The organism is Clostridium amazonense (genome assembly GCF_056431285.1).
This window is the reverse complement of the sequence record NZ_JBWKMH010000033.1, coordinates 518,540-576,210: the sequence shown is the minus strand read 5'-3', so window position 1 is coordinate 576,210 and position 57,671 is coordinate 518,540. Positions and strand designations below refer to the sequence as shown.

Below are 57,671 nucleotides of genomic sequence, written 5' to 3'. Positions count from 1 at the left end.
TATAAAAGATAAAGTAGAAAAGACTTTATTCAATATCTTGGATGTGTTTAAAGATATTGAATTTATATGGTATGTGGATATTAAAAATGCAAACATAGAAGAAGTATTAACTATGTATTGGGTAGATTTTGTGCATGATGTAACAATGAAGACTCCTACAGTGAAAACTGCACTTTTAAATTGTGGGAAATCAATTGTAAATGATGAAATTAAAATAGATGTAAACAATAAATTTATACTAGATGTTTTAAAAAATAAAAAAATGGATCAAGTTATGAAAAATACTTTAAAAAGAGTATATGGATTAACAGCAAATTTTAATATAGAATATGATGAAAATACTAAACAAGATTATTTTGAAGAAAAAGAAAAAGAAAATTTAAATATAATTCAAGAAGTTATGAAAAATAAGCCAGTGCAGACAACTCCAAAAGAGTCATCACCTAAGCCAAAATCAAATAATAATAACTATAATAGTGGAAATAATGGCGGATATAAGAAAACAAAATATGACAATACTAAAGATGCAAATGATGAAAATCTAATTATAGGTAGACATATAACAGGAGATATAACACCTATAATTGAATTAGATCAGACATCGGGATTTGTTTCTGTTATGGGGGATGTATTTAAAGTTGAAATAATAGAAACTAAAACAGGAAGAATAATACCAACTTTTTGCATAACAGACTATACAAGCTCTATAACAGTTAAGTGTTTCCTTAAAAATCAAGAAATTGAAAAAATGCAGGAAAACTTAAAGGTTGGTTTACATTGTAAAATAAGTGGTGAAGTTATATATGATACATATGCAAGGGAAATAGTAATAATGGGAAAACATATGTATAAAATCCCTAAAACTGAGAGAAATGATAGTAATGAAGAAAAAAGAGTAGAACTTCATGCTCATACTACTATGAGTTCTATGGACGGAATGTCATCAGCTACTAGTCTTATAAATATGGCTGCAAAATGGGGGCATAAAGCAATAGCTATAACTGATCATGGTGTTGCACAAGCATTTCCAGAAGCTATGAATGCATCAAAGGGAAAAGATATAAAAATTATATATGGAATGGAAGGCTACTTAGTTGATGATGGAGAACCTATTGTAATTGGTGGTAAAGATAGAAGGTTAAATGATGATATTGTCGTATTTGACTTAGAAACAACAGGTTTTTCTAGTGAAAATGATAGTATTATAGAAATTGGAGCAGTTAAAATTAGAAATGGCGAAGTGATTGAGAGTTTTAATGAATTTGTAAATCCTGAAAGGAATATACCATATAAAATAACAGAATTGACTAGTATAACAAATGAAATGGTAAGAAATGCAGAAACAATAAAGGAAATTTTACCAAAGTTTATGAATTTTATTGGAGATTCTATGGTAGCAGCTCATAATGCACCTTTTGATACTTCTTTTATAAAAGCAAATTGTAAAAGAATGGGGTTAAACTTTACAAGCGCTATAATGGATACTATACCATTATCTAAATTTTTATTTCCCGATTTAAAAAGGTATAAGTTAAATACAATTTGTAATCATATAGGTATATCATTAGAAAATCATCATAGAGCTGTAGATGATGCTAGAGCTACGGCGGAAATAGCATTACACTGTTTTGAAAAATTAAAAAAAGAATATAACATAGAAGATGTAAATACTTTGAATGCTGAGTATATAAGAAATTTTGATATAAAAAAAGCTATGACATACCATGTTATAGTGTTAGCAAAAAATCAAGCAGGAATAAAGAATCTATACAAAATTATATCCAAATCTAATCTTGAATACTTTCATAGACGACCAAGATTGCCTAAAAGTCTTATACAGGAATATAGAGAAGGATTAATAATAGGGTCTGCATGTGAAGCAGGTCAGGTATTTAAAGAAGTTTTACAAGGGAAAAGTTTTGAAGAACTTGAGAATTTGGTTAATTTTTATGATTATTTAGAAATACAACCTATAGGGAACAATAAATTTCTAATCGAAAAAGGTAATGTAAAGGATGAAGATGAATTAAGAGAGATAAATAAGAAAATATGTGATTTGGCTAATAAATATGGAAAACCTGTTGTTGCTACAGGTGATGTACATTTTTTGGATCCAAAAGATGAGGTTTTTAGAAGAATATTAATGGCTGGTCAAGGGTTTTCGGATGCGGATAATCAACCTCCATTATATTTTAAAACTACAACAGAAATGTTGAAGGAATTTTCTTATTTAGGAGAAGAAAAAGCTAGAGAAGTAGTGATTGTAAATCCAAACAAAATAGCAGATGAAGTGGAATTTGTAAAGCCTATACCCGATGAGACATTTCCACCTAAAATAGAGGGTGCGGATGATGATATAAGAAATATGACTATGGAAAAAGTTCATAGAATATATGGAGAAAAATTGCCAGAAGTTATACAACAGAGATTAGATAAAGAATTAAATTCTATAATAAATAATGGATATGCGGTTTTATATCTTATAGCACACAAACTTGTTGCAAAATCAATATCAGATGGTTATTTAGTTGGATCAAGGGGATCAGTTGGTTCTTCTTTTGTTGCAACAATGACTGATATTACAGAAGTTAATGGACTTCCACCTCATTATGTGTGTCCAAAATGCAAACATAGTGAATTTTTTATGGATGGTTCTGTTGCGTCTGGGGTAGATTTACCAGAAAAAAATTGTGAAAAATGTGGAACACCATATATAAGAGATGGTCATGATATACCATTTGAAACATTCTTAGGGTTTGAAGGTGATAAAGAACCAGATATTGACCTTAACTTCTCAGGAGATAACCAAGGTGATATACACAAATATACAGAAGTTTTATTTGGAGAGGGTCATACATTTAAAGCTGGAACTATAGGTACAATAGCAGAAAAAACAGCTTATGGATTTGTAAAGAAGTATTTAGATGAACGAGGAGTAAATGTTCCATCAGCAGAAATAGATAGACTTACAATAGGTTGTACAGGAGTAAAAAGAACAACAGGGCAACATCCAGGAGGAATAATGGTTGTACCAAATGATAATGAAATATACAATTTTTGTCCAATACAGCATCCTGCAGATGACCCTAATTCTGATATTATAACTACTCACTTTGATTATCACTCAATAAGTGGTAGACTTTTAAAACTAGATATATTAGGTCATGACGATCCCACTGTATTAAGAATGCTTCAAGATATAACGGGATTAGATCCTCATGATATTCCACTTTCAGATCCTAAAGTACTTAGCATATTTACATCACCAGAGGCATTAGGCGTTACAGTAGAAGAATTAGGGTGTGAAGTAGGAAGCTATGGTATACCAGAGTTTGGGACGAAATTTGTAAGACAAATGCTTTTAGATACTAAACCTAAAACTTTTTCAGATTTAGTTAGAATATCTGGATTATCTCATGGTACTGATGTTTGGCTTAATAATGCTCAGTATTATATAAAAGAAGGTTACACAACACTTAAAGATTGTATCGCCACAAGAGACGATATAATGGTTTATTTAATATATAAAGGGCTACCACCTAAAATTGCCTTCAATATAATGGAAAAAGTTAGAAAAGGAAAGGGATTATCAGAAGAGCATGAAAAGATAATGAGGGAAAATAATGTTCCGGATTGGTATATAGGATCTTGTAAAAAGATAAAATATATGTTCCCTAAAGGACACGCTGCAGCTTATGTAATGATGGCTGTAAGAATAGCATATTACAAAGTATATTATCCTAAAGCTTATTATGCAACGTATTTTACGGTAAGAGCAGATGACTTTGATGGAGATATTGTTATAAAAGGTGAAGATGCAATTAAGGTAAAAATGGATGAAATAAGTGAACTTGGTAATAAAGTTGGACCAAAAGAAAAAGGATTACTTACTATACTAGAACTTTCTTATGAGATGTACAAAAGGGGAATAAAATTTTTGCCAGTAGACTTATATAAGTCTCACGCAACTAAATTTTTAATAGAAGGAGAATCTATAAGGATTCCTTTAAGTGGATTGCAAGGTGTTGGAGTAAATGCTGCTAAAAGTATTATGGAAGCTAGAAAAAATGGAGAATTTATATCTAAGCAAGATATGAAAGATAGAAGTTCGGTTTCTAAAACCGTAATAGAAGCATTAAGTAATCATGGAGCATTAGGGGATTTACCAGAAACAAATCAATTAAGTTTATTTTAAGCTATAAAAAATAAAAGTATGTATAATTTTAAATGTAAATTTGGAAAACTATAAAGGGATAAATTTAAATGTTAAATATAACTTTAGTTCATTCATATATGTAAAGCAAATTCCCTTGAATAAATATTAGTTCTATGATATACTAAGTTATAGTTTAGTAAATTATGACGAATTAAGTTTTGGGAGAGTAGGTTATGCCTACTCTCTATTTGTTAAAGACGCAACGTTCACTAGTTGCGTTTTATTGTATACTTTACAATAAACTAAAAACTAAATAAGGAGGTTAGTAAATGGAGAATAAAGTTTTAATTGATAAACTTCAAACATTAACAGAACCAATTGTAACAAAAAACAATTGTGAATTATATCATTTAGAATATATTAAAGAATCTGGTGAATATATATTTAGAGTTTATATAGATAATGACAATGGAATAGCACTGTCAGACTGTGAAAAAGTTAGCAGAGAGTTAAGTGATTTATTGGATGTAGAAGACCCAATAAGTGAGGAATACATACTAGAGGTACAATCACCAGGTGTATTCAGAACATTATTTAACGATAAACATCTTAAGAAATATATAGGATATGATGTAAAAGTAAATTTAAAAAGCTTATTAAATGGAAAAAAGAAAATTGAGGGTGTTTTAAAAAGCTTTGATACTTTAAACATAACTATAGAAAGTGAAAATGTGGAAATCTCTATTCCTAGAGAAAAAGTATCAGAAGTTACTTTGAACCCTGCGTTGTAGGAGGATAATTAAAAATGAATGAAGAGTTTATAGATGCACTTAGAGAAATTGTGAAGGAAAAAGGAATAAGTGAAGATTTATTATTTACGACAATAGAAGACGCACTAGTAGCTGCATATAAAAAGAACTATGCAAATTCTTCAGTAAATAGCCAAAATGTAAAAGTTACTATGAACAGAGAAACAGGGGAAACTCATGTTTTTGCTCAAAAAGAAGTTGTTGATGAAGTTTATGATGAGGCTTGTGAAATATCTTTAGAAGAAGCAAAAGAAATAAACCCAAGATATGCTGTAGGAGATATGGCTGAAATTGAAGTAACACCAAGATCTTTTGGTAGAATAGCAGCACAATCAGCAAAGCAAGTAGTTATTCAAAGAATTAAAGAAGCTGAAAGAAGTATAATATATGATGAGTTCAAAGAAAAAGAATTCGACATAATTAATGCTACAGTTATAAGAAGAGATAGAAATAATATATTCATAAACTTAGGAAAAATAGAAACAGTACTTGGACCTAATGAACAAATGCCAGGTGAAATATATAAATTTAATGAAAAATTAAGCTTATATATAGTTGAAGTAAAAAATGGTACAAAAGGACCACAAATAATAGTTTCAAGAACTCATCCAGGTTTAGTAAAAAGATTATTTGAAAGAGAAGTTCCAGAGATATACAATGGTATAGTAGAAATAAAAAGTATAGCAAGAGAAGCCGGATCAAGAACAAAAATAGCTGTGTACTCAAATGATGAGAATGTAGAAGCTATGGGTGCTTGTGTTGGACCAAAAGGAACAAGAGTTCAAAATATAGTAAATGAGCTTAAAAATGAAAAAATTGATATAATAAAATATAGCAAAGAACCAGCTGAATATATAGCAAATGCATTAAGTCCAGCAAAAATACTAGATGTTAAAGTTGATGAAGAAAATAAGAGCGCAAAAGTTGTAGTAGATGATAATCAATTATCACTTGCAATTGGTAAAGAGGGACAAAATGTAAGATTAGCGGCAAGATTAACTGGATGGAAAATAGATATAAAAAGTAAATCACAAGCAGAACAAGCTAATGAATTAAATTTAGAAGATGTGAATTCTGGAAATTTAGATATTAATGAAGTTCAAGAGTAGGTGATATTTAATGAAGGCAAAAAAAATACCTCAAAGAATGTGCACTGGCTGTATGGAAATGAAAAATAAGAAAGATCTTATAAGAGTCGTAAGAAGTAAAGAAGGCGAAGTTTCTATAGACTTAACAGGTAAAAAAGCTGGTAGAGGTGCATATATTTGCAAGAGTATCGAATGCTTAGAAAAATCAATTAAAGCAAGAAGACTAGAGAGAAATCTTGAAGGGAAAATTGATGAAGAAATTATTGAGAAGTTAAAGGAAGAAATAAAGAATGCACAATAAATTTTATCAATTTTTAGGACTTGTAAAAAGATCAGGTAACCTTATTGAAGGATACAACAAATGTGAAGAAACAATAAAAAGACAAAATGTTTATCTGCTTTTATTATCTAAAGAATGTGCACATAATACTAAAAAGAAATTTATTAAATATTGCGATGATAAATCCATTAAAATAATAGATGATATTCCTAAGGAGGAATTAGGAAAAGCTTTAGGAAGAAATGAGATTAATGTACTATGTGTAAAAGATAGAAATATGAGTGATAGACTTTTGAATTTATGGAATGAATGTGAAGTTATATAAATTTGGAGGTGAATACTTTGGCAAAAGTAAGAATATATGAATTAGCTAAAGAATTAGAAGTTTCAAGTAAAGAACTAATAACAGTTCTTTTCGAAGAGTTTGGCGTAGATGCTAAAAATCACATGAGCGTTATAGATGAAGAGGATGCAGATTTAATTAAAGAACTTTTTGCAGATCAAAAATCTAATGGCTCAGAAATAGTAAAACACTATGAAGAAATAGAAAATGAAAATGCTAATAAGGTAGTTGTCAAGAAAAAAGCAAAAAATAGAAGAGATAGAACTGTAGAAGGTAAGAATGATCCAGTAGAACAATCAAGTGAAGAAGTTATAGAAATGGAAAAAACTATAATTGTTAAGGATCTAGCTGAAAAATTAAAGAAATCTTCAGTTGAAGTAATCAAACAATTAATGTTCATTGGTGTAATGGCAAACATGAACCAAGAAATAGATTTTAATATAGCTGAAAAGGTAGCAGAAAAATTCGGAACAATTGCTGTTTTAAAAGAAGAAGAAGAAGGCAAACTAGGTGAAGAAGTTGAAATGGAAAGCTTCGAATCAGAAGATGATAATAAAGTTAAAAGACCACCAGTTGTTACAATAATGGGTCACGTTGACCATGGTAAAACTTCAGTACTAGATGCTATAAAGCATTCTAAAGTAACAGCTACAGAAGCAGGTGGAATAACTCAACATATAGGAGCTTACACAGTAAATGTAAATGGAGAAAAAATAACATTTTTAGATACTCCAGGACACGAAGCCTTTACTGCAATGAGAGCTAGAGGTGCTAAAATTACAGATTTAGTTGTATTAGTAGTTGCAGCAGATGATGGTATAATGCCACAAACTATAGAAGCAATAAACCACTGTAAAGCAGCAGAAGTTCCAATGATAGTTGCTATAAATAAAATGGATAGACCAGCAGCTAACCCAGATAAAGTTAAACAAGAATTAACTGAATATGGATTAATAGCAGAAGATTGGGGCGGAGACACTATATGTGTACCTGTATCAGCTCATACTAAAGAAGGATTAGATACATTATTAGAAATGATAGTAATAACTTCTGAAATGTTAGAATTAGAAGCAAATCCAGATAGAAGAGCAAAAGGTACAGTAATAGAAGCTAAGCTTGATAAAGGAAGAGGACCAGTTGCATCATTACTTGTTCAAAATGGAACTTTAAATGTAGGAGATTCAATCATAGTTGGAACTACTTATGGAAGAATAAGAGCAATGAATGATGATAAAGGAAAGAAAATTAAATCAGCAGGTCCATCTATACCAGTTGAAATATTAGGTTTATCAGAAGTTCCAGCAGCTGGAGATAGATTTAATGTAGTAAAAGATGAAAAAACTGCTAGAAACATGGCAGAAAGTAGAAAAAGCAAAATAAGAGAAGAAAGCTTTACAGCTTCAAATAAAGTTTCTATGGAAAACTTATATAGCCAAATCCAAGAAGGAAAAGTTAAAGAACTTAGTGTTATAGTAAAAGCTGACGTTCAAGGTTCAACAGAAGCTGTAAAACAATCTTTAGAAAAATTATCTACAGATAATGTAAAAGTAAGAGTAATACATGGTGGAGTTGGTGCTATAACAGAAACAGATGTTACTTTAGCATCAGCATCAAATGCTATTATAATAGGATTTAATGTAAGACCAGATAATAATGCTGTAGCAGTTGGTGAAAAAGAAAATGTTGAAATAAAAACTTATAGAATAATTTATGATGCTATTGAAGATATTAAATCTGCAATGCTTGGAATGCTTGATCCTGAATATAAAGAAGTTGTATTAGGAACAGCAGAAGCTAGACAGGTATATAAAATATCAAATGTAGGAACAATTGCAGGTTGTTATGTATTAACAGGAAAAATAGTAAGAAATGCAAGTGTTAGAGTTATAAGAAATGGTGTTGTTGTATTTGAATCTGCTTTAGCTTCATTAAAGAGATTTAAAGATGATGTTAAAGAAGCAGCAACAGGTTTTGAATGCGGTATAAGTATAGAAAAATTCAATGACATAAAAGAAGGCGATATTATTGAAGCTTATACTATGGAAGAAATTAAGCCAAAACAAATATAGTTTAAGGAGTGAGTTACGTGGCAAATTATAGAGGCGGTAGAATAAATGAAGAAATAAAAAAGGATGTAAGTAATACTATACAAAATAAAATCAAAGATCCTAGATTAACTGCTATGGTTAGCGTAACTGATGTAGATGTAAGTAGAGATTTAAGCTATGCCAAAATTTATGTAAGTATATTTGGAAGTGAAAAAGAAAAATCTGATGCACTTTTAATACTAAAAAATTCAGTTGGATTTATAAGAAGAGAAATAGGTAAAAATGTAAAATTAAGACATGTACCGGAAGTTATAATACAACTTGATGAAACTTTAGATAAAGCTATGCATTTACAATCATTATTTAATAAAATAAAGGAGTAAATGATTATGGATTTAGATAAAGTAATAAATAAAATTATGAAAAGTAATAGCATTGCTATTACTTTTCATTCATCACCAGATGGAGATTCTATTGGTAGTGCTACAGCTTTAACTTTAGCATTAAGAAAATTGGGAAAAAAATGCAATATATTAAGTAAGGAAAAATTATCCAATACATTTTCTTATATAAAAATATTTGATGAAGTTAATGGTGAAAATTTTGAAATTCCAAATGAAACTGAATTACTAATAGTTTTGGATTGTGGAGATGTTAAAAGAATTAATGCAAATATAAATTTACAAAATAGAAATTATGAAGTAATAAATATAGACCATCATATGTCAAATGAGATGTATGGAGATTTAAATTATGTTGATACAAAAGCTGCTGCTGTAGGAGAAATTATATATAAAGTTATTGAAAAACTTAATATATTAATAGACAATGATATGGCAGAAGGTGTATATACTTCATTACTTACAGATACTGGATCTTTTAGACATAGCAATACTACTAAAAGTACTCATGAAGTGGCAGGAAAAATAATAGATACTGGCATTAATTTTAGTGAAATACATAGAAAAATATTTGATAATAAAGAATTTAATAGAATAAAGCTTTATGGAAAAGTTATAGAAACTATGACTTTAGAATGTAATAGCAAGGCTGTTTTTATGATATTGGAGCAATCTATGTTGGAAGAGCTAAACTTGGAAAATACAGATACGTCAGATCTTTTAATGTTTGGAACTAAAGTTGCAAGTGCAGATGTTACTGTTTTAATAAAAGAAGCAGAAGGCGGAGTAAAAGTTAGTCTTAGATCTAAAGAAAAAGTGGACGTTAGAAAAGTTGCAGAAAAGTTCGATGGTGGTGGACATATAAGAGCGGCAGGATGTTTTATAGAGAAAAATCCTATGGAATGTAAAAAACAGTTAATAGATATGTTAGAAAAAGAGTTGATATAATATGAAATCAAGTAATGTAAATTTTGGTATATTAAATATTTACAAACCAACAAAAATGACTTCATTTGATGTGGTTAGAGAAGTAAGAAAAATTGCTGGTGAGAAAAAAGTAGGACATTGTGGAACTTTAGACCCAGAAGCATGTGGAGTTTTGCCGGTATGTATAGGAAAAGCAACTAAAATCATAGATTATATAATGGATGATGAAAAGGAATATGTTGCAGTTTTAAAGCTAGGTGAGGTTACTGATACTTATGATATAGAAGGTAAGACTATAAGAACTTCAGAAGTCAATGTAAACGAAGTCGAAATTAAAGGTGTTGTAAATTCATTTATAGGGAATATAAATCAAGTTCCACCAATGTATTCTGCATTAAAAGTTAATGGTAAAAAACTTTATGAATTAGCAAGACAAGGTATAGAAATTGAAAGAGAAGCAAGACCGATAAAAATATATAATATAGATATTCTAGAAATAGATATACCTTATGTTAAAATTAAAGTTAATTGTTCAAAAGGAACTTATATTAGAAGTTTATGTTATGATATAGGTGAAAAATTAGGTTGTGGAGCTATGATGACAAGCTTGGAAAGATTATCTACAGGAAAATTTAATAAAGAAAATTCTATAAATATAAAAGATTTAACAAAGGAAAATATAGAAGAATATGTAATACCTGTGGAACAGGCTTTCTTAGAATGTCCTAAAGTTATAGCAAATGATAAATTTAAGAAATTATTACTAAATGGAGTTGTAGTTATGGATAGAAACTTTTCTGGAAATATAGAAAAGTTTAAGTTATATAGGGTTTATGATGAGTTAGACAACTTCATAGCTATAGGTGAGAAAACTGATGTAGGCTTTAAATTAATTAAAATTTTAATTTAGAGGTATTTAGGTATGAAAATAATGAGGGATAATTTTTCAGAAAAATTAAGGGAAAATACAGTTGTGGCATTAGGGAGTTTTGACGGAATACATAAGGGTCATCAAAGCTTAATAGAAAAAACTATAGAAATATCTAAGAAATTTTCAAATCAAGGATTAGAAAGTAAATCAATGGTGTGTACTTTTTATAATCATCCACTAACGGTTATAAATAATGAGATAGCACCTAAACTTATAATGGATAATGATAAAAAAGTTGAAGTGTTAAATAGAATGGGTATAGATATAGTAAACTTTATGACTTTTAACAAGGACTTTATGGAAATAAGTCCTAAAGAATTTATTGAAAAGTTAGTCAATTGTTATAATGTAAAAGGAATAGTAGTAGGATTTAATTTTAGATTTGGTTATAAAAACTTGGGAGATATAAAATTACTACAACAATATAGTGATAAGTTAGGTTTCAAATTATATGTAGTTCCCCCAATAAAAATGGATAACGAAATAATAAGTAGTAGTAAAATTAGAAAATATATATCAGAAGGTAATATAGTAAGAGCTAATAATATGTTAGGAAGTTTATATACAATGTCAGGAACTATAGTTAAAGGCAGACAGTTAGGTAGGACTATGGGTTTTCCAACAATAAACTTAGAATATAATAAGGAGTTTATATTACCTAAAAGAGGGGTATATTATACTTTAGTTAAATATAAAAATGATATATATAAATCTATGACTAATATAGGAATGAATCCTACTGTTAATGGAGAAAAACTTAGTGTAGAAACTAATATATTAGATTTTGATGATACTATTTATGGAGAGTTTGTTGAAATTTACTTTATTAACAAGATAAGGGAAGAACAAAAATTCTCAAATATAGAAAATTTAATGAAACAATTGAATAAAGATAGAAATTTTGTCAAAAATCAAAATATAGAAATAGCAATAAACTAAAAATAAATAATTTACAAAGAGGAGTTTATTTGATATAATTCTTCTTGAACCTTATGCTAAGTTAATCGAATTGCCGACGGCGTACTTGGAATAAGGGGATATTACAATCGGAGGTGTTTTACACATGGATAAGGCTAGAAAACAAGAAATAATGGAAAAATTTGCAAGAACTGAAGGAGATACAGGATCACCAGAAGTTCAAGTTGCTTTATTAACTTTCAGAATAAAAGAGTTAACTGAGCACTTAAAAGTTCACAAAAAAGATCACCACTCAAGAAGAGGTCTTCTAATGATGGTTGGACAAAGAAAAGGTCTTTTAAACTACTTAAAGAAGCAAGATATCGAAAGATACCGTGCTCTAATAGCTGAGTTAGGAATAAGAAAATAATTAAGAGCGGCTATGCCGCTCTATTATTTTAGGCATTACAATATTTAAATTGTGTGTTTAAATACAAATTTATTTGTAAGTAAAATTTAATTATAAAGTTATTAAATTTTACAAAAATACAAATAATAGTGATTGAAAGGAGGAAAATATATGATTAATACATTAAAAACCACTATAGCCGGTAGAGAAATGAAAGTTGAAAACGGCAAAGTAGGAATGTTATCTAACTGTGCTTTATTCATGAGTTATGGAGAAACAGTAGTACTTGTTAATGTAAATGCATCAGAATCACCTAGAGAAGGTATAGACTTTTTCCCTCTAAGTGTTGAGTATGAAGAGAGATTATACGCAGTAGGAAAAATCCCAGGAGGATTTATAAAAAGAGAAGGGAAACCTTCAGAAAAAGCTATACTAAATGGAAGAGCTATAGACAGACCAATTAGACCATTATTTCCTAAGGGGTATAGAAATGATGTGCAGGTTGTTTGTACAGTGGTTTCTGTAGAACAAGATAATGTTCCAGATATATTAGCAATGAATGCTGCATCAATGGCATTATCTTTATCAAGTATACCATTTGTAGATCCAGTAGGAACAGTTTCAGTTGGTCTTATAAATGGAGAATTTATATTAAATCCAACAGTTAAGGAAAGAGAAGAGAGTTCATTATCTTTAACAGTTTGTGCAACAAAAGATAGAGTTATGATGATAGAAGCTGGTGGTGATGAAATACCAGAAGAAACTATGATTCAAGCAATATCATTTGGATTTAATGAATGTCAAAAAATAGTTAAATTCCAAGAAGAAGCTATGGCTAAATTTGGAAAAGAAAAAATAACTCCAGAACTTCATAAAGTTGATGCAGAGTTAGAAAAGGAAATTAGAGAATTTTCTTTTGATATGTTAAAAGAAGCTATGTATATAATAGATAAGGATGAACGAAATGCAAAAGTTTCTGAAGTTAAAGAAAAAATAAATGAAGCTTTTGGAGAAAAATATGAAGATAATATGGCTGATGTAGCTGAAGTTATCTATGGAATTCAAAAAGAAATAGTAAGATATATGCTATTAAAAGAACAAAGAAGACCAGATGGAAGAGCATTTGATCAAATAAGACCTATAGGTTGTGAAACATCTATACTTCCTAGAACTCATGGAACAGGACTTTTCACAAGAGGATTAACTCAAGTTATGACTGTTGCAACTTTAGGAGCTTTAGGTGATGTTCAAATTATTGATGGATTAGGTGAAGAAGAATCTAAAAGATATATGCACCACTATAATTTCCCAGCATACAGTGTAGGAGAAGTTAGACCATTAAGAGGACCAGGAAGAAGAGAAATTGGTCATGGAGCTTTAGCAGAAAGAGCTTTAGAGCCACTTATACCATCAATAGAAGAATTCCCATATACTATTAGACTAGTATCAGAGGTATTAAGTTCTAATGGATCTACATCACAAGCTAGTGTATGTGGAAGTACTCTTGCCTTATTAGATGCAGGTGTTCCAATAAAGAGACCAGCAGCAGGAATTGCAATGGGATTAATAACAAGTGAAGATTTAAGTGAAGAAGAAGTATTAACAGATATACAAGGAATAGAAGATTTCTTTGGTGACATGGACTTTAAAGTTGCAGGTACAGAAAAAGGAATTACATCAATTCAAGTTGATACTAAAATAAAAGGTCTTTCAGAAAACTGCATAAGACAATCTATAGAAAAGGCTAGAGATGCAAGAATGTTTATATTAGACAAAATAAAAGCATGTATACCTGAAGCTAGAGAAGAATTGTCACCTTATGCACCTAGAATGTATACTATGACTGTAAAACCAGATAAAATTAGAGATATTATAGGACCAGGTGGTAAAGTAATAAAACAAATCATAGCAGATACTGGTGTTAAAATAGATACTAGTGATGATGGTAAAGTAGTAATAATGTCTAATGATAGTGTTAGCGCAAATGAAGCTTTAAGAATAATAAAAGAAATAACTAAAGAAGTAGAAGTTGGAGAAATTTATTTAGGTAAGGTTACTAAAATAACTACATTTGGAGCATTTGTTGAAATAATGCCTAAAAAAGAAGGATTAGTTCACATATCTAAATTAGATGTTGAAAGAGTAAACAAAGTAGAAGATATAGTATCAGTTGGAGACGAAATTTTAGTAAAAGTTACTGAAATAGATCAACAAGGAAGAATAAACCTTTCAAGAAAAGATGCAATAAAAGATACAGATAATAAAGAAACTGACAACAACGTTGAGAAGTAAACAAATAGAAGGGCATAATGCCTTTTTATTTTTTTATAATTTATTAAGTTGTAAAATTAAAATTTATAATAAGTAGTAATATAATATAAGAATTAGTTAATACTTAAATTTATAAAGAATTTTTTATTGATTTTTATAACAATATAGATTATATTAGAAATAAATTTTTAATAATATATCTTCAATGAGGAGAATCGAGATGTATAATTTATTTACTTTAAATAATGGTTTAAAAGTTGTAGTTGAAAACATAGAACATTTCAATTCGGTGTCAATTGGATTATGGGTTGAAAATGGTTCAAGAAAAGAAAATTTTTATAATAATGGAGTATCGCATTTCATAGAACATATGCTATTTAAGGGAACTTCCAATAGAACATCAAAAGAAATAGTAGAACAAATTGAAGATGTAGGAGGACAAATAAATGCCTTCACAGGAAAAGAATCAACATGTTATTACATAAAAACATTAGATACACATTTAGAATTAAGTCTAGAAATACTATCAGATATGTTATTTAATAGTTTATTTAGTGAAGAAGACATAGAAAAAGAAAAAGGTGTAGTAATAGAAGAAATAAATATGAGTAAAGATAATCCAGAAGATGTATTGATGGATGTACATGCTAAAGCTGCATGGGAAAATGATGGACTATCACTTCCAATACTAGGTACAGAAAACACTGTTAAGTCTTTTGATAGAAATTTATTAATAAATTATTTAAAAATGAATTACATACCAGAAAATTGTGTTTTATCTATATGTGGAAATATTAATATGAAAAATATAGAAAAATTATTAGAGAAATATTTTGGAAAATGGAAAACTGAAAATAAAAATATAACAGTATATTCTACACCTAAAATAACAACTAATAATTATTTTGTAAAAAAAGATATAGAGCAATTACATATAAATTTAGGAATCCAAGGTATGGCTCTTGGACATGATGATTTGTATACATCTATATTATTATCTAACATACTAGGTGGTGGAGCTTCTTCCATACTATTTCAAAAAATAAGGGAAGAGTTAGCTGTATGTTATTCAATATATATGTATATGTCATCACATGTAAATAATGGATTAATAAATATATATGCAGGGATAAACCCACAGTATGCAAAAGAAGCTATAGAAGCTATAGAAAATGAGACTAAAAATTTTGTTAAATATAAAATAAGTAAAGAAAAATTGTATAAAACTAAAGAGCAACTAAAAGGAAATTATATATTAGGTTTAGAAAGCACTAGCAGTAGAATGTTTAGTAATGGAAAGGCTGTACTGTTTTTAAATAAAATTAATACACCTCAAGATGTTATAAAGAAAATAGATAAAATAGATATGGAAAGTATAGATAGAGTAATGGAAAATACTTTTAAAAAGGGAATTATAAACTCTGCATTTGTAGGTAAGAATGTAGATGTGTTAAAAAATGATTATAATATAAAAGATGTTTTATTATCATAAAAATATAGTGTGACTCATAACTATTCTTTATATAGGTAAAAAATATTTACTGTGTAATTGTTCTATATAAAGAAATATAATATGAGGTGAGTTTTTATGGAAGATAATATTAAATATCTAAGTGAAATGGGAAAATACGAAATTATAAATATAAATGATGGTGATAAATACAATTTATTAGCTAACAATGATATAGTAATAGATGAAAATGGAGTATTAAAATTACTTTTATTAAATGATAATAAATCAAGTTTTAGCCTATTTAAAAGTAATGGATTCATGGAAGTACCTTGGGAATATGTGAAAAAAATAGGCTCTAAAACTATTATAATAGATATAGATGATGAAACATTGAGAGTTAATCGTGTATAAACTAATTCAAAAATAAGCTCGTTTAGTTAAATTTTATTAAAAAGATTATTAAATTAAAAAAAGTGAGCACATACTAGTTTTTAAAATATATCCAAATTTAAAAAACAATATGTAATATAAGTTTGGAAACCTAGAACATAATAAAATGACTAAGTTTGGGGGAGTAATTAATGAAAATACTAGTTCAAAAATTTGGAGGAACGTCTGTTTCAACTGAAAAGAATAGAAAATTAGTAGTAAAAAAAGTAAAGAATGCAATTAGTGAAGGATATTCACCTGTTGTTGTTGTATCAGCAATGGGAAGAAAAGGTGATAACTATGCAACAGATACATTACTTCAGTTAGTAAGTGACGATTTTAAAAAATCTAATTTATTAGCTACAGATGTATTATTAGGATGCGGAGAAATAATAAGCACAGTTGTTATGTGTAATGAGCTTTATAAAGAAGAAATAGATTCTATTCCATTAACTGGAGGGTTAGCAGGTATAAAAACTGATAGTAATTATGGATCTGCATCAATATTAGATGTAGAAACTAATAGAATATTAGATTTAATTAAAGATGGAAAAGTACCAGTTGTAGCTGGTTTTCAAGGTGTTGAAAATAATGGCTTTTTAACTACGTTTGGAAGAGGCGGTAGTGATGTAACAGGTGCAATACTAGGAGCAGCATTAAAGGCAGAAGAAGTGCATATATATACTGATGTTGATGGTATAATGACAGCTGATCCACGAATAGTTTCAGATGCAATGCTTATAAAACAAATTGGATATGAAGAAGTATTCCAATTTGCAGATCAAGGAGCTAAAGTTATTCATCCATTAGCAGTAGAAATATCTAAAAAATACAATATACCGTTAGTTATAAAAAATACATTAAATGATTGTATAGGAACTATAATATCTAATGATACGTGGGGAGAATCAAATAAAATTGTAACAGGAATAACTCATGTTAAAGGTAGAGTTCAAATAACTGCAAATTACAATGGAACAGATGAATATGTTAATTTATTAGATATATTAGCACAAAACAATATAAGTATAGATCTTATAAGTGTATTTCCAAAACAAAAAATATTTACAATTGCAGATAATGATTTAGAAAAATTTAAAGATATAGTTAGCAAATTAAATTTATCTTACTCATATATTGAAAATTGTAGTAAAATAGCCATAATAGGAACAAAAATGAAAGGTGTGCCTGGAGTTATGGCAAGAATTTTAAAAGCTCTTACAAAACAGAATATAGAAGTATTACAAACAGCAGACTCTCATATGACTATATGGTGTCTTGTTGAAGAAAAAGATACAGATATAGCTATAAATGTACTTCATGGAGAATTTAATTTAGCTCATTAAGTATAAGTGAATCTTTAAATGAACAGACTATTAAAAGATAAGATTATAAAATAATTATTATTTTATATAATTTGTTTGTTTAAGGAGGAAAAAGATGATATATAATGAAAATGGCAATATACTAGATGGTAATGTAAATAATGAACCTAATAAAGAACCTGAAAGTAACAATCCAAATCAAACAGAAAAAGTTCAAAATATTAAAGAATTAGGTGTGTCAAAAGTAGCTAAAGACGGAGATTCTAGCATACAAATTTTACCTATAATTGGACAGATAGAAGGTCATAATATTGGTGCGCCACAAACTAAAACTACTAAATATGAACATGTTATACCACAACTTATAGCAATGGAAAGGGATAAAAATGTTGAAGGTATATTAGTTGTACTTAATACTGTAGGTGGAGATGTAGAAGCTGGTCTAGCTATAGCTGAAATGATAAGAAGTTTAACTAAACCTACTGTATCATTAGTTATAGGTGGAGGTCATTCAATAGGAGTTCCATTAGCTACATCATCAGATTATTCATATATATCACCTAGTGCAACAATGATAATTCATCCTATTAGAATGAATGGACTTATTATAGGAGTACCTCAAACATTTGAATATTTTAGAAAGATGCAAGAGAGAATAACAGAATTTATAGTAAGAACATCTAAGATATCTATAGATGAATTAAACAAAATGATGGCTAGAACTGATGAATTGTTAAATGATATGGGGACTATATTGATAGGAAAACAAGCTGTTCAATGTGGTCTTATAGATGAAGTTGGAGGAATATCTCAAGCGCTTAATAAGTTAAATGAACTTATTGATAAAAATAGGTCTATATAGACCTATTTTTATATTGCTTAATATAAAACAAAATTATTTATATACAGATATAAAGAAGGTTCTAAGAGTTTTTTATAGAAATAATATGTGGAGGTGAGATGGTGGCAAAGAAAAACACTAAAGTAAAAAAGAAAACAACAAAAGATAAAAAAAATACAGAAATCAGACCAGAGCTTAAAGGTGTTATATTAATTATTTTAGGAATCATAACATTATTTAGTCTTATAGCAAGTGTTATTTCTGAAAAAACATCGTTAACAGGTGTCATGGGAATATTTATATATAATATATTAATTGGAATATTAGGCTTAGGTGCATATGTGTTACCACTGTTATTTATATTTATAGGATTTAACTATATATATAGAAATGGAAAAATAAAGTTTACTAAAAAATTTTATGGAATAATGTTATTTATAATAAATACATTATTACTTATACAAATGATAGTATTATTTAACTACCATATTGAAGGTGATATTTTATTAAGTATGAGCAATATTTATAATTCATCAAATATTATACATAGCGGGGTAATAGGTTATTTAATAATATTACCGGTTTATAAATTATTTGGTAGCATAGGAAGCTATGTAATATTTATATCTTTATATATAATATCTATTGTAATGATAAGAGATATTACACTTAAAGATATTGTAGACAGCATCAAGAAAAAAGGACAAGACCTAAAAAGTAATTCTAAAAATAAAGAAGGTAAAGAAATAAAAATAGATGAACCAATGAATGTAAATGAAAGTATTGCTGTTACAGAAGAAGTTTCATTAGATAACCCATTTTTTGATCTTAGCAATAAAGAAGATGATAGTAAAATTAAAATTGTTGAATTTCTAAAAGATGATGAAAATAAAGAAAGTACAGATACAGATTTTATTTTTGGAGATACAGTTCAAAGTGATTTAAGTGCCATAAAAAAACGTAGTTACAAAATTGAAAAAGAAGATGATGATTCAGAAGTGAACATTGGTATTGTAAATAGAAATACTATAATAAATTATGATAAGCCTAACATGGAATTGCTTTCTAAAAATGAAAATAGCCAATTAAAAAAAGGTGATAAAAAAGAATTATTAAACAGTGCAAGTAAGCTTCAAGAAACTCTTGCTAGTTTTGGAGTAGAAGCAAAAGTTACACAAGTTACAAAAGGGCCATCAGTAACAAGATTTGAATTGCAACCAAGTGCAGGTGTTAAAGTAAGTAAAATAGTTAATTTAGCTGATGACATAGCATTAAACTTGGCTGCGTCAGGAGTTAGAATTGAAGCTCCTATTCCAGGAAAAGCAGCTGTAGGTATAGAAGTTCCTAATAGAGAACTTACAGCAGTATACTTAAGGGAAGTTATTGAGTCAGATGAATTTATGAATTTTAATAAAAATTTAGCTTTTTGTTTAGGAAAAGATATAGGTGGACATTCAATAGTATCAGATCTTACTAAAATGCCACACTTACTTGTAGCAGGGGCTACCGGTTCAGGGAAAAGTGTGTGTATTAACACTTTACTTATGAGTTTACTTTATAAATATTCTCCTGATGAGGTTAAATTATTACTGATAGATCCGAAGGTTGTAGAATTAAATATATATAATGGGATACCTCATCTTTTAATACCAGTTGTAACTGAACCTAAAAAAGCTGCAGGTGCTTTAAATTGGGCAGTAAATGAAATGACTAGAAGATATAAAATATTTGCAGATAATAATGTTAGAAACATTGAAGGATATAATGAACTGGCTACTAAAGGTATAGTAGAAGAAAAACTTCCATGGATTGTTATAATAATAGATGAGCTTGCTGATTTAATGATGGTATGTCCAAATGATATAGAAGATTATATTGGAAGACTAGCACAAATGGCAAGAGCTGCAGGTATGCATCTTGTTATAGCAACTCAAAGACCATCTGTAGATGTAATAACTGGAGTTATAAAAGCAAATATACCATCAAGAATATCTTTTGCTGTTTCTAGTCAGATAGATTCTAGAACTATATTAGATTCCTCAGGAGCTGAAAAACTTTTAGGAAAGGGAGACATGCTATTTTATCCAGTAGGAGAATCAAAACCAATAAGAATACAAGGAGCATTTGTATCTGAAGAAGAAGTTGAAAGAGTTGTTGGGTTTATAAAATCTCAAATCGAAGAACATATATATTCAGAAGAAATAATAGAAGAAATCGAGGAAGGTGCAAAACCTTCTAATGGAGATAATGAATGTGATGAATTATTAAATGAAGCTATAAGGATAGTAATAGATGAAGATGCTGCATCTACATCATTATTGCAGAGAAGATTAAAAATAGGATATAATAGAGCGGCAAGAATTATAGATGAAATGGAGGAGAGAGGAATAATATCTGGAAAAAATGGAAGCAAACCTAGACAAGTCTTAATAAGCAAAGAGGAGTTTAATAGTTAAAGATTAAAATATATATCATAAAGTAGATTAGAATTTCAATAATAGGATAAGATTATCATTAGGATGGAATATAAATATATTACATTCTAAATAGGAGGTAACGAATGGAAAAATTAAAAATAGGAGTAATAAACTTAGGTTGTGATAAAAATAGAATAGATTCTGAAATTATAGTTGCAACAGTAAAGGAGAAATTTGAATTAATTAATGAGCCTGAAAATGCAGATGTTATAATTATAAATACATGTGGCTTTATTGAAAGTTCAAAGCAAGAATCAATAGATACAATACTTAGTATGGCTAAATACAAAGATGAAAATAATTGTAAGGTATTAATAGCAACAGGATGTTTAACTCAGAGATATGGTAGTGAGCTTTTAGAACTTATTCCTGAGTTAGATATTATTTTAGGTGTTAATGATTATGATAAACTTACAGAAAGCATAGAAGAAGTTTTAAAGACAAATAAAAAAATAGCATATACAAATTATAGTGATTCTAATATAAACACAGGAAAAAGAGTTGTAACAACTGGAAATAAAACAGCATATTTAAGAATTTCAGAAGGATGTAACAATGCTTGTGCTTATTGTGCTATACCTAAAATAAGAGGTAGATACAGAAGTAGAAAAATGGAAGATATAATAATGGAAGCTAAAGAACTTGCAATTAATGGATATAAAGAAATAATATTAGTTGCACAAGATACAACTAGCTATGGAATTGATTTATATAAAGAGAAAACATTGCACATACTTTTAAGAGAACTATCAAAAATAAAAAGTATTGAATGGATAAGAGTTTTATATTGTTATGCAGAAGAGCTTACAGATGACATAATAAAAGAATTTAAAGAAAATGAAAAAGTATGTAAATATATAGATATTCCAATACAACATATAAGTGACAATGTTTTAAAATCTATGAGAAGAAAAGGAAGAAAAAGGATAATAAAAGAAAACATATTAAAGCTAAGAGAAAATATTCCTAATGTGGTATTAAGAACAGCTATTATAGTTGGTTTTCCAGGTGAGACAGAAGAAGATTTTGAGGAGTTAAAAGAATTTATAGAGGAAATAAAATTTGATAAATTAGGAGTATTCACATACTCACAAGAAGAAGGTACAGTTGCAGCTGATATGCCAAATCAAATAGAAGAAGAAGTAAAGGAACTTAGATATCATGAGCTTATGGAACTTCAACAAAAAGTGTCTAAAGGTGTGAATAGAAGTAAAGTTGGAAGAACATATAAAGTGTTGATAGAGAATAAAGATGGAGAAGTATACATTGGAAGAAACTATGAAATGGCTCCAGAAATAGATGGAGAAGTATTTGTAGAAGGAAGTAAAGACTTAAAAATAGGTCAATTTGTAAATGTTAAAATTATAAAGGCGCTTGAATATGATTTAATAGGTGAAGTATTGTATTAAATTTTATGTTTTTTTTATAAACAAATATAAAAGGTTGAAATAGACTTTTGAAACCTAGATAAAGTTAGGATTAAGAAATTCTATAAAATATATTTAAATAAAAGTAAGTATACCTTACTATTAAAAATAGTAAATGGGAGTTGTGTTGTATGAATTTAGCAAATAAGCTTACAGTTATAAGAATGATTTTAGTACCATTTTTCTTGTTGTGTATGGCAATAGGTACTAAAATGGGAATATTTATTGCAACAATTATATTTATAGTTGCATCAATCACGGATAAACTAGATGGTTATATAGCAAGAAGCAGAAATCAAGTAACTAATTTTGGAAAATTTATGGATCCTTTAGCAGATAAACTTTTAGTTACATCAGCATTAATTGTAATGGTTGAATTTGGAATGATACCTTCATGGGTGGCTATGGTTATAATAGCAAGAGAATTTGCAGTTTCGGGATTAAGAACAATAGCGGCTTCAGAAGGGATTGTTATAGCAGCAAGTAATTGGGGTAAAGCTAAAACAGTAGTTCAAATGGTTGCTATAATAGCTGGATTAATTACTTTAAATGTCAATGTATCAATATTAAATACAGTGACTGATATATTTATGATTTTAGCAGTTGTTATAACTATAGTATCTGGAATAGATTATTTTGTGAAAAATAAAAGTGTAATAAATACTAATAAATAAAGCCTTAGTATTTATTATAAAAAAATTTAATTTAAAATGTTTTTATTTAAATTAAATTTCAATGTTGTTTCAAATCTTAAATATAGTATAATCTATATAATGAATATATAAATAGTAAATAAAAAGAGTATATAAAAATAAGCATTCAATTCTTAGTTTTATATGAAAAGACTCTAAAAAATATTTAATACATTCATTTTATATTGGGAATAATATTAATCTGTCATAAATTTATTAATTGTTTATATAATAATTAATAGTAGAAAGGATGAAAAGTATGGATAGCGAAAAGTTAAAAGCATTAGAATCTGCCATGTCACAAATTGAAAAACAATTTGGTAAGGGTTCTATAATGAAATTGGGAGAAAATAGTGGTTTAAATTTAGATGCAATATCTACAGGATGTCTAGGATTAGATATAGGACTTGGAATAGGTGGGGTTCCAAGAGGTAGAGTAATTGAAATATTTGGACCAGAATCTTCTGGTAAGACAACTGTAGCATTACATATTGTAGCAGAAGCTCAAAAAGCTGGTGGAGTAGCTGCATTCGTAGATGCTGAACATGCATTAGATCCAGTTTATGCAAAAGCATTAGGAGTAGACATAGATAATTTGTTAGTATCACAACCAGATACAGGAGAACAAGGGTTAGAAATTGTTGAAGCATTAGTAAGATCAGGTGCTGTAGATATTGTAGTAGTTGACTCTGTAGCAGCATTAGTACCAAAAGCAGAGATAGAAGGTGAAATGGGAGACTCACATGTTGGTCTTCAAGCTAGACTTATGTCTCAAGCGTTAAGAAAATTAACAGGTTCAATAAATAAATCTCAATGTGTTGCAGTTTTTATCAATCAATTAAGAGAAAAAGTTGGAATTATGTTTGGAAATCCAGAAACAACTCCAGGCGGAAGAGCTCTTAAATTCTATTCATCAGTAAGAATGGATGTAAGAAAAGTAGATACTATAAAACAAGGTGATGAATTCTTAGGATCTAGAACAAGAGTTAAAATCACTAAAAATAAAGTAGCACCACCATTTAAACAAGCGGAATTCGATATAATGTATGGTCAAGGTATATCTAGAGAAGGTGATGTATTAGATATTGCAGTTAAAGAAGAGATTGTTCAAAAAAGTGGAGCATGGTTCTCTTATGGTGATGTAAGATTAGGACAAGGAAGAGAAAATGCGAAAGCATATTTTAAAGAAAATCCAGAAATAAGATTAGAAATAGAAAATAAAATCAGAGAAAAGCATAATCTCCCATTATATAAAGAAACTAAGAATATAGAAAAAAAAGAAATTAAAGATAAAAAATAGCAAGTTTACTTGCTATTTTTTTATTTTAATAAAATAATAAATTAAAATATTTTAAAATATAAAATAAAGTATATCAACTTTAAAAAATGGATATAATTAAAATAATAATAAAAAATGCAAAATAAAAAATTTTATATACATATAAATAATATTTGTATATAAAATAAAAGAAAATCTCAACTATGCAGGTGTTTTAGTACATACTACATATCTTGACATTGGATAGAAAGTAATATAAAATAAATACAAATACTGGTTTAGCATAATTTAATTGCAACCAAATTAATTGCAACCAATTGAATAAAATGTGACACCTTTTCTAGCTTTCATTTTCAAGTAAATAGATACTAAAGAATGAATAAGGAGGTGTTTATATACAATGATTAGTGGAGGTTTGCTAATAGGAATAGGAATATTAGTAATTGCTATGTTCATTGGAGCTTTTGTTATTATTTATACTAGAAAAAATATATCTCAAGCTAATATTTCTAAGTCAGAGGAAGAGGCTAAAAGGATTGTAGAAGAAGCTAAAAGAGAGGCCGAATCCACAAAAAAGGAATCTATATTAGAAGCTAAAGAAGAAGTTCATAGATTAAGAACAGATTTTGAGAAGGAATCTAGGGAAAGAAGAAATGAAGTTCAAAGACTAGAAAGAAGAATAATTCAAAGAGAGGAATCTTTGGATAAAAAGAGTTCTATATTAGAAAAAAAAGAAGACGGTATTAATAAAAAACAACAAGAAGTTGAAAGCTTAGAACAAAGCATACAAGAGTTGTATACACAAGAAAGACAAGAATTAGAAAGATTATCAAATCTTACATCTGAAGAAGCTAAACAAGTGTTATTGGATGAAGTGAAAAAGGAAATAAGACATGAAACTGCTATAATGATTAAAGAAGTTGAGCAAAAGGCAAAAGAGGAAGCTGATAAGAAGGCGAGAGAAATCATAACTTATGCTATTCAAAGATGTGCAGCAGATCATGTTGCTGAATCTACAGTTCATGTAGTTTCCCTTCCAAACGATGAAATGAAGGGAAGAATAATAGGTAGAGAGGGTAGAAATATAAGAGCCCTTGAAACGTTAACTGGTGTTGATTTAATAATAGATGATACTCCAGAGGCAGTAATTCTTTCAGGATTTGATCCAATTAGAAGAGAAGTTGCTAGAATAGCCTTAGAAAAGCTTATTGTTGATGGAAGAATACATCCGGCTAGAATAGAAGAAATGGTTGAAAAGGCCAAAAAGGATGTAGAAAATGATATTAGAGAAGAAGGAGAACAAGCAACCTTTGAAACAGGAATACACGGTCTACATATAGAAGTGTTAAAATTACTAGGAAGACTGAAGTACAGAACAAGCTATGGTCAAAATGTTTTAAAACATTCCATTGAAGTAGCATATTTAGCAGGTTTAATGGCATCAGAATTAGGCATTGATCCAACTATTGCTAAAAGAGCAGGATTGTTACATGACATAGGTAAAGCTGTAGATCATGAAGTAGAAGGTCCACATGCGTTAATAGGAGCTGAACTTGCTAAAAAGTATCACGAATCTCCAATAGTAGTAAATGCTATAGCGGCTCATCATGGTGATGTTGAATATCAATCATTAGAAGCTATACTAGTTCAAGCAGCTGATGCAATTTCAGCAGCAAGACCAGGTGCTAGAAGAGAAACATTAGAAGCTTATATTAAACGACTAGAAAAGCTTGAAGAAATTGCAAATTCATATGAAGGTGTAGAAAAGTCATATGCTATTCAGGCTGGTAGAGAAGTTAGAATTATGATTAAACCAGAAGAAATTGATGATGCAGGAGCTATTGAAGTGGCAAGGGATATAGTGAAAAAAATAGAAGATGAACTTGAATATCCAGGTCAAATTAAAGTAAATGTAATCAGAGAAACTCGTGCAATTGAGTATGCAAAATAAATTTGATAAAAATAATCTTCTTAAATTTTGGAAAAATTAAATTTTTTTTCAAAATTTAGGAGGATTTTTTTAATTTATGTGGAATTATTATAAAAGAGATACAGAATAATATATTTACTAGGAGGTTTATCATGGAAGTATTAAAAGTTTCAGCAAAATCAAATCCAAATTCAGTAGCAGGGGCTTTAGCAGGAGTCTTAAGAGAAAGAGGCGCAGCAGAAATTCAAGCAATAGGTGCTGGGGCTCTTAACCAAGCTGTGAAATCGGTTGCAATAGCAAGAGGATTTGTGGCACCAAGTGGAATAGATTTAGTTTGTATTCCAGCTTTCACAGATATAGAAATAGACGGAGAAGAAAGAACAGCTATAAGATTAATTGTTCAGCCTAGATAATATTTCTTGTTATGATAAAAGGCATATAAAATGCCTTTTTTTAATTTTATTAAAATAAAAAAATATAAACAAAAAAGTAAAATTCTTTTATAATTATATGGAAAAAATTAAATAGTATTAATATAATATAAATGCTTAAAATATATATACATTAAACTTAAGCAAAAATATAGATAATGTAAGCGATTTCCTATATTTTTCAGCAATATATAAGATATTAAGAATATTGGGATATAAATGAACTTAATTGACTGCAAAACTTGTTTACACTTACTACAATAAATGGTATATTATAAAAGAATGAAGTTTATCTTTCAAAAATAAAAAAAATGAAATAAACAATTCATTTTTTTATACATAAAATATAATAGCGGGGGTTGTAATTATGAAATTATCAAATAAAGCATTACAAATTTCACCATCATTAACTTTAGCTATAACTGCTAAAGCTAAACAAATGAAAGCAGAAGGTATAGATGTAATAGGATTTGGAGCTGGTGAGCCAGATTTTAATACTCCAAAAAATATACAAGATGCAGCAATTGCAGCTATTCAAAAAGGTTTAACAAGATATACAGCAGCATCAGGAATAATAGAATTAAAAGAAGCTGTAGTTAATAAGTTTAAAAATGATAATAATTTAACTTATAAAACATCTCAAATTGTTATTTCTACTGGAGCTAAACAATGTTTAGCAAATGCTTTCCAAGCAATATTAAATCCAGGAGATGAAGTATTAATAGGAGCTCCATATTGGGTAAGTTATCCTGAACTTGTACAATTAGCTGATGGAAAACCAGTTTTTGTAGATACAGAAGAGTCTAATTCTTTTAAATTAACTTTAGAAGCATTAAAAAAGGCAGTTTCAGAAAAAACTAAGGCAATAATATTAAATAGTCCTAATAATCCAACTGGAACAGCTTATACAAAAAATGAATTAGAAGAAATAGCAAGTTTTGCAAAAGAACATGATTTATTAATAATATCAGATGAAATATATGAAAAACTATTATATGGAGTAGAAGGACATATCTCTATAGCTAGTCTTTCAGAAGATGCTTATAATAGAACAATAGTTATAAATGGAGTATCTAAAGCATATGCAATGACAGGCTGGAGACTTGGTTATGTTGCAGCACCAGAACCAATAGCAAAACTTATGTCTAATATACAAAGTCATACTACATCAAATCCATGCTCAATCACTCAATATGCTGCAGTGGAAGCTTTAAATGGAGATCAATCAGATGTAGAAGCTATGATAAAAGAATTTAAAAATAGAAGAGACTTCATGGTAGAAAGAATTAACTCTATTGAAAATTTATCTTGCGTTAAACCAGAAGGTGCTTTTTATGTAATGGTAAATATAACTAAAGTTTTAGGAAAAACTTTCGAAGGAAATAATATAAAAGATTCTCTAGCATTCTCAGAAGCATTATTATCTTCAGAAAAAGTAGCAGTTGTACCAGGAATTGCTTTTGGTGTAGATGACTTTATAAGATTATCTTATGCTACATCAATGGAAAATATAAAAGCAGGATTAGATAGAATAGAGAATTTTGTTAAAAATTTAAAATAGTTAAGAGGTGACGCTTGTGGTATCAAGAGAGATAGACATAAAAAACTCTCAAGGATTACATGCCAGACCAGCTACATTGTTAGTTAGAACAGCTTCGTCATTTAAATCATACGTAGATATTGAACATAATGGGAAAGCTGCTAATGCTAAAAGTTTAATAGGAATATTATCATTAGGAGTAAATAGGGACTCAAAAGTTATTATTACAGCTAATGGTAGTGATGAAAATAAAGCATTAGAAGAAATTTGCGAGTTATTACAAAGCTTGGAATAATAAAAAAGCTGCTAATTTTATTAGCAGCTTTTTTATTTAAAAAAATAAATATAAATGTTATACTAATTTTGAATTAGAAGAATTAAATATAATGCAAATTTAGAATTTTATATAGAATTTACAATTTCAAGGATTAAATTGTAAATTTATATTAGAAAGGTTGATAAAATGAATAAAATAGACTTGTATAAAAATTCCAATTTACCAAATAGAGGTTTAGATAATAAACATTTTATAAGAGCTTTTCTAGAAATAAAAGCTAATAGAAGTAAGAATACGTCTATTAGTTATGAAAGAGATATTAAGGATTTTTTTAATGTTAGTTATATTGAAGATATATCTTTAGAAGATATACGTAGAGTAAACATATTTGATGCTGAAAAATATATAGTATATCTATCTAATATAGGTATGTCCTCTGCTACCATCAATAGAAAAATATCATCTCTTAGTTCATTATATAAATGGCTTTTAAAGTTTAAAGATAATTATACTAATACTGAAATTATAAAATATAATCCATTTGCATCATTAAAGGAAGAAAAACCAGTTGTAAACAATAAAGAAACAGAGTTTTTAACAAAAGAAGAATGCAGGATATTAATTAGTAGTATAGAAGTGGATAATATAATAGGTTTAAGGAATAGAGCAATGATTGCATTAGCACTTACTACTGCATTAAGAAAATCAGAAATAACAAATATAAAAATAAAAGATATAGATAAATATGGGGAATATGATGTAATTCACATAACAAGAAAAGGAAATAAAAAAGATTTAGTGAAAATTCAGCCAGAAGTATATCAATATATAAATGAATATATTGGAAAAACAAATAGAAGTTTTGAAAATGATGGAGAAAAATATTTATTTTTAGGGCATTCTAAAAATAGCAATGAAGATAATCCATTAGATCCAAGTAGCTTTAATTATATAATAAAAAAAATATGTTCTAATGCTAAAATAAATAAAAAGCTAAAAGTTCACTCAACTAGGCATACAGCTATAACAATTGCTATAACTAATGGAGTAACTATAGAAAAAGTTAGAGAATTTGCAGGCCATAAGAATATAGCTACAACTAATAGATATATTCACTCTATAGATAAAATAAAGGATAATGCAGGAGATTCAATAGATATATTTTAATAAGAGAAATGATTAAATAATAATACTTCATATTATCATAAATTTAATTTTATAATCATAACATTAAAATATGAAAATAAAGTTTAAAATGTTAAATATGGAGGATATGTTATGAAATTAGATAATTTTAATCAAATAGAATTTGTACCATATTATATAAATGATAAGAGAAAATTATTAGATCAAATGGAAAATATATGGTTACTATATTATATTAATGGACTTGTAAAAATAGATATAAATAATTTTGTTATAAATGATATAAGAGCACCAAAGTTAATATCAACTGGAGTTATTGAAAATGAATTTAAAAGTTCTGATGATTACTATGATGATAATTTGAATTTCTCAAAAGTTGATAAAATTCAATATAGAATAAGTAAGAATAATCCTGAAATATTTTCATTTTTAGAGTGTAGTGGTATAAATTATCTTAAATCTAGGGAAGTAGTAAAAAAAATTATAAGGCTAAGTATAATTTATAGTTAAATTTTTGTGAAAAAATATATAAATCAAGTTCATGTGGGATGCTTAGTAATGTAGCAGTTAAGTAGGGAAAAAAATTTGCAAATTAGTATTTTGCGGAAAAAATTAAAAAAAAAGTAATAAATAGAATTTGACTAGATTTTATTTATAAATTATAATGTTTTTAAATTAGAAATATAAAATGGTTTTATTTTATATTAGGAGGTAAAATATGAAGTTGAGGAAAAGTATGGAAAGATATTTAACGTCTTTATTTATGATACTTTTAATTATGACTGCATTTTTGAGTGAAAAAACTTATGCATACACATGGACAGATAGTAAAAAAGTTACAAATATAAAAACAATAACAATAACTACAGATAAAACAATAAAAGTTTTGGATAAATATACGAAGATAAATAATTATTCTAGGGGAATTTCTGAAGATGAAAATTCACAAAGTAATGAAGTTGTAAAAAATGCAATTTCAAAATTAGGATTACCGTATATGATAGGTGGGTGTGGACCTAATAGTTTTGATGATATAGGATTTGTTGTTTATGTTTATGATAAGTCAGGAATAAAAATAGAAAATACAATTAAAGCACAAATGGAAAATGGTATCACTGTCAAAAAAGAAGAAATAGAAGATGGCGATTTAGTTTTTTTTAGAGAAAAGAATGATAAAGCATCGCATGTTGGGATATATATAGGAGATAATAAATTTATTCATGCTGAAAAAGAAAGTGGAAGAATAGTAATAACTTCATTAGAAGATGTACACTATAAAAGAGCATATGTTGGAGCTAAAAGATTTTTAAATAAGTAGAGCAAAAGCAGAAATAAAGAAATACTTTATTTCTGCTTTTTTATTTAAAAATGTAATAATATAAAAAAAATAAAATATAAATTTAATAAACAAAATAAAAGAGGGGGGAGAAAAAATGAAGTACACAAGATATAATGTAAAACCTAAAAATAAGAAAAAATCCAAAATGGTTTATCTAATTGTAGTTATAATAATAGCTTTGTTGTTTACTTATTTAGTTATGAATAAATTTGACTTAAAAAAACTTCAAGTTAAAGATAATCAGAAAGTTAACATTGAAAGTGTAGAAAATCAAAAGGATGTTAAAAATAAAAAAGAAAATGTTGAGAAAAAAGAAGAGAGTAATGAAAAAGTAACACAAAGTGAAAAAAGTGAAATTGTTTTTATACCATGTGGAGTATTTAAAGTAAAGGAGAATGCAGATAAAGTAGTTAAAAATTTGCAGAGTATAGGCTGCCCATTTATTCTTAATGAGGGTGATATAACTAAGGTGTATTATGGTGTATCAAAAAATAATGAAGAGTATGAAAAGGAATCAAAAAAACTTTCAGATATGAAAATAGAACACAGTAAAAATACAAAAGAAATAAAATACAAAGATTTATCTATGGCGGAACTTGGCAAAATTATAGAAGCTGAAATAGAAATAATTAATAATGTGAAAGCACCAAATATAAAATCAGTAAAAACAGGAGAATTAAAAAAGTGGGTAAGTCAATTGGAAAAAGTAGATGAAAAATCTCTATGCTATAATGAAGTAAAGAAGATAGAAGAGCATATAAATTCTTTGCCAGAAGAAGTATCTAAAAATGAAGGCGGAGAAATGAGCAAATTTATATATAATTTAATTAAGGATATAGAAAATAAATAGAACAATTTAAAATTAAGTAATAATTTCAATATTTTAAAATAAACTGAAAAACGATAAAATACTTTAATTGCTATAAAATAGTGATAAAATTATTTTATCGTTTTCAGTTTTTATTTTTAAAATTTATTGTACAGATTAATAAATGTATAAACTATAAAATATAAGATATTAGATTAGAATTCTATATAAGTAACTAAAATGAAGTATTAATTTATAATTTAAAATAAATTTATAAATTAATTTAAATTATAAAGAAAAAATTATATTTACAGGGTGAAAATCTATTTTAATACAATATAATAAATCAAGTTTTACAGGATTCAACTACATATTTCAAAAAGTACAAAAAAATTATAAATAACTGTTATATACTTGTTTATAATACTATTAAATGATAAACTATATAAGATAAAGTTATAAATGGGGGATTAAAACTTGAAAAGTTCAGATAAGAAGGCCAAAGATTATGTATTTGTTATACTATTGGCAGCTATTTCTGGAAGCTTTATTGGGGAGGTATTATGTAAAAGTGTAGGCTTTTTAGATTTTTTAGGAAAGTCGTATTTTATAGGACTTAAAGAACCTATAGTTTTGGACTTAAAAGTCATAAACATAGTTTTAGGACTAAACTTCAACTTAAATCTAATGTCTATAATATGCGTAATAATGGCAATAATATTATTTAGAAAGTATTAGGAGTGAGCTTGAATGGATTTAATATTAGCATCTTCATCACAAAGAAGACAAGAACTTTTAAAACTTATCACAGATGAGTTTGAAATTATAACTAGCGATTTTGATGAAAGTTCAATATCTTTCAATGGTAACTGTAATAGTTATGTAATTGATATATCTAAGGGAAAAGCAATGGATGTTTGTAATAAAATTTCTAAAGAAAGTATAATAATAGCAAGTGATACTATTGTGTATTTTAATGGTGAAATCTTATTAAAGCCTAAAGATGAAGAAGATGCATTTAATATGATAAAAAAATTGAGTGGAAAAGTTCATGAGGTTTATTCTGGAATAGTTGTTTTAAATTCTAAAACTAAAGAAATTAAAACTGATGCAGTTTGTACAAAAGTTAAATTTTCTAATTTAACAGATGTTGAAATACAAAAATATATAGATACAAAAGAACCAATGGATAAAGCAGGAGCTTATGGCATACAAGGTAAAGCAGCAATATTTGTAGAAGAAATTAAAGGTGATTACTATAGTGTTGTAGGATTGCCTTTAAATAGATTAAACATAGCTTTGAAGGAGATGGGGGTAAATCTTTAAAAGGGAGTGAGTTTTTGAACAACTTTAAAATTCAAGATTTACCTACAAATGAAAAACCAAGAGAAAAACTTTTAAGATATGGTGCTGAAAATTTATCTAACTCAGAACTACTAGCTCTAATACTTAGAACAGGTATTAAAGGTGAAGATGTATTAGCACTATCTAATAGAATACTTTCAATATGCAATGGCTTAAATGGAATCTTAGAAAAAGATGCTAAAGAGTTTTTGAAAATAAATGGCGTTGGTGAGGCAAAAGCAACTCAACTTATAGCTTTAGCTGAACTATCTAAAAGATTTAGAACTTTTAAGTCAGGAGAAGAACTTAAAATTATAAGTCCTAAAAATGTTGTAGAATATATGATGGAAGATATGAGATACTTAAAAAAGGAATATCTAAGACTTATAATGCTCAACACAAAAAATGTTGTTATATCTATTAAAAATATATCAATAGGAAGTTTGAATAGTTCAATTGTCCATCCTAGAGAAGTTTTTGTAGAAGCTATAAAAAATAGTAGTGCTTCTATAATAATTTGTCATAATCATCCGTCAGGAGATCCAACTCCTAGTAGAGAAGATATTAATATTACTAATAGACTCAAAGAGTGTAGTAAGATAATAGGGATTGAACTTTTAGATCATATTATTATAGGAAATGGTATTTATGTTAGCTTTAAAGAAAAAGCATTTTTATAGAAACGGAAGGAGAAAATATGATGAGATTTTTTGCAAAATCAAGAGATATGGGTATAGATTTGGGTACCGCAAACACATTAGTTTATGTAAAAGGAAAAGGAATAGTACTGAGAGAACCATCAGTAGTGGCTATAAATAAGAAAACTAACAAAGTATTAGCAGTAGGTGATGAAGCTAAACAAATGATAGGAAGAACACCAGGAAACATTGTAGCTATAAGACCAATGAGAGATGGAGTTATTGCTGATTTTGATGTTACTGAAAAAATGTTAAGAAGCTTTATTGAAAAAGCTGGTGCTAAAAATGGATTTAAAAGTCCTAGAATAGTAGTTTGCTTTCCATCAGGCGTAACAGAAGTTGAAAAAAGAGCTATAGAAGAAGCAACTAAAAGTGCAGGAGCAAGATTTGCATTTCTATTAGAAGAACCTATGGCTGCAGCAATTGGAGCAGGTCTTCCAGTAAATGAACCAACAGGTAGTATGGTTGTAGATATTGGAGGAGGAACAACAGAAGTTGCTATAATATCTTTAGGTGGTATAGTAACTAGCAAATCATTAAGAGTTGCTGGTGATGAATTAGATAAATCTATAATAGCTTACATAAAAAAACAATATAATTTAATGATAGGTGAGCGTACAGCAGAAGCTATAAAAATAGAATTAGGCTCAGCTTTCGACATAGGTGATGAAGAAAGAACTATGGAAATTAAGGGAAGAGATTTAATTTCTGGATTGCCAAAGGTTATAGAAATAAATGAAGGCGAAGTTAGAGAAGCTTTAAGTGAACCAGTAGCATCTATAATAGATTCAATAAAAACAACTCTTGAAAAAACACCACCAGAACTTGCAGCAGATATAATGGATAAAGGAATAATGCTAACAGGTGGGGGAGCATTATTAAAAGGACTTGATGCATTAATAAACCACGAAACTCATATGCCTGTGAATATAGCTGAGATACCACTTGATTGTGTAGCTATAGGAGCTGGTAAAGCCTTAGATAATTTAGATATAATGGATAAAAGAGGCTAAAAGTGAATAAATTCAAAAACAAACTGGCAGTAGTAGTAATAATACTGTCAGTATGCTTTTTATTTCTTATTGGATATACTGTTCAAAGAGAACATATGTCTTTCGTGGAAAATGGTGTTGGAGTGGCATTAAATAGTGTTGAAGGTGTTATTTATAATGTAGGAAATAAGATTAAAGATTCTTTTAGCTTTATATTTAATATAAAAGATATTAAAAAAGAAAATGATAAACTTAGAGAAGAAAGTGATAAAGCTAATAGACTTATAGCCCAAAATAAAATGCTAATAGATGAAAATGCAAGACTTAGAAAAGAGTTGAATTTTAAAAATACAAAATCTGAATATGAATATGTTGGTGCTGATATAGTAGGCATGAGTGGGCAAAATTTCTTAGATGGATTTAGATTAAACAGGGGAAGCAAGGATGGAATAGCAACAAAAATGGTTGTAGTTACATCAGCAGGACTTGTAGGTCAAGTTACATCAGTTGGAAGTAATTGGTGTATAGTTCAAACTTTATGTAATGAAAATATAGCAGTAGCAGGACATGTTTTATCTACCAAAGAAAGTGATGGAATAGTAAAAGGATATAAAAGTAGTGAAGACAAATTCTTAGCGGAAATAACAGGACTTTCTATTAACTCTAATATAAAAGAAGGGGATACTATTTTAACTTCTGGATTAGGTGGAGTATATCCAAAAGGAATAGAAATTGGAAAAGTTTTAGAGGTTAGGGAAGATAAAGCGGCTGTTATGAAAAGTGCTATCATAAAACCTAACATAGATTTTAATTCCTTAGAACAAGTGTTAATAGTTCTACCTAAAGAAAAAATAAATACACAAGAAAAAGTAGATACAAAAGATTCAACGGAAGTTAAATATTAGGTGAGTGATATGAAAAAAGTATTAACGTTAATAGGAATAACATTATTACTTACTATATTGGATAATTCTTTTGTTACATTTTTTGCAATAAAATCTGTTTATCCAAGTTTATTATTTATATTTGTGATATGTTATTCTATTATAAATGGTGAAGTAGAAGCTATTATGTTAGGTGTGTTTTCGGGGTTTCTTCAGGATATTTATTTTTTTCACGGTTTTGGAATAAACATGTTAGTAAATATGCTAGTATGTTATATTGCTGCAATAATAGGAAAAAGTATATTTAAGGAAAAATCATTTGTGCCAATAATAATGACATTACTACTTAGTTTATTTAAAGGAATTCTTATATTAGGAATTTTTTATTTATTAAAAATTAAAATGAATACTTATAATGTATTATTAGTGAGTATATATAATATGGTTTTATCAGCTATAGCATATAGATATGTTTACAAACTTTCAGAAACAAAATTTATGAAAAAAGAATGGAAATTTTAGGAAAGTGATATTATGATGAAAAACAAAAAGAAGGATAAAAAAGTTTCTAGATATACAGTATTTTTTATTGCTATGGCGGTGATATTTTCAGCTATAATGTTTAGACTTTTATACTTACAAATTGTAATGGCTGATGAATATAGAGAAGAAGCTAGCCAAAAGCATTATAAAAATGTCTCTAAAGTTGCACCAAGAGGAGATATTAAAGATAAAAATGGAGAAGTTTTAGCAACTAGTATTCAAAGTTATACTTTAATGTTTTCTGAAACAACGGAAAGTAAAGAAGAATTTGCAACTACAATGGAAAAAGTTTTTCAAAAGTTAGATCAAAATAAAGTTCCAATAGTAGATGAATTTCCTATATCGGTAAGTTTAAAAGAAAAAACTAATGATAAGGAATCTTATAATATAGCTTTTAAATTTAAAGCTACAAATGAAGAAAATAGAAGATGGATGGAACTTAGATTTAAAAAAGATAGAGGATTTGATGAAATAGTAAGAAAAACATTGTATAAAGATAAAAATGATGAAGAACTTACAGATTCTCAAAAAAAGGAAATAGATGATGCCATTTTAGCTATATCAGCTGAAGATGTATTAAATGAATTATTAAAGCAATATAAATTAGATGAGAAGGAATATGAAAAATATAATTTGATTGAAAAAAGAAGATTCCTTGTTGTTTTAGATTCAATGAAAATGCAAAGTTATTCTGGATATAAACCTGTAGAAATAGCTACTAATTTATCAAAGGATGTTGCTTTCATATTTGAACAATTGCAGCCAGATTTACCAGGTATAATAGTAGAAACTAAACCTATGAGATATTATCCAAATAAAGATTTGGGTTCTGCATTTTTAGGATATACATCTAAAATAGCATCATGGCAAAAAGATAAATATGAGGAAAAAGGTTATGATGTAAGTACTGATAGTATAGGTATTGCTGGAATAGAGTCTAGTTTTGAAAGTATATTAAAAGGTACTAAGGGACAAGAAAGTATAGAAGTAAATAAACAAGGAAGAAAAGTAAAAACACTTGGAGAAGTGGAAGCTTATCCAGGGAAAACTATACAACTTAATATAGATAAGAATATACAAGCTGTAGCAGAAAAGTCTTTGGATGACACTATGACTACATTAAGAGGCATGGGCCAGCATGGTAGTGGTGGAAATATAACTAACCCTAGAAATGCAACAAGAGGTGCAGCTGTAGTTATGGAAGCTAAGACAGGAAAGATTTTGGCATTGGCAAGTAGACCAGGATATGATCCAAACATATTTACTGTTCCAGGATTATTAACTGATGAATTATCTAATGAATACTTTAGTCCAAATTTAGAGAAAAAAGGAAGAGAGTATATTGAAAAATTTGGATTAGCAAATGTTAGTGGTGTTTTAACTGAACAAGAGGTTGGTACATTATCTTATAATGATAGAGTTAATACTCTTATGGATAGAATGTTTCCAAAAGATGATAATGGAAATAGAGAAGATAAATATGATATATTTCCAAAGCCATTTTATAATTATGCAACACTTACATTAACTCCTCCTGGATCAATTTTTAAACCGTTAGTTGCAATTGCTGGGTTAGAAGAAGGAGTAATTGATCCATATACTACAGTTTATGATAATGGCGAATATAATAAAAGATATGACACATATAATGGTGCATGTTGGATTTATAATGATAGTCATGGTAGTCATGGAGATGTAGATGTTAAAAAGGCATTGGAGGTTTCTTGTAACTATTTCTTCTATGATGTTGCAGATAGATTGTTTGCAAAAGGAAATGAAAGTTCAGAGGGACTTGATTATATAGCTAAATATGGATGGAAATTTGGATTAGGTGTGGAACCGGGTTCAGGTAAAGAAGCATCTACAGGAATAGAAATATCTGAAAACTTTGGTCAAGTTTATAACTATGAGTCAAGTAAAAATAAATTTGCTAATGAATATGTAAATTTATTAGCAGAATTCATGCAAGCTGGTAACAACTCTTTAAGTACTGGAAATTATAAAGGAATTGATATAACTAGAAAAAAAGAAAAAGGTACAGATAAAGAAAAAGCAGAAATTGCTAAGTTGAATGAAAAGAAGACAGCTTTAATAGATTACATAAAAGAAGAGATGAAAAAAGAAAAAAAATCTCCAGAAGAAGAAATTGCAAAGACTACTGAAGGTCTATTGAAAAATATTATAAATGCTTCATCAGAATTAAAACAAAAAGGTTATACTGAAAAAGATATAAATGGAATGACAGTAGCAATAAATTACTCTATTGCAGACTGTATATCAAATAGAAAATCTGCAGCAAACGCATATGATGCATCTATAGGTCAAGGTATGAATAACTTTACACCACTTCAATTAACTAATTATGTAGCAACTTTAGTTAATGGAGGAAATAGGCATGAAATGCAATTGGTAAATAAGATAATAGATCCAGTAACTGGAGAAGAAACTGTTATTGAACCAAAACTTTTAGAAAAAATTGAAATGAAAAAGGAAAATGTTGATGCAATAAAAGAAGGTATGTTCAGAGCTACAAGAGGTGAACAAGGAACAGGTGCTACTGCATTTGAAGGATTCCCTATAGATATTGCAGGTAAAACAGGTTCCTCTACATTTAACCAAGAAAAGCAAGATGCATTAGGAAGAACATCTTATGCAACTTATGTTGGATTTGCGCCATATGATGATCCGGAAATTGTGGTTACAGTAATAGTATTTGATGGAGGACATGGAGGAAGTGTTGCTCCAGTAGCAAGAGCTGTGTATGAACAATATTTTAGTGATGAGTTATTGAAAATAAATTCAAATTATCAATTTGCATATCCAGAACTAATAAAAAATGGAGAAAAAACTGATAATAAAGCGAATAATGGCACTAAAAATGAACAAAAGAACATAAGTGAAGATGGTGAAAATACAGAAAACAATTCTGAAGCAGATATTTTAAATGAAGAACAAAATTAAAAGAAATAGTACTATGATTTTCATAGTACTATTTTTATTTAGGTAAAAGATATATAGGAAAAATGTTTTAAGACATATTTATAATTATAAAAGCATTAAAAATAGCAATATTGAAGGAGTTGAGAAATATATGTTGAATTATATAAGGTGATATATTAAAAAAATATTATTATACTAATAAGTGTTTATGAGGATTTGAGAGAGTAAGTGGAGTGGGAGTGTTATGATTAAGAAAAAAAGAGATAAAAAGTTTTCAAGATATACAATATTTTTTATTGCTATGATAGCAATATTTTCAGCTATAGTAAGCAGATTGTTGTATTTACAAGTTGTAATGGCTGATGAGTATAGAGAAGAAGCTAGCCAAAAGCATTTTAAAAATGTAGCCAAAGTTGCACCAAGGGGAGATATTAAAGATAAAAATGGTGAAACTCTAGCTACAAGTATTCAATGTTATACTTTAATGTTTTCTGAAACAACAGAAAGCAAAGAAAAGTTTGAAAACACAATGAATAAAGTTTTTAAAAAGCTAGATGAAAATAAAGTTCCAATAGAAGATGAGTTTCCTATATCTGTGGATTTAAAAGAGAAAAATGGACATGAAGAAATATATAATATAAATTTTAAGTTTAAAGGTACAAATAAGGATAGGCTATGGATGGAACTTAGATTTAAAAAAGACAGAGGGTTTGATGAAATAGTAAGAAAAAAATTGTATAAAGATAAAAATGATGAAGAACTTAAAGATTCAGAGAAAAAAGAAATAGATGATGCTATTTTAAAAATATCAGCTGAAGATGTATTAAAGGAGCTATTAAAACAATATCAATTAGATAAGAAGGAATATGACAAATACAATTTAATTGAAAAGAGAAAGTTTCTTGTTGTTTTAGATGCTATGAAAATGCAAAGTTACTCTGGATATAAACCTGTAGAGATAGCCACAAATTTATCAAAAGAAGTTGCTTTTATATTTGAACAATTGCAACCAGATTTACCAGGAATAATAGTAGAAACTAAGCCAATGAGATATTACCCAAATAAAGAACTGGGCTCTGCGTTTTTAGGATATACATCTAAAATAGCGTCATGGCAAAAAGATAAATATGAAGAAAGGGGCTATGATGTAAGCACTGATATTATTGGTACTGCAGGTATTGAATCTAGCCTTGAAAGTGAATTAAAGGGCACTAAAGGACAAGAAAGTATAGAAGTAAATAAACAAGGAAGAAAAGTAAAAACACTTGGAGAAGTGGAAGCTTATCCAGGAAAAGATATATATCTTAATATAGATAACAAAGTGCAAGCAGTTACAGAAAAATCATTAGATGACACTATGGAAAAATTAAGATTATCTGGAGAACATGCAGGTGGTGGTGGTCTTACAAACCCTAGAAATGCAACAAGAGGTGCTGCAGTAGTTATGGAAGCTAAAACAGGAAAAATTTTAGCATTAGCAAGTAGACCAGGATATGATCCTAACATATTTGTTACGCCAGGTTTATTAACGGATGAATTATCAAGTGAATATTTCAATCCTAATTTAGAGAAAAAAGGAAGAGAATATATAGAAAAATTTGAATTAGCTAATGTTAGTGGTGTTTTAAGTGATGAAGAAGTTATAACTTTATCTTATGATGATAGAGTTAATATTCTTATGGAAAGAATATTTCCTAAAGATGATAATGGAAATAGGGAAGATAAATATGATATATTTCCAAAACCACTTTATAACTATGCAACACTCACATTAACTCCGCCAGGATCAATTTTTAAACCATTAGTTGCCGTTGCTGGATTAGAAGAAGGCGTAATTGACCCATACACTACAATTTATGATAATGGTGAATATAATAAAAGATATGACACATATAAAGGTTCTTGTTGGATTTATAAAGATAATCATGGAACTCATGGAGATGTAGATGTTAAAAAAGCACTTGAAGTTTCTTGCAACTACTTCTTTTATGACGTTGCAGATAGATTATTTGAAAGAGGTAATAAAGTTTCAGAAGGTCTTGATTATATAGCTAAATATGGATGGAAATTTGGATTGGGGGTAGAACCAGGTTCTGGCAAGGAAGCATCTACTGGAATAGAAATAGATGAACACTTTGGTCAAGTTTACAACTATGAATCAAGTAAAAATAAATTTGCAAATGAAAATATAGATAAATTGGCTACACTAATGAATAATGGTAATAATTCATTAGGTGATATGCAATATAAAGGAATTGATATAACTAGAAAAAAAGAAATAGGTATAGACAAAGAAAAAATTTCTATGTTAAATAAAAAGAAAACAGATTTAATAGATTACATAAAAGAAGAGATGAAAAAAGAAAAAAAATCACCAGAAGAAGAAATTGCTAAAACTACTGAAGGTTTATTAAAAAATATGATAAATGATTCAACAGAATTAAAACAAAAAGGTTATACTGAAAAAGATATAAACGGAATGACAGTGGCAATAAATTATTCCATTACCGATTGTATATCAAATAGAAAATCAGCAGCTAATGCATATGATGCATCCATAGGACAAGGTATGAATAACTTTACACCACTTCAATTAACTAATTATGTAGCAACTTTAGTTAATGGAGGGAATAGATATGAGATGCAGTTAGTGAACAAAATAGTAGATTCAGTTACAGGGGAAGAAACCGTTAGTAAGCCAAAGCTTTTAGAAAAAATTGAAATGAATGATGAAAATGTAGAGGCTATAAAAGAAGGTATGTTCAGAGCTACAAGAGGAGAACAAGGAACAGGTGCTACTGCATTTGAAGGTTTTCCAACAGAAATAGGAATTGCTGGTAAAACAGGTTCATCTACATTTAATCAAGAAAAGCAAGATGCATTAGGTAGAACGTCCTATGCAACTTATGTTGGATTTGCACCATATAATGACCCTGAAATTGTAGTTTCAGTAATAGTATTTGATGGTGGACATGGAGGAAATGTTGCAGAAGTAGCTAGAAATGTATATGAACAGTACTTTAGTAAAGAAATATTAAGAATAAATCCCAATTATCAGTTTAGATATCCAGAATTAATAAAAAGTGAAGGTAAAATGGATAAAAGTGAAACTGAAAAAAAGACTATAAATGAAAATGGTGAAAAAATAGAAAATAAAGCTGAAACAAATTTAATCGTTGAGGAAGAATAATAATAATAAATGACATTATAAAATTTACTTTATAATGTCATTTTTTATTATCAAGAAATCATTAATGAATTATGTTAAAGTTCATTTGTTTAAATATAATATGGAAATTAATTAGCAATATGTATTTGTAAAAAATAAAATGTGAAAACATGATTTTTATAGACCGATATAGTATATGTATGTATAAATAATTAAAGTAAAATTTCTTTTATAAAATGAATTTTGTTTTGAAAAATTATTATTTATTATATGATAAACTAAATCAAAGTTACATATATAGTAGAATTTATTAATTAAAATACTTCTACATAATGGATTTTAATTTGATTTTATGTTATATTTTTTTTAGTCAGATAAAATTTTATGAAATAATGAGAAAAATAAGCATATTTCCTGGGAAAAGTAAAAATTTTCTAGCAAAGAAGGATTTTTATTAAAACATGTTGAAATATATCAAGTAGTGTAGTGTTGGAGGATATGTATGCAAAAAGATAATATTATACTAAAGGGTAATAGAGAAGGATTAAACATAATTATAGATTTTCAAAAATTTAGGGGCTTTGAAGAAATGATAAATGCTCTTATAGAAAAGCTCTCAAAAGGAAAAAACTTTTATAAAGGTTGTATTGTTAGAATGACTATGCAATTGAAAGAGTTTACTAATAGAGAATTGAACACTATAAAAGATATATTATTTCAAGAGTTTCAAATTAAGGATTGTATATTTATAGATTCAGAAGAAAAAAGTACTAGTAAAATTTTTAATGGAATAAATGAAGGTAGGACTAAGTATTTAAGAAAAACTATTAGAAGTGGACAAACTTATGAGTATTCAGGAAATCTAGTTGTAATAGGAGATGTAAATAATGGTGCTGAAGTTTCAGCAGCAGGAAATATTATAGTTTTAGGAAGTGTAAGAGGATGTGTTCATGCAGGATCGACAGGAAATGATAAGGCAATAATTGCAGCATTTTACTTAGAACCACAGATTATGAAAATAGCCAATCTTATGACAATATCACCAGATGATGATATAAAACCGAGTTACCCAGAGGTTGCAAGAATAAGAAATGGAAATATAGTTATAGAACCATATTTAGTCAATAAATATATTTAATGGAGGTAAATAGATGGGAGAATCAATAGTTATAACATCAGGAAAAGGCGGTGTTGGTAAAACAACAGCCACAGCCAATATAGGAACAGCATTAGCTGCAATGGATAAAAAAGTAGTAGTGATAGATGGAGACACTGGATTAAGAAATTTAGATGTGCTTATGGGTCTTGAAAATAGAGTTGTATTTACACTTATAGATGTAATAGAAGATAGATGCAGATTAAAACAAGCTTTAATCAAAGATAAAAGATTTAATAAATTATGTTTGCTTCCAACAGCACAAACAAGAGATAAGAATGATGTAGATATAGAATCTATGCTTAAAGTTGTAAATGAGTTAAAAGAAAGCTTTGATTATGTAATAATTGATTGTCCGGCAGGGATAGAGCAAGGGTTTGAAAATGCCATAGTTGGAGCGGATAGAGCTATAGTAGTAGTCAATCCAGAAATAACATCAGTTAGAGATGCTGATAGAGTTATAGGTAAATTATGTGCTAAAGGATTAGAAGATGTTCAACTTATAGTTAATAGAATTAATTTTCAGATGACTAAAAATGGTGAAATGTTAGATGTTGAGGATATAAAAGAGAATTTGGCAATAAAACTTATAGGTGTTGTTCCAGATGATAGAAAAGTTACTGTTTCTACTAATAAGGGAGAACCTATAGTTTTAGATACTGAAGCTTATGCAGGTCAAGCTTTTAAGAATATTGCGAAAAGAATAATTGGTGAAGAAGTTGAATTTTTAGATTTAAATTCAACTATAAGCAAAGGCGGATTTTTAGCAGCTATAAAAAAAATGTTCAGTGGTAATAAAAAATAGGAGGTGAATTTAGATGGATTTGTTTAAATTATTTTCAAATAAGGCATCTTCTAAGAGTATAGCAACAGATAGGTTGAAACTTATATTAATTCATGATAGAGCAAATTTTTCTCCAGATTTGCTAGAACTTATAAAAGGTGATTTATTAAAAGTAATATCAAATTATGTTGAGATAGATGATACTGAGGTAGATGTTAAAATTACAAGTACAGAACAAATAGAAGGAACATCACCTGCGTTAATAGCAAGTATACCTATAAAAAAAATAAAAAATAGATAATTTTATTGCTATAGATATTAATTTTAATAATATCTGTGGCTTTATTTTTTATAAAAAAACCTAAAAAATGATAAAAATTTTATAGCCCTATAAAATCTTTTGTTATAATATTAAATATGTTATAATCATATTTATGTTGGAGGTATAAATAATGCTTAGTAAATTAAAATTAAATAATAAATTAGGTAAGAGACTAGATTATAGCATAATTATAACAGTGATTTTAATAGTAGCTTTTTCTATAATTAATATATATAGTGCGACGCATACCACCGGTGGCATATATTATGCAAAACTTCAATTTATGTGGTTAGGTGTAGGGCTTGTAGCTATGTACTGCATATTACTAATAGATTATAATTTGATTTTAAATTATGCATCTGTTATTTATTGGGGTGGAGTAATACTCTTAGTTTTAAATAACTATGTATTAGGAAGTAATATAAATGGTGCTACAGGATGGATCAGTATAGGTAGTAGAGCAATACAACCATCAGAATTTGCAAAAATAGGTATGATAATTATGCTTGCTAAAGTTATTCAAGATATGGATGGAAATGTGAATAATTTAAAAAGCATACTTACAATAGGCATTTATGCAGCTATACCAATGGTTTTAATAGTTACACAACCAGATATGGGAATGACTATGGTATCATTTTTTATTGTACTTGCAATAGTTATAGTTGCTAATATAGATTGGAAAATAATAGGCGGAGGACTTGCGTTTTTAACTACAGCAATTGTGTTGGTATGGAATACAAATATAATAAAAACATATCAAAAAGCTAGATTTTTGGCATTTTTAAATCCAGAGAAATATGAACTTAATGAAGGTCTACAACTTATACAATCTAAACTTGCAATAGGTTCAGGTGGAATTTTTGGATTAGGATTATTTAATGGAAAACAATATAAATTTGTTCCAGAAAATCATACAGATTTTATTTTTGCAGTTATTGGAGAAGAATGGGGGTTAATGGGAGGAATACTTCTGTTAACACTTTATGGAATACTTCTTTATAAACTTATAAAAATTGCTAGGACATCTAAAGATATGGCTGGAAGTATTTTGTGTATAGGAATAATAGGAGGAATGATTTTTTCTATAATTCAAAACATAGGAATGACTATAGGAATAATGCCTATTACTGGAATCACACTTCCATTTGTAAGTTATGGAGGTAGTTCTATGCTTACAAACTTTATTTCTTTAGGACTTATATTAAATGTTGGTATGAGGAGAAAGAAAATAAACTTTTAGGAGGTACTTTATGAAGATTGCGTTTATAGCTCATGATAAGAAAAAAGATGATATGATTGAATTTGTTAGAAGGTATAGAGAGATATTAAAAAAACATGAATTATATGCTACTGGAAATACAGGAACATTTATAAGTAAACTTGCAAATTTAGAGGTACATAAATATTTGTCAGGACCAATGGGTGGTGGTCAGCAAATAGGAGCAAAGCTTGCAGAAGGAGAAATAGATTTAGTATTTTTCTTTAGAGATCCATTGACTGCTCAACCACATGAGCCAGATGTAAATGCACTTATAAGATTATGTGATGTTCATTGTATTCCATTAGCTACTAATATAGGAACAGCAGAATCTATGATGACATCATTGAAAAATAGATAATTATCAAATTAAAGCACTTTAGAATAAAAAATATTCTAAAGTGCTTCTTTTTATTTAAAATTAAAATTCTTATAAGAAAATTATAGTACATTCCTAATACTATATATGGAAGCAGTTTACAATTAAAAATTTAAAGTTATTCCTATTTGTATATTTGAAGCTAAGTTAATAAGTAAGAGTGAAAAGTGAATAGTTATGGTGAATATTACTCATTTCATTCCTAATATTTAAAATAGAAATACATAAAAACTACGTTTTATATTGTTTTCAACTAATTTGCTTTGCAAATCCAATTTTCACCTTCACTGTTCACTTTTAATTGTTCATTGTCAATTTTAAAAAATATGGATTAAAACTTGGAGTTAAATTTCTCAACTGAAACATGAATAATTTAAAGTTTAAATGTTAAATAAAATTTATAAGATTTATATGTTTAGTTATTCATAATTAAAAAATAAATGAGTATATATTAAAGTAGGAATATAAGTAGAAGTAGGGGATTGTTATGAGCGAATATAGGAATTTGTATGAAAAATATTATAACAATTTAAAAAGAAATAATGGTAGTTATAATATTAAATCTAAAAATAAAAAATCAACTGTTATGGATAAAGCCTCAAATAAAAAGGTTGAAAAACTGGTAAATAAATTTATTATTCAATTAGCTATATCTGTAATGTTGATTGTTATTTTTATGGGATGTAGAGTTGTTAATAACAACTATACAAAGGAAATTTTTTCTTTAGCAAAAACACAAATGACAAAGACATATGACTATAAAAAGGCATTAAATTATATAAAAAATTTAAGTCTTGATGATATGGAAAACATAAGTGTAAATTTTATAGATAAAGTAAAATCAAAAATTATAGGTGGAAAAACTATATTAGAAGAACTTAGGACGGAATATTCAATACCGGTAATGGCAAGTAAGTCAAATAATTTAGATGAGTTTGAAAAAGATAAAAACAAAATTCTTAAGGTAAAAGTTAATGATGTACAAAAAATTAAAAATTGTAATGATGGGAAAGTTAAAAAAATAGATGTTGATGAAAAACTAGGAAAGTACATTGTTATAGATCATGGAAAAGGCATAGAAAGCAAGTATTATAACATGACTGATATATTTGTAAAACAAGGAGAAAAGATAAAAAAAGGTGATGTAATAGGTGAGGTAAATGGAAAAGATAAGGAAAGTAATTTTTATTTTGAAATATTGTATATGGGCAAAGCACAAGATGTGTATGAATATATGGCAATTTGAAAAATAAGAAAGAAATGAAATCAATAAAATTTAATAAATATTCCATACCTTATCTTATATTTTTAATTGTCTTAGGATTAAATAGAAGATTAATACTAGGCTTTATTATAGTAGTTATACATGAGTTTATACACTATTTAATGGCAAGGAGTCTAGGATTTAAAGGCTTTTGCATAGAGATACTGCCTATAGGAGCATCAATAAAATTAAAAGATTTAGATGAGGCAACAGTAAGAGAGGATATATTAATATCTATTAGTGGTCCTGTAGGGAATTTTATATTAGCATTCATAAGTAAAGTAATACTTCTGAAATATACCAATGATGTTTTACAACTGTTCTATGAATATAATTTAGTATTGGGAGCATTTAATTTATTTCCTGCATTTCCTTTAGATGGAGGTAGGGTTCTTAGGGATTTATTAAGAAAAAAATTTTTATATAAAAAGGCAAATGAAATAGCATTAAGAATAAGTATGATTTTAGGATATAGTTTACTAATATTAAGTACATTCTCTATGTTTTGTGATATATCAAACATTACTTTAGTATTAATAGCTATTTTCATTTTAATAATGAGTAAAAAAGAAAGAGAAAGGATAGTCTATGTAATTATGGGATACACAATAAGAAAGAAGGAAAAACTCACTAAGAGGGGATACATAGAAAACAAAAGCATTTCGGTATATTATAAACTTAATTTATTAGAATTACTAGACTTTATAGATAAAACCCATTATCATATATTTACTATTTTAGATGATAATATGAATATAATAAAAACATTAGGGGAAGAAGAAATAATAAATTTATTAAAAAATGATGGAAACATATCTTTAGAGGAATTGTGTAAAAATGAACAAAAAAATTGATAATATGTTTTGACATATTATTAGCTTATGATAAAATAAAGTATTGCAATTAACTTAAGGAGGAATTTAAATGAATAAAATTTCCGATGATATATTATGTAAAGTTGAAAAACCAGCTAGATATATAGGTGGAGAATTTAATTCTTACAATAAAGATAAAAATGATGTATCAATTAGATATGCATTTTGTTTTCCCGATGTATACGAAGTAGGTATGTCTCATTTAGGAAGTAAAATACTTTATCATGTAATTAACGAAAGAGAAGATACATTTTGCGAAAGAGCATATGCACCTTGGCCAGATATGGAGAAGGAGTTAAGAGAAAATAACATAGAATTATTTACATTAGAAACAAAAGATTCATTAAGAAAATTTAATTTTCTAGGTTTTACACTTCAATATGAGATGAGTTATACTAATATATTAAATATGTTAGATATGTCTAATATACCACTTAGAGCATCTCAAAGAGGTGAGGAATACCCAATAATTATGATGGGCGGTCCTTGTGCATATAATCCAGAACCACTTTATGATATAGCAGATTTCTTTCTTTTAGGAGAAGGGGAAGTGGTTATGAATGAGGTTTTAGATTTGTATACTGAGTACAAAGATAAAACTAAAGAGGAATATTTAAGAGCTGTATCAAAGATAGAGGGGGTATATGTACCTAGTCTTTATGAGGTTACATACAATGAAGACAACACTATAAAAGAATTTAAACCATTGTATGATGATGTTCCTAAGGTTGTAAAAAAGAGAATAATAAGCAATTTTGATGAAAATGTATATCCAGATAAGCTTATAGTTCCTTATACGGAAATTGTACATGACAGAATAACACTTGAAACATTTAGAGGATGTACAAGAGGTTGTAGATTTTGTCAAGCTGGTATGATATATAGGCCAGTAAGAGAAAAGAAAACAGAAACATTAGTAAAACAAGCGGATGATATTATTAAGAAAACAGGATATGAGGAAGTTTCATTAACATCTTTAAGTATATGTGATTATTCAGATATACAAAATCTAGTTTTTTCTTTAATAGAAAAGTATAAAGATGAAAAAATTGGTGTGTCACTTCCGTCAATTAGAATTGATTCATTTTCAGTAGATTTAATAAAAGAAATACAAAAAGTTAGAAAAACAGGCTTAACCTTTGCTCCAGAAGCAGGTAGTCAAAGAATGAGAGATATAATAAATAAAGGTGTAAATGAACAAAATTTATTAGATTCTAGCAGAAGTGCTTTTGAAGCTGGTTGGTCAACTTTAAAATTATACTTTATGATAGGTCTTCCATATGAAACAATGGATGATGTTTTAGGAATTGGAGAACTAGGAGAAAAAGTAGTAGAAGAATATTTTAAGGTTCCTAAAAATGTAAGAAAAAGAGGGCTAAGAGTAACACTTAGTACATCAATATTTGTACCTAAGGCATTTACTCCATTCCAATGGGCACCAATGGACAGAATGGATAATGTTAAAGGAAAAATTAGCAATTTAAGAGATTCTATAAAGAGTAAAGCAATTGTTTATAATTGGCATGAATCTCCAGTTAGCTATATGGAAGCAGTATTTGCTAGAGGTGATAGAAGACTTTGTGATGTTTTAATAAAAGCATTTGAAAAAGGCGCTAGATTTGATGGTTGGGGTGAATATTTTGACTTTGAAAGATGGCAAGAATCACTAAAAGAGTGCAATGTAGATGGAGACTTCTATACATATAGAGAAAGAAGTTATGAAGAAATACTTCCATGGGATTTTATAGATATAGGAGTAAGCAAAAGATACTTAATGAGCGAAAATGAAAAAGCTAAAAGTGAAGTTCTTACACCAGATTGTAGAGAAAAATGTACTGGTTGTGGAGTAAATGTATGCTTTAAGGAGGGTAAATGCTTTGAAGGTGCGATACTTAATAAAATACACTAAAGAAAGTGAAATAAAATTTATATCTCATTTAGATTTAATGAGGACTATTCAAAGAACAGTTAAAAGAGCTGGACTTCCAATAGATTATTCTAAGGGATTTAATCCACATATGACAATATCAATAGCACAGCCTTTATCAGTAGGAGTGTATTCTAGAGGAGAGTATCTAGATACAGTATTTAAAGAAGAAGTATGTTGTGAAGAGATTGTAAAAAGATTAAATGAAAATTCTCCAATGGGAATTAAGTTTTTAGATGCAAAAAGAGTTGAAGTAGAAGAAAATAAAAAAACACCTCAATCAATGGCAATTATAGATGCAGCTTTATATAAAATAAAAGTTAAAGCTATAGATGGAGAAAAAGCATTAAATGAAATACGAGAATTAAGTAATGAAAGTTCTTGGATGACTGTTAGAAAAAGTAAAAAAGGTGATAAAGATATAGATATAAAACCTTTGATTAAGAAAATAGAGTATGTGAATGATAATAACAATATATTAATAGATACAATGCTTGCTTGTGGAAGTAGGGAAAATGTATCAGCTAAATTACTAATAGAATACATAGAGGAACATGTAAGTTCTTTAGATAAAGATGCCTTTGTTGACATAGAAAGAATAGATATGTATGCCAATAAAGATAATACTTTAGTGCCTCTTAATGAATATTTATAATATGTAAAATATATACTAGCTCAAAGGTATAAAAAATACTTAATGAGCTAGTATTTTAAATTTATAAAAATTTATTATTATATATCAATAAATAAAAAAATTGTTTATAATAAAGTATGTAATCTCATTGTTACAAGAAAAAGAGTATGAGGTGTTTAAGGTGAAGGAAGTATTTGTTGAAAGACAAGAAATGTTTTTAAGAATTGCAATAAAGGAAAATGGAATTTTAACTGAGTGCTATATAGAAGAAAAAAATGATGAACCCAAGGTTTCAAATATATATAAGGGTGTAGTTAAAAATATTGTTCCATCAATAAAATCAGCATTTATAGATATAGGCACTAATAAAAATGCATATATTTATTTAAAAGAAAACTTAAAAAAAGGTGATGAAGTACTTGTTGAAGTAATAAAAGAATCTATAGGCAAGAAAGGTCCTAAAGTTGTAAATAATATAAATTTACCAGGAAATTATGTAGTTATAACTAATGAAAATGAAGATATAAGATTTTCTTATAAAATAAAAGATAAAGACTTTAAAGAATTAGTAAAAGAAAACATAGAAAAACCTAAAGGCATTGGGGTAACACTAAGAACTAGTGCATCTGATGTGGATGTAGAAGTTATTAATTCTGAAATTAAGGTGTTATATGGCATATATGAAAATATAAAAAGAAAGTTTACATATTCTAATAAGTGCGGACTTTTATATGATAATGATGGTATTTTAGGAAACACCATAAGAAGTTTAAGTTCAAGTAATTGTAATGTTATAGTAAACACAGAAGAAGATTTTAATTATTGCAAAGAAATATTGGAATTTAAAAATATAGATATAGATATAAAATTATATGACGAAAATATAAGTTTATTTAATAACTTTGGTATAGAAAAAGAAATTTTAAGTCTTAGAAGCAATAAGATTAATTTGCCTAGTGGAGGAAATATAGTTATTGAAAAGACTGAGGCTATGTATGTTGTGGATGTAAATTCGGCTAAAGACATAAAAAATAATATTTTTCAAACTAATGTAGAAGCTGCAAAATTAGTAGCAAGTCAAATAAGACTTAGAAATATGAGTGGAATAATAATTATAGACTTTATTGATTTGTATAAAAAAGATGAAAAAGAAAAAATATTAAAAGTTCTAAAGGAAAGTTTTTTAGATGACAAAAATAAAACTGTAATTTATGATTTTACAGAATTAAATTTAGTTCAAATTGCAAGAAGACGTAGTGGAAAATCTATTTATGAATATATATTTGAAAGCTGTAGTACTTGCCATGGTAAAGGTGTAAAAGTAAAACTATCATATTTAGAAAATATGATAAAAGATTCTTTAGAAAGATTAAATTTAGAACAAAATGTAAAAGATATATATATAGAAATAGATGAAAGTTATAAAAATCAAATTCAAAAAGATTTAATATCATTTATAAAAAATATAAATGGATTAGATAAAAGTATATATTTAAACTATGTTCATGATATGGAATCATTTAAATTAGAGCCGCTAATCTTTGCAAATCAAATAAGAAATGCAGAGGTTTATAAAATATTTTAATAAAACATTTTAAATTTCTTTACAAAGTTATTTTTAAATGATATAATGGCTTTTGTAGACCGCACAGAATAGGTTTAAATATTCATCTTTTAGGTGGATAACCTTAATTGGCGAGACTGGATTGAGGAGGTGTATTTTAATGTACGCAGTTTTACTTACTGGAGGAAAACAATACAGAGTTCAAGAGGGAGACGTTTTATTCGTTGAAAAACTTGAAGCTGAAGTTGATTCAACTGTAGAATTCACTGAAATTTTAGCAGTTGGAAAAGAGGAAGGTTTAGTAGTAGGAAAACCTGTAGTTGAAGGAGCTAAAGTAGTTGCTAAAGTTGTTGAGCAAGGAAAAGCTAAAAAGGTTATAGTATTCAAATATAAGCCTAAAAAAGACTACAGAAAGAAACAAGGACACAGACAACCTTTCACTAAAATCGTAGTTGAGAAGATAGAAGCTTAATTATGATTACAATAAATTTTACAAGAAAATCTAGTATGCTTGTATCATTTCATGTAGATGGTCATGCTGAGTACTTTGATGCAGAAGAAAAAGTCAACATATATGATGATGTTGTATGTGGATGCGTAAGCAACTTGGCACAAGTAACTATCTTAGGAGCGTTAGAAGTGTTGAAGTTAAAAGCTACATATGTTGCAGAAGAAGGAAATATAGGTTTGGATTTATCTAACCTGTCTGATATAGAAATAGATAAAGCACAAGTTTTACTTGAAACGATGCTGCTAGGATTGCAAAATTTAGAAATAAGTTATAGAAAATATATTAAAGTGTTAGTAGAGGAGGTGCAGTGATATGTTACTAATAAACCTTCAGCTATGTGCTCATAAAAAAGGAGTAGGTAGCTCAAAAAACGGAAGAGATAGTGAATCTAAGAGACTTGGTGTTAAGCGTGCAGATGGACAATTTGTACTTGCTGGAAACATCTTAGTTAGACAAAGAGGAACAAAAATCCACCCAGGAACAAATGTTGGAATAGGTGGAGATGATACTCTTTTCGCTAAAGTAGATGGAGTTGTAAGATACGAGAGAATGGGTAAAAACAAGAAAAAAGCTAGTATTTATCCAGTTGATGTAGAAGTTGCAATAGCTGAATAGTTAATAAGCACCCTTTAAGGGTGCTTTTTTATTTAAATATAGCATAGTTAAATGTATAAATTAAAAAATATTAAACTTTAAACTTATAATTATATGAGATAAACTTAAATTTTAATTTATACAAATTTTATTGGTTTTAAGTTTATACTTAAATCTATTAATTATAAAACTTGGAACTTAGCATTAAGAATTTAATCTTTTTTATAAATAACATTATATAAATTAAGATTTGAGTTTAAAATATAAAGTACATTGTTATAAATTTATATAGGTATTATATAAATTTTATAGGCAAAACTTTAATATATAAAATAAAAAATAAATGATAATATAATTTATTTTTTTATAATTATATTATGATATAATTAAAACTAAAAGTGAAAATATAATATGACAATAACTTAGTTTAGAAAGTAAGGTGAAGTGTATGTTTATAGATACAGCCAAGATATTTGTTAAATCAGGAGATGGTGGTAATGGTGCTATTTCATTTAGAAGAGAAAAATATGTACCATTAGGAGGACCAGATGGTGGAGATGGCGGTAATGGTGGTAGTATAGTATTAAAAGCAGATAAAAATATGACTACTTTATTAGATTTTTCATATCATAGAAAATTCGTTGCAGATAACGGTGGTAAAGGTGAAGGATCTAAATGTTATGGAAAAGATGGTGAAAATCTTATTATAAAAGTTCCAATGGGAACTATTGTTAGAGATTTTGAGAGCAATAAAATTATGTGTGATTTATCTCATGATGGAGACACATACATAGTTTGTAGAGGTGGAAAAGGTGGAAAAGGTAATTGTAAATTCTGTACACCAACAAGACAGGCACCAGATTTTGCAGAACCAGGAATGCCAGGAGAAGAAAGATTTATAAAACTTGAATTAAAATTATTGGCAGATGTAGGTCTTTTAGGATTCCCTAATGTAGGAAAGTCAACACTTCTTTCAGTGGTATCAAAAGCAAGACCTAAAATAGCTAATTATCATTTTACAACTTTAAAACCTAATTTAGGTGTTGTAAGTTTAAATGGAATTCAAAATTTTGTAATTGCAGATATTCCGGGAATTATAGAAGGCGCATCAGAAGGTGTAGGCTTAGGATTAGACTTTTTAAGACATATAGAAAGAACAAGATTACTTATACATGTAGTAGATATATCTGGAATAGAGGGAAGAGACCCATTAGAAGACTTTAAAAGAATTAATGAAGAGTTAAAGAATTATAGTATAAAATTATGGGATAGACCTCAAATAGTTGCAGCTAATAAATGTGATATGTTATTTGATGAAGAAGTTTTTGAAAACTTTAAAAAAGAATTAAATAAAATGGGATATGATAAAATATTTAAAATATCTGCAGCTACTAATCAAGGAGTAGAAGAACTTATGAAGGAAGCTGCTAAAATGTTAACTGAAATTCCTGTAAAAGACCTTGAAATAAGTTCAGATGAATTATTTATACAAGAAGAAAAGAGATTTACATATACAATACAAAAGCAAGGCGAAGATACTTTTGTTGTTGAAGGAAGTTTCGTTGATAGATTATTAAATAGTGTAAATGTAAATGATCCAGATTCATTAAGATATTTCCATAAAGTATTAAGAAACAAAGGAATATTTGATGAATTAAAAGAAATGGGAGTACAAGATGGTGACACAATAAGACTTAATGATTTTGAGTTTGAATTTTTACTTTAGGAGGATGGAATATGATAACAACTAAGCAAAGAAGTTATTTAAGAGGTTTAGCAAACGATATAACACCTATATTTCAAGTTGGTAAAGGTGGAATAGAAGAAAATTTTATAAAACAAGTAGATGATGCATTAGAAGCAAGAGAATTAATTAAAATAAAAACTCTTAATAATAGTGGTATAACTCCAAGAGAAGCATCAGAATATTTATGTGAAAAATTAAATTGTGAAGGTATTCAAGCTATAGGAAGTAAATTAGTTCTATACAGAAAATCAAGTAAAAAGCCTAAAATAGAATTACCAAGATAATAAAAATTGTCGAAAACCATAGCATGAATAAGATTGTTTAAAATAAATAAAAGTATAAATAGATTTTACATTTGGTAAAATCTACTTTTATATGGTAAGATAATTATATATTTTAAAGAGAAGGTTTTGTGATGAGAAAAGCTATATTTGGAGGAACTTTTGATCCTATACACAATGGTCACATGAATATTGCATATGAAGCTTTATATAAAATGAAGCTAGATAAAGTGATTTTCATACCTAGTGGAAATCCACCACATAAGAAAAATAGTAGAGTAACAGATGCTAAAATAAGGTTAGATATAGTTAAAAATGTGATTAAAAATGAAGATAAGTTTGAAGTAAGTGATTATGAAGTGTCTAAAAAAGAAAGTAGTTATACATATAAAACCTTAGAATATTTTAAAAGATTAGAACCATGCACTGAATGGTATTTTATAATAGGTGCAGATAGTTTAATAAATTTTAAAAAATGGAGAAAACCAGAAGTTATACTTGAAAAATGTAAACTTATAGTTTTTGGTAGGCCGGGATATAGGTTAGATGAATTTATTAAATCTAAGAAATATATAAAAGCTAAATATAATAAAGAAATTATAGTTTTAGATGTACCATTAATAGATGTTTCTTCAACTAATATAAAAACGAAAATAAGAAAAGGCGAAGAAATTAAGTATTTAGTGCCTTATGAAGCTTATAATGAAATAAATAAGCTTAACTTATATAGTAAAGGAAGTGTAGAAATGTATAATGAAACAAAGATGAGAGAGTATATTAAAGAAAATTTAAAAACTGAAAGATACAATCACACTTTAGGCGTAGTTGAAGTAGCAGAAAAAATGGCAAAAGTGTACAATTGTAATGTTGAAAAAGCTAAAATTGCTGCACTATTACATGACTGTGCTAAAAATATGAAAAATGAAGAATTGATAAAAGTTACTAAAGAAAAAAATTTGATAGAGCTAAATGAAATTTTTATACAATCTCCAGGATTATTACATGGATTTGTTGGAGCCTATTTGGCGAAAGAAATGTTTAATGTAAATGATGAGGAAATACTTGAGGCAATAAGATATCATACTACTGGAAGAGAAAACATGACTCTTTTAGAAAAAATATTATATATAGCAGATTATATAGAACCGTCAAGATGTTTTGAAGGAATAGAAGAAATGAGAGAATTAGCTTTTTCAAACTTGAATTTAGCATTGTTAAAAGGATATAATGATACTATAAATTATGTAATATCAAAGGGATTACTGTTATATCCTAAAACAGTAGAAGCTAGAAATTACTTATTAATTAACAAGTAATAGAGGGTTTAAATATGGGTGAAGAAGTAAAAAATAGAAAAAGAAAAAAGAAAAAAAAGTCATCAAGATTAAAAAAGATACTTTTAATTGTTCCTTTAATTATAATAATTTTATTTTTTGCATCATTTTTATATTTATCTAGACTTAGTAGTAATTCAGTAAATATAGATTTAGGTGGAAGTAAAAATTCCAACATTGTAAACTTTTTAGTTATGGGTGTTGATATAGGTGAAGATGAAAGTTATCCTAAAAGAACAGATACTATAATGTTAGTTCATTATGATAAAAAACAACACACTTATGATGTTATATCCATTCCTAGAGATACAATGGTTTATTTTGATGGGGAACTTGGAAAAATAAATGCAGCACATGCTTTAGGTGGAGTACAACAATCTGTAGATAAAGTAGAAGAACTATTAAATGTAAATATAGATTACTATTTAAAAGTAGATACTAAAGCTTTTAGAGAGTTTATAGATGCTTTAGGTGGTGTTGATGTACTGATAGAGCAAGATATGCAATATGAAGA

Annotated in this window: 52 protein-coding genes and 2 pseudogenes (2 of these 54 running past the window's edge); all 54 read left to right on the top strand. The window is 27.8% G+C overall.

Annotation, left to right across the window (positions count from 1 at the left end; all coding sequences use genetic code 11):
- On the top strand, positions 1-4,195 hold the 3' portion of the coding sequence (locus tag AC07E4_RS17450) for a PolC-type DNA polymerase III (protein ID WP_478217057.1). 152 nt of this gene lie to the left of the window's left edge; 4,195 of the gene's 4,347 nt are visible here — the last part of the coding sequence; the start codon falls outside the window, past its left edge; the stop codon is at positions 4,193-4,195.
- A gap of 290 nt (positions 4,196-4,485) precedes the next feature.
- The gene (gene rimP, locus AC07E4_RS17445) at positions 4,486-4,947 is read left to right on the top strand and encodes a ribosome maturation factor RimP (protein ID WP_034438698.1); all 462 of its coding nucleotides are present in this window, start codon (positions 4,486-4,488) and stop codon (positions 4,945-4,947) included.
- Positions 4,948-4,961: 14 nt separating this feature from the next.
- Positions 4,962-6,074 (top strand): transcription termination factor NusA, encoded by a 1,113-nt coding sequence (nusA, locus tag AC07E4_RS17440; protein ID WP_034438694.1) that lies wholly within the window; start codon positions 4,962-4,964, stop codon positions 6,072-6,074.
- A 10-nt stretch (positions 6,075-6,084) separates the two neighbouring features.
- Positions 6,085-6,354, top strand: coding sequence for an RNase P modulator RnpM (gene rnpM, locus AC07E4_RS17435; protein ID WP_034438692.1), 270 nt, complete (start codon positions 6,085-6,087; stop codon positions 6,352-6,354).
- Positions 6,344-6,658 (top strand): ribosomal L7Ae/L30e/S12e/Gadd45 family protein, encoded by a 315-nt coding sequence (locus tag AC07E4_RS17430; RefSeq protein WP_034438690.1) that lies wholly within the window; start codon positions 6,344-6,346, stop codon positions 6,656-6,658. The genes rnpM and AC07E4_RS17430 overlap by 11 nt, the downstream gene beginning before the upstream one ends.
- A 17-nt stretch (positions 6,659-6,675) precedes the next feature.
- Positions 6,676-6,874, top strand: a pseudogene (locus AC07E4_RS17425) (translation initiation factor IF-2 N-terminal domain-containing protein); the annotation flags it as partial.
- 104 nt (positions 6,875-6,978) lie between these two features.
- Positions 6,979-8,745 (top strand): annotated as a pseudogene (gene infB, locus AC07E4_RS17420) (translation initiation factor IF-2); the annotation flags it as partial.
- Positions 8,746-8,762: 17 nt separating this feature from the next.
- A complete protein-coding gene (rbfA, locus tag AC07E4_RS17415; protein WP_034438684.1) occupies positions 8,763-9,107 on the top strand; it encodes a 30S ribosome-binding factor RbfA in 345 nt (114 codons plus the stop codon).
- 6 nt (positions 9,108-9,113) lie between these two features.
- Entirely contained in the window at positions 9,114-10,073 is a 960-nt protein-coding gene (locus AC07E4_RS17410) for a DHH family phosphoesterase (protein WP_430829573.1), read from the top strand.
- 1 nt (position 10,074) lies between these two features.
- The gene (gene truB / locus AC07E4_RS17405; protein ID WP_430829574.1) at positions 10,075-10,962 is read left to right on the top strand and encodes a tRNA pseudouridine(55) synthase TruB; all 888 of its coding nucleotides are present in this window, start codon (positions 10,075-10,077) and stop codon (positions 10,960-10,962) included.
- Positions 10,963-10,974: 12 nt separating this feature from the next.
- Positions 10,975-11,922, top strand: coding sequence for a bifunctional riboflavin kinase/FAD synthetase (locus AC07E4_RS17400; protein WP_034438678.1), 948 nt, complete (start codon positions 10,975-10,977; stop codon positions 11,920-11,922).
- Between the two features lie 124 nt (positions 11,923-12,046).
- Positions 12,047-12,310 carry a 30S ribosomal protein S15 gene (rpsO, locus tag AC07E4_RS17395; RefSeq protein ID WP_034438675.1) on the top strand — a complete coding sequence of 88 codons (264 nt, stop codon included), beginning with the start codon at positions 12,047-12,049 and terminating at the stop codon, positions 12,308-12,310.
- 150 nt (positions 12,311-12,460) lie between these two features.
- Entirely contained in the window at positions 12,461-14,581 is a 2,121-nt protein-coding gene (locus AC07E4_RS17390) for a polyribonucleotide nucleotidyltransferase (protein ID WP_478217056.1), read from the top strand.
- 199 nt (positions 14,582-14,780) lie between these two features.
- Complete coding sequence (locus AC07E4_RS17385) at positions 14,781-16,052, top strand: M16 family metallopeptidase (protein ID WP_034438669.1); 1,272 nt, start codon at positions 14,781-14,783, stop codon at positions 16,050-16,052.
- Positions 16,053-16,148: 96 nt separating this feature from the next.
- Complete coding sequence (locus tag AC07E4_RS17380) at positions 16,149-16,424, top strand: YlmC/YmxH family sporulation protein (protein WP_034438667.1); 276 nt, start codon at positions 16,149-16,151, stop codon at positions 16,422-16,424.
- Positions 16,425-16,594: 170 nt separating this feature from the next.
- On the top strand, positions 16,595-17,788 hold the full coding sequence (gene dapG, locus AC07E4_RS17375) for an aspartate kinase (protein WP_478217055.1): 1,194 nt from the start codon (positions 16,595-16,597) through the stop codon (positions 17,786-17,788).
- A 94-nt stretch (positions 17,789-17,882) separates the two neighbouring features.
- On the top strand, positions 17,883-18,629 hold the full coding sequence (locus AC07E4_RS17370) for a ClpP family protease (protein ID WP_051539857.1): 747 nt from the start codon (positions 17,883-17,885) through the stop codon (positions 18,627-18,629).
- A gap of 98 nt (positions 18,630-18,727) precedes the next feature.
- On the top strand, positions 18,728-21,064 hold the full coding sequence (locus AC07E4_RS17365) for an FtsK/SpoIIIE family DNA translocase (protein ID WP_478217054.1): 2,337 nt from the start codon (positions 18,728-18,730) through the stop codon (positions 21,062-21,064).
- Positions 21,065-21,168: 104 nt separating this feature from the next.
- Positions 21,169-22,494, top strand: coding sequence for a 30S ribosomal protein S12 methylthiotransferase RimO (gene rimO / locus AC07E4_RS17360; protein ID WP_034438660.1), 1,326 nt, complete (start codon positions 21,169-21,171; stop codon positions 22,492-22,494).
- Positions 22,495-22,643: 149 nt separating this feature from the next.
- The gene (pgsA, locus tag AC07E4_RS17355; protein WP_034438657.1) at positions 22,644-23,186 is read left to right on the top strand and encodes a CDP-diacylglycerol--glycerol-3-phosphate 3-phosphatidyltransferase; all 543 of its coding nucleotides are present in this window, start codon (positions 22,644-22,646) and stop codon (positions 23,184-23,186) included.
- Between the two features lie 277 nt (positions 23,187-23,463).
- A complete protein-coding gene (recA, locus tag AC07E4_RS17350; protein WP_430829580.1) occupies positions 23,464-24,504 on the top strand; it encodes a recombinase RecA in 1,041 nt (346 codons plus the stop codon).
- A 379-nt stretch (positions 24,505-24,883) separates the two neighbouring features.
- Entirely contained in the window at positions 24,884-26,434 is a 1,551-nt protein-coding gene (gene rny, locus AC07E4_RS17345; RefSeq protein ID WP_034438653.1) for a ribonuclease Y, read from the top strand.
- Positions 26,435-26,565: 131 nt separating this feature from the next.
- Positions 26,566-26,826, top strand: a complete 261-nt coding sequence (locus tag AC07E4_RS17340; RefSeq protein WP_034438652.1) for a stage V sporulation protein S — start codon at positions 26,566-26,568, stop codon at positions 26,824-26,826.
- Between the two features lie 385 nt (positions 26,827-27,211).
- A complete protein-coding gene (locus AC07E4_RS17335) occupies positions 27,212-28,405 on the top strand; it encodes a pyridoxal phosphate-dependent aminotransferase (RefSeq protein WP_034438650.1) in 1,194 nt (397 codons plus the stop codon).
- Positions 28,406-28,421: 16 nt separating this feature from the next.
- On the top strand, positions 28,422-28,679 hold the full coding sequence (locus AC07E4_RS17330) for an HPr family phosphocarrier protein (RefSeq protein ID WP_034438648.1): 258 nt from the start codon (positions 28,422-28,424) through the stop codon (positions 28,677-28,679).
- Positions 28,680-28,847: 168 nt separating this feature from the next.
- A complete protein-coding gene (locus tag AC07E4_RS17325; protein WP_430829581.1) occupies positions 28,848-29,828 on the top strand; it encodes a tyrosine-type recombinase/integrase in 981 nt (326 codons plus the stop codon).
- A gap of 111 nt (positions 29,829-29,939) precedes the next feature.
- Complete coding sequence (locus AC07E4_RS17320; protein WP_034438643.1) at positions 29,940-30,317, top strand: hypothetical protein; 378 nt, start codon at positions 29,940-29,942, stop codon at positions 30,315-30,317.
- A gap of 208 nt (positions 30,318-30,525) precedes the next feature.
- The gene (locus tag AC07E4_RS17315) at positions 30,526-31,125 is read left to right on the top strand and encodes a C40 family peptidase (protein WP_430829582.1); all 600 of its coding nucleotides are present in this window, start codon (positions 30,526-30,528) and stop codon (positions 31,123-31,125) included.
- 115 nt (positions 31,126-31,240) lie between these two features.
- Positions 31,241-31,996 carry an SPOR domain-containing protein gene (locus AC07E4_RS17310; protein WP_430829583.1) on the top strand — a complete coding sequence of 252 codons (756 nt, stop codon included), beginning with the start codon at positions 31,241-31,243 and terminating at the stop codon, positions 31,994-31,996.
- Between the two features lie 435 nt (positions 31,997-32,431).
- Positions 32,432-32,692: a DUF4321 domain-containing protein gene (locus tag AC07E4_RS17305; protein WP_034438639.1), complete on the top strand. Its 261-nt coding sequence runs from the start codon at positions 32,432-32,434 to the stop codon at positions 32,690-32,692.
- A gap of 12 nt (positions 32,693-32,704) precedes the next feature.
- Positions 32,705-33,280, top strand: a complete 576-nt coding sequence (locus AC07E4_RS17300; protein WP_034438638.1) for a Maf-like protein — start codon at positions 32,705-32,707, stop codon at positions 33,278-33,280.
- Between the two features lie 14 nt (positions 33,281-33,294).
- Positions 33,295-33,978, top strand: coding sequence for a RadC family protein (gene radC, locus AC07E4_RS17295; protein WP_034438636.1), 684 nt, complete (start codon positions 33,295-33,297; stop codon positions 33,976-33,978).
- A gap of 20 nt (positions 33,979-33,998) precedes the next feature.
- Positions 33,999-35,009 carry a rod shape-determining protein gene (locus AC07E4_RS17290; protein ID WP_034438634.1) on the top strand — a complete coding sequence of 337 codons (1,011 nt, stop codon included), beginning with the start codon at positions 33,999-34,001 and terminating at the stop codon, positions 35,007-35,009.
- A 2-nt stretch (positions 35,010-35,011) separates the two neighbouring features.
- Positions 35,012-35,893 (top strand): rod shape-determining protein MreC, encoded by an 882-nt coding sequence (gene mreC / locus AC07E4_RS17285; protein WP_051539853.1) that lies wholly within the window; start codon positions 35,012-35,014, stop codon positions 35,891-35,893.
- 9 nt (positions 35,894-35,902) lie between these two features.
- Positions 35,903-36,394: a rod shape-determining protein MreD gene (mreD, locus tag AC07E4_RS17280; RefSeq protein WP_034438632.1), complete on the top strand. Its 492-nt coding sequence runs from the start codon at positions 35,903-35,905 to the stop codon at positions 36,392-36,394.
- Positions 36,395-36,406: 12 nt separating this feature from the next.
- Entirely contained in the window at positions 36,407-39,376 is a 2,970-nt protein-coding gene (locus AC07E4_RS17275; protein ID WP_081770888.1) for a penicillin-binding transpeptidase domain-containing protein, read from the top strand.
- A gap of 223 nt (positions 39,377-39,599) precedes the next feature.
- Entirely contained in the window at positions 39,600-42,545 is a 2,946-nt protein-coding gene (locus tag AC07E4_RS17270; RefSeq protein WP_478217053.1) for a penicillin-binding transpeptidase domain-containing protein, read from the top strand.
- A gap of 481 nt (positions 42,546-43,026) precedes the next feature.
- Positions 43,027-43,662, top strand: coding sequence for a septum site-determining protein MinC (minC, locus tag AC07E4_RS17265; RefSeq protein WP_034438630.1), 636 nt, complete (start codon positions 43,027-43,029; stop codon positions 43,660-43,662).
- A gap of 13 nt (positions 43,663-43,675) precedes the next feature.
- Complete coding sequence (minD, locus tag AC07E4_RS17260) at positions 43,676-44,485, top strand: septum site-determining protein MinD (protein ID WP_034438628.1); 810 nt, start codon at positions 43,676-43,678, stop codon at positions 44,483-44,485.
- Between the two features lie 13 nt (positions 44,486-44,498).
- Positions 44,499-44,765 carry a cell division topological specificity factor MinE gene (gene minE, locus AC07E4_RS17255; protein ID WP_034438626.1) on the top strand — a complete coding sequence of 89 codons (267 nt, stop codon included), beginning with the start codon at positions 44,499-44,501 and terminating at the stop codon, positions 44,763-44,765.
- Positions 44,766-44,916: 151 nt separating this feature from the next.
- Positions 44,917-46,029, top strand: a complete 1,113-nt coding sequence (gene rodA, locus AC07E4_RS17250) for a rod shape-determining protein RodA (RefSeq protein ID WP_034438624.1) — start codon at positions 44,917-44,919, stop codon at positions 46,027-46,029.
- Between the two features lie 10 nt (positions 46,030-46,039).
- On the top strand, positions 46,040-46,408 hold the full coding sequence (gene mgsA / locus AC07E4_RS17245) for a methylglyoxal synthase (RefSeq protein ID WP_034438623.1): 369 nt from the start codon (positions 46,040-46,042) through the stop codon (positions 46,406-46,408).
- A 505-nt stretch (positions 46,409-46,913) separates the two neighbouring features.
- Entirely contained in the window at positions 46,914-47,672 is a 759-nt protein-coding gene (locus AC07E4_RS17240) for a M23 family metallopeptidase (protein WP_034438621.1), read from the top strand.
- Positions 47,669-48,544, top strand: coding sequence for a M50 family metallopeptidase (locus tag AC07E4_RS17235; protein ID WP_242838377.1), 876 nt, complete (start codon positions 47,669-47,671; stop codon positions 48,542-48,544). The genes AC07E4_RS17240 and AC07E4_RS17235 overlap by 4 nt, the downstream gene beginning before the upstream one ends.
- A gap of 70 nt (positions 48,545-48,614) precedes the next feature.
- Positions 48,615-50,474, top strand: a complete 1,860-nt coding sequence (locus AC07E4_RS17230) for a TIGR03960 family B12-binding radical SAM protein (protein WP_430829588.1) — start codon at positions 48,615-48,617, stop codon at positions 50,472-50,474.
- Positions 50,449-51,147 (top strand): TIGR03936 family radical SAM-associated protein, encoded by a 699-nt coding sequence (locus AC07E4_RS17225; protein WP_034438763.1) that lies wholly within the window; start codon positions 50,449-50,451, stop codon positions 51,145-51,147. Before AC07E4_RS17230 ends, AC07E4_RS17225 begins: the two co-directional genes overlap by 26 nt.
- A gap of 160 nt (positions 51,148-51,307) precedes the next feature.
- Positions 51,308-52,711 carry a ribonuclease E/G gene (locus tag AC07E4_RS17220; RefSeq protein ID WP_034438617.1) on the top strand — a complete coding sequence of 468 codons (1,404 nt, stop codon included), beginning with the start codon at positions 51,308-51,310 and terminating at the stop codon, positions 52,709-52,711.
- Positions 52,712-52,850: 139 nt separating this feature from the next.
- A complete protein-coding gene (gene rplU / locus AC07E4_RS17215) occupies positions 52,851-53,162 on the top strand; it encodes a 50S ribosomal protein L21 (RefSeq protein ID WP_034438615.1) in 312 nt (103 codons plus the stop codon).
- Between the two features lie 2 nt (positions 53,163-53,164).
- The gene (locus AC07E4_RS17210) at positions 53,165-53,512 is read left to right on the top strand and encodes a ribosomal-processing cysteine protease Prp (protein WP_034438613.1); all 348 of its coding nucleotides are present in this window, start codon (positions 53,165-53,167) and stop codon (positions 53,510-53,512) included.
- A 1-nt stretch (position 53,513) separates the two neighbouring features.
- The gene (rpmA, locus tag AC07E4_RS17205) at positions 53,514-53,816 is read left to right on the top strand and encodes a 50S ribosomal protein L27 (protein WP_034438611.1); all 303 of its coding nucleotides are present in this window, start codon (positions 53,514-53,516) and stop codon (positions 53,814-53,816) included.
- 427 nt (positions 53,817-54,243) lie between these two features.
- Positions 54,244-55,521 carry a GTPase ObgE gene (gene obgE / locus AC07E4_RS17200; protein ID WP_478217052.1) on the top strand — a complete coding sequence of 426 codons (1,278 nt, stop codon included), beginning with the start codon at positions 54,244-54,246 and terminating at the stop codon, positions 55,519-55,521.
- Positions 55,522-55,532: 11 nt separating this feature from the next.
- Positions 55,533-55,826, top strand: coding sequence for a ribosome assembly RNA-binding protein YhbY (gene yhbY, locus AC07E4_RS17195; RefSeq protein ID WP_034438607.1), 294 nt, complete (start codon positions 55,533-55,535; stop codon positions 55,824-55,826).
- 131 nt (positions 55,827-55,957) lie between these two features.
- On the top strand, positions 55,958-57,139 hold the full coding sequence (gene nadD / locus AC07E4_RS17190) for a nicotinate-nucleotide adenylyltransferase (protein ID WP_074432659.1): 1,182 nt from the start codon (positions 55,958-55,960) through the stop codon (positions 57,137-57,139).
- Positions 57,140-57,153: 14 nt separating this feature from the next.
- Positions 57,154-57,671, top strand: the 5' portion of a protein-coding gene (locus tag AC07E4_RS17185) for an LCP family protein (protein WP_478217051.1). 766 nt of this gene lie beyond the right edge of the window; 518 of the gene's 1,284 nt are visible here — the first part of the coding sequence; the start codon lies at positions 57,154-57,156; its stop codon lies off the right edge, out of view.

Excerpts from the sequence above, each read along its gene's own strand:
- rimP (WP_034438698.1), top strand. The coding sequence starts at position 4,486 with ATGGAGAATAAAGTTTTAATTGATAAACTTCAAACATTAACAGAACCA.
- nusA (WP_034438694.1), top strand. The coding sequence starts at position 4,962 with ATGAATGAAGAGTTTATAGATGCACTTAGAGAAATTGTGAAGGAAAAA.
- rnpM (WP_034438692.1), top strand. The coding sequence starts at position 6,085 with ATGAAGGCAAAAAAAATACCTCAAAGAATGTGCACTGGCTGTATGGAA.
- AC07E4_RS17430 (WP_034438690.1), top strand. The coding sequence starts at position 6,344 with ATGCACAATAAATTTTATCAATTTTTAGGACTTGTAAAAAGATCAGGT.
- AC07E4_RS17410 (WP_430829573.1), top strand. The coding sequence starts at position 9,114 with ATGGATTTAGATAAAGTAATAAATAAAATTATGAAAAGTAATAGCATT.
- truB (WP_430829574.1), top strand. The coding sequence starts at position 10,075 with ATGAAATCAAGTAATGTAAATTTTGGTATATTAAATATTTACAAACCA.
- AC07E4_RS17400 (WP_034438678.1), top strand. The coding sequence starts at position 10,975 with ATGAAAATAATGAGGGATAATTTTTCAGAAAAATTAAGGGAAAATACA.
- rpsO (WP_034438675.1), top strand. The coding sequence starts at position 12,047 with ATGGATAAGGCTAGAAAACAAGAAATAATGGAAAAATTTGCAAGAACT.
- AC07E4_RS17390 (WP_478217056.1), top strand. The coding sequence starts at position 12,461 with ATGATTAATACATTAAAAACCACTATAGCCGGTAGAGAAATGAAAGTT.
- AC07E4_RS17385 (WP_034438669.1), top strand. The coding sequence starts at position 14,781 with ATGTATAATTTATTTACTTTAAATAATGGTTTAAAAGTTGTAGTTGAA.
- AC07E4_RS17380 (WP_034438667.1), top strand. The coding sequence starts at position 16,149 with ATGGAAGATAATATTAAATATCTAAGTGAAATGGGAAAATACGAAATT.
- dapG (WP_478217055.1), top strand. The coding sequence starts at position 16,595 with ATGAAAATACTAGTTCAAAAATTTGGAGGAACGTCTGTTTCAACTGAA.
- AC07E4_RS17370 (WP_051539857.1), top strand. The coding sequence starts at position 17,883 with ATGATATATAATGAAAATGGCAATATACTAGATGGTAATGTAAATAAT.
- AC07E4_RS17365 (WP_478217054.1), top strand. The coding sequence starts at position 18,728 with ATGGTGGCAAAGAAAAACACTAAAGTAAAAAAGAAAACAACAAAAGAT.
- rimO (WP_034438660.1), top strand. The coding sequence starts at position 21,169 with ATGGAAAAATTAAAAATAGGAGTAATAAACTTAGGTTGTGATAAAAAT.
- pgsA (WP_034438657.1), top strand. The coding sequence starts at position 22,644 with ATGAATTTAGCAAATAAGCTTACAGTTATAAGAATGATTTTAGTACCA.
- recA (WP_430829580.1), top strand. The coding sequence starts at position 23,464 with ATGGATAGCGAAAAGTTAAAAGCATTAGAATCTGCCATGTCACAAATT.
- rny (WP_034438653.1), top strand. The coding sequence starts at position 24,884 with ATGATTAGTGGAGGTTTGCTAATAGGAATAGGAATATTAGTAATTGCT.
- AC07E4_RS17340 (WP_034438652.1), top strand. The coding sequence starts at position 26,566 with ATGGAAGTATTAAAAGTTTCAGCAAAATCAAATCCAAATTCAGTAGCA.
- AC07E4_RS17335 (WP_034438650.1), top strand. The coding sequence starts at position 27,212 with ATGAAATTATCAAATAAAGCATTACAAATTTCACCATCATTAACTTTA.
- AC07E4_RS17325 (WP_430829581.1), top strand. The coding sequence starts at position 28,848 with ATGAATAAAATAGACTTGTATAAAAATTCCAATTTACCAAATAGAGGT.
- AC07E4_RS17320 (WP_034438643.1), top strand. The coding sequence starts at position 29,940 with ATGAAATTAGATAATTTTAATCAAATAGAATTTGTACCATATTATATA.
- AC07E4_RS17315 (WP_430829582.1), top strand. The coding sequence starts at position 30,526 with ATGAAGTTGAGGAAAAGTATGGAAAGATATTTAACGTCTTTATTTATG.
- AC07E4_RS17310 (WP_430829583.1), top strand. The coding sequence starts at position 31,241 with ATGAAGTACACAAGATATAATGTAAAACCTAAAAATAAGAAAAAATCC.
- AC07E4_RS17300 (WP_034438638.1), top strand. The coding sequence starts at position 32,705 with ATGGATTTAATATTAGCATCTTCATCACAAAGAAGACAAGAACTTTTA.
- AC07E4_RS17290 (WP_034438634.1), top strand. The coding sequence starts at position 33,999 with ATGAGATTTTTTGCAAAATCAAGAGATATGGGTATAGATTTGGGTACC.
- mreD (WP_034438632.1), top strand. The coding sequence starts at position 35,903 with ATGAAAAAAGTATTAACGTTAATAGGAATAACATTATTACTTACTATA.
- AC07E4_RS17275 (WP_081770888.1), top strand. The coding sequence starts at position 36,407 with ATGATGAAAAACAAAAAGAAGGATAAAAAAGTTTCTAGATATACAGTA.
- AC07E4_RS17270 (WP_478217053.1), top strand. The coding sequence starts at position 39,600 with ATGATTAAGAAAAAAAGAGATAAAAAGTTTTCAAGATATACAATATTT.
- minC (WP_034438630.1), top strand. The coding sequence starts at position 43,027 with ATGCAAAAAGATAATATTATACTAAAGGGTAATAGAGAAGGATTAAAC.
- minD (WP_034438628.1), top strand. The coding sequence starts at position 43,676 with ATGGGAGAATCAATAGTTATAACATCAGGAAAAGGCGGTGTTGGTAAA.
- minE (WP_034438626.1), top strand. The coding sequence starts at position 44,499 with ATGGATTTGTTTAAATTATTTTCAAATAAGGCATCTTCTAAGAGTATA.
- rodA (WP_034438624.1), top strand. The coding sequence starts at position 44,917 with ATGCTTAGTAAATTAAAATTAAATAATAAATTAGGTAAGAGACTAGAT.
- mgsA (WP_034438623.1), top strand. The coding sequence starts at position 46,040 with ATGAAGATTGCGTTTATAGCTCATGATAAGAAAAAAGATGATATGATT.
- AC07E4_RS17240 (WP_034438621.1), top strand. The coding sequence starts at position 46,914 with ATGAGCGAATATAGGAATTTGTATGAAAAATATTATAACAATTTAAAA.
- AC07E4_RS17230 (WP_430829588.1), top strand. The coding sequence starts at position 48,615 with ATGAATAAAATTTCCGATGATATATTATGTAAAGTTGAAAAACCAGCT.
- rplU (WP_034438615.1), top strand. The coding sequence starts at position 52,851 with ATGTACGCAGTTTTACTTACTGGAGGAAAACAATACAGAGTTCAAGAG.
- AC07E4_RS17210 (WP_034438613.1), top strand. The coding sequence starts at position 53,165 with ATGATTACAATAAATTTTACAAGAAAATCTAGTATGCTTGTATCATTT.
- rpmA (WP_034438611.1), top strand. The coding sequence starts at position 53,514 with ATGTTACTAATAAACCTTCAGCTATGTGCTCATAAAAAAGGAGTAGGT.
- obgE (WP_478217052.1), top strand. The coding sequence starts at position 54,244 with ATGTTTATAGATACAGCCAAGATATTTGTTAAATCAGGAGATGGTGGT.
- yhbY (WP_034438607.1), top strand. The coding sequence starts at position 55,533 with ATGATAACAACTAAGCAAAGAAGTTATTTAAGAGGTTTAGCAAACGAT.
- nadD (WP_074432659.1), top strand. The coding sequence starts at position 55,958 with ATGAGAAAAGCTATATTTGGAGGAACTTTTGATCCTATACACAATGGT.